Source organism: Catenibacterium faecis (assembly GCF_014306455.1).
GTDB lineage: Bacteria > Bacillota_I > Bacilli_A > Erysipelotrichales > Coprobacillaceae > Catenibacterium > Catenibacterium mitsuoka_A.
The window spans coordinates 1-46,844 of record NZ_JACRWG010000010.1; the positions used below are offsets into that span (position 1 = coordinate 1).

The following is a 46,844-nucleotide window of genomic DNA, read 5'->3' on the forward strand; positions in this document are numbered from 1 at the left end:
AGATGCAAATCTTTATATTAAATATGATGGACTTGTTTAACGGATTCACTGGACTTTTCTAGCGTAATGGATGGACTTATTTTACCGTATGGAGTGGCCTTGCCACTCCGTAATATTCACAGGTGCAACCTTCAAATTAGAAAAAGTATTTAAAGATGGCACAAAGAAAGTAGTAAAAGAATATACAATTGGTTCTGATGAAAACGATCCTGATAAAACAAAATTTGAATTCACAGGTTTAGATGATGGTCAATATATTCTTACAGAAATAGTTGCTCCAGAAGGGTATAACACAATGGACCCAATCACATTTAATGTCATTGCATTTCATGATACAGAAGCTGCTGATCCAAAGTTAACTGATTTAAATGGTAATCCAGTTAATGGTGAAATTTCATTTAGTACTAAAGTAACAACAGGTACATTAACTGCAGCTGTTGTTAACTACCAGGGCGATGAACTTCCAAGTACTGGTGGTATGGGTACTACAATTCTATATGTTGCTGGTATAATCTTAATTCTTGCAGCAGGGGCATTCTTAGTAATGCAGAAAAAAGCTGAAAATAAATAATTTAAAATAGAAAGGAGATATTCTATAATGAAAAAGAAGATAATTAATCTATTTATCGGAATACTTTTTATTGCAGGACTCTCCTTGCTTATTTATCCAAGCTTTAGTAATTATTGGAACCAAAGACATCAGACTAGGGCTATAGCTGGATATGAAGAAAAGGTCGAAGACCTGACTGAAAAACAGTATGAAAAGCTCTGGAATGATGCTACTTTATACAACAAAAATCTAAGACATACAATGTATGCCTTAAATGACAACGAGAAAAAGATATACAATGAGACTCTAGATGTCACAGGGACAGGGATGATGGGCTATGTAGAAATCCCTAAAATCAATGTATCACTTCCTATTTATCATGGAACTGATGCTGAAATCTTACAGATTGCGATAGGACATATCCCAGGTACATCCTTACCAGTGGGTGGAGAAAGTACTCATTGTGTTATATCTGGACATAGAGGATTACCAAGTGCACAGCTTTTCACAGATATTGATCAGTTAAAGATAGGTGATACATTTATGCTTCAGATATTGGATCAAACTCTTTATTATGAGGTTGATCAAATAAAAACTGTTCTTCCTACAGAAAAAGATGATTTGAAGATTGTAGAAGGACAGGATTATTGTACGCTTATGACTTGTACACCTTATGGTGTTAATACCCATAGACTACTTGTCAGAGGGCATCGTATCAATAAGACAAATCTAAGAATTAGAAGAGATCTAGTAAAAACAGATCCAGTTATTCTAGATATATTCTGGATTGCTCTCGCAATTATTATTGCATTTATCTGGTATCTCACATCAAAGAAACATAAAGAAAGGTGATGACAGCAATTATTATGGATAAAAGCTTAAAGAAAATTATATTATGTTTTACAGTTATATTATCAGTTGCTGTATTCAATTTATTCCAGGTAACTGCTGTTGATGTGAACAAGAATTGTTCACTTACACTTAATGAATGTTTATCAGGACTAAATGTTCATTTATATCGTGTCGCAAGTGTTTCTAAAGATGGCAGTTATGAATATACCAATGAATTTAAAGATGCAGAAAATACTTCTATTGATTTAAATAAGCTAGAAACAAGTGAAGAATTAAAAAATGTAGCTATGACTTTAAAAGGATATGCTGTACGCAAAGAAGGTGTGACTAAGACAACAGCTTCTTCTACTTTAACTTATTCAAACTTAAATACAGGTCTTTATTTGGTCGTGGCAGATAATTTAGTAATAGATGGTAAGACATATACTTATTTACCCTATCTTATTTCTTTGCCACAAGGTACTAAGTATGATGTATCTATTGATTTTGTGAAATATTCAGAAGCTCATTCTCATGAATATAAAATGATTAAACAGTGGAAAGACAATGGCTCAACTCATCCTAACTCAATAGAAGTAGAACTTTATGATGGAAATACGTTTGTTAAGACAATCACTTTAGATGCGGCTCATAACTATGCTTATTCATGGAAAACTGAACAAGTAATGAACTACAGTATTAAAGAAAAGAATGTCAAAGGGTATAAGGGTATTGTATCAGTAAGTAGTAATGATGCAAAAACAGAATATGTTATTACTAATACAAGTACATCTAGTACTGGTTCTCATGTAAAAACAGGGGATACTACAAGAATCAATCACTGGGTCACATTAATGGCTTTATCAGGATTATTTTTACTTATAGTAGGAACTCTATTTAGGTATGAAAAAGATTAGTCAATTATTAATGACACTAGGATGTATCTGCATCCTAGTGTCTTGTGCTTTATTTGGTTATTCGCTCTATCGACAGAATAAAGAAATAAAGGATATACAAATACTATATAATCAAACAAAACAATTAATCCCCGATTCATATGTTTCATCTGAAGGTGCTTATTTAGATATAGATGGACATGATATATATGCGATACTTCAAGTCAATGATATCAAGTGGGTTATAAGTCATGAAGAAAGCCTTCCACATTATAAGAATAAGAATATAATCATTCCAGAATCATTATTGAAACAGGTGCAGTTATTAAAGAATAGGGATATACTTACTATTCATGCTGTATCTGGTGAAACAATAAAATATCAATTAGAAGTCATTGGTAAAGTAGATCAACTCTCAAAAGGCATACCTGCCCTGTATTGTAAGAATGGTTCTAGTTATTATTGTATCAATCTAATTAAAGTGTAATATTTAGATAATACATAAATATTATGTGAAAGTATAAGAAAAATAGAAAAAGCAGTTGACATGAGTGTGATTATTCAGTATGATGAGTTCACAAATTAAGAACTACTAAGTATAAATACAGTGAAAAGAAATAGTAGATATCTCAAAGAAGCATAGAGAATCCTTGGTTGGTGTAAAAGGATGTTTGAGGGATATTGAATTCATCTTGGAGTAGAGCGTTGAATGAATTAGGCGTTTCCGGTCACAACCGTTATATTGTCAGAGTATGATAGTACTCGTTGAGATATATCTAGTGATAGATATATAAAATAAGGTGGTAACACGAAGATACACTCTCGTCCTTATAGGATGAGAGTCTTTTATTTATACAGGTAGAAGATAAGAGGAGAAAAGATTATGATTATTGTATTCAAACCAAAAACGAGTGAAGAAGATGTAAAGAAGATCCAGGCTAAGGTAGAAGAAAAAGGATTAGAAACTCATTTAGTTGTAGGTCATGATGTGACTATCTGTGGTGTAATTGGTGATACTACTAAAGTAGATCCTAGAGATATTGAAGTTTCACCTTCTGTAGAAAAAGTAATGAGAGTTGAACAGCCTTATAAATTAGCTAACCGTGCATTCCATCCTGAAGATACTATTGTGGATGTAGATGGTGTTAAAGTAGGTGGAGGCCATATGGCTCTTATTGCTGGTCCTTGTTCTGTAGAATCAGAAGAACAGGTTATTGCGATTGCGAAGGAAGTAAAAGCAGCTGGTGCTAATATGCTTAGAGGTGGTGCATTCAAGCCTAGAACATCTCCATATGCATTCCAGGGATTAGGTTCTACTGGTCTAGATTACTTAGTAGCTGCTAAGAAGGAAACAGGTTTACCAATCGTATCAGAACTTATGAGTGCTGATGATATTGATGAATTCAATGAAAAGGTAGACTTAGTTCAGATTGGTGCTAGAAACATGCAGAACTTCACTTTACTTAAGGAAGTAGGTGCAAGAGTTAAGAAGCCTATCCTATTAAAGAGAGGATTAAGCGCAACATATCAGGAATGGATCATGAGTGCAGAATATATCATGGCAAGTGGTAATGAGAATGTCATCCTATGTGAAAGAGGTGTAAGAACATTCGAAACATATACAAGAAACACTCTAGACTTACAGGCTATTCCAGTACTTAGAAAAATGACTCATCTACCTGTAATCATTGATCCATCACACGCTGGTGGTAAATGGTGGTTAGTAGAACCAATGGCTAAGGCAAGTGTTGCTGCAGGATGTGATGGATTACTTATTGAAGTACATAATGATCCAGAACATGCATTATGTGATGGGGCTCAGTCATTAAAGCCTAAAAAATATACAAAACTTATTGAAGAATTAAGAGAAATCGGCAAGGTTGTTGGAAAGGAAATCTAAAATGAAATTAAATGTGAACTTAGGAAAAGACAGTTATCCTATATATATTGAACAAGGTATCTTAAATAAAACAAAAGAACTAATTTCCCAGGTCTTCACAGGTGCGAAAATCGTTATTGTCTCTGATGATAACGTTTTTCCACTTTATGGAGAACAGTTAGTCAATCAGTTAAAAGATACTTATGAAGTCTCTACAGTAGTCATTCCTCATGGAGAACCATCTAAGAGATTTGATATTCTTCCTTCTATCTATTCACAATTACTAGAAGCTAAGATTACAAGAACTGATTTACTTATTGCGCTAGGTGGAGGTGTTATTGGTGATTTAGCTGGATTTGTGGCAAGTACTTATATGCGTGGTATTAAGTTTGTACAGATTCCTACTTCATTATTATCACAGGTTGACTCTTCAGTAGGTGGTAAAGTGGCTGTAGATTTACCTGAAGGAAAGAACTTAGTCGGTGCTTTTAAACATCCATTACTTGTTCTTATTGATCCACTCACTCTTAAAACATTGGATCCTCATTTCATTACAGATGGTATGGGAGAAGTCATTAAATATGGCTGTATCAAGGATAAAGCTTTATTTGATCAATTAGCTTGTTATAGAGACTTTGATGATCTTTATAAAGACATTGATGAAATTATCTATAAATGTGTAGATATCAAAAGAGATGTTGTAGAAAAGGACTTATATGACTTTGGTGATCGTTTATGCTTGAACTTTGGTCATACTATTGGACACTCAATCGAGCAATATTTCCATTATGAAAAATATTCTCATGGTGAAGCAGTAGGAATCGGTATGGTAGCTATCACACGTATTGCAGAACTTAAAGGTTTATGTGAACAAGGCACTACTAAACGTATAGAAGAAGCCTTAAGTCACTATAACCTTCCTACTCATGCCAATGTCCCTACAAAAGAACTACTTAAAGCCATTGATCTAGATAAGAAAAACATCAATTCAACACTATCTTTTGTTTTACTTAAAACAATAGGAGAGTATTATGTACATAAGGATCAAAAAGAGATGATTCTGGAAGTAGAGGACATATAATGACAAAAATCACTATTACACCAAAAACACTTCAAGGAACAATTGCGGTTCCCCCTTCTAAATCATTAGCCCATCGTGCTATTATCTGTGCAGCCCTCGCACCAGGTATGAGTCGTATTAGCGGTATTGATTACTCAGAAGACATTGAAGCTACAATAGAAGGTATGAAAGCCTTAGGTGCTATTATTAAGCAGGAAGGCGATACTTTAATTATTGATGGTTCTATTACTTTAGGACTAGGAAGAGTAGAAATAGATGCCCATGAATCAGGTTCTACATTACGTTTCTTAATGCCTTTATCATTAGTTAACTTTTCTCGTGTACATTTTGTAGGTAAAGGAAAACTTGGACAAAGACCACTTGATGTATACTATGATATCTTTGATAAACAAAAGATTGCATACCTTAGAAAAGACTCAGAACGTTTAGATGTTATTCTAGATGGTCAGCTTCATTCAGATATATTTGAAGTACCAGGTAATGTTTCTTCACAATTTATCAGTGGTTTATTATTCACTTTACCTTTATTAAAGGGCGATTCTTTAATTAAAATTACTACACCATTAGAATCTAAAGGCTATATTGACTTAACACTTGATATGTTAGAAAAGTTTGGTATTGAGATTATTAATCATGATTATCAGGCATTCCAGATCCGTGGTAATCAGAACTATAAGCCATGTGATTATAATGTAGAAGCAGACTTCTCACAGGCTGCTTTCTATCTAGTTGCTGATTTACTAGGAAGTGATATTACACTTACTAATCTGAATATGCACTCATCACAAGGTGATAGAGCTATTTTAGATATTATGGAACAGATGGGTGGAGAAATTGTAGAAACAAGTGCGGGTATTAAAGTAGTCTGCGACAAAATCAAACCTGCCACTATTGATGCTTCACAATGTCCAGATTTGATGCCTGTTGTATCAGTGGCTTGTGGTCTTGCGGAAGGGACATCACACATCATCAATGCATCACGTTTACGTATTAAAGAATGTGACCGTCTCACTGCTTCTGTTGAACTATTAAAAGCGGCTGGTATTGATGCAGTTGAAGAAGAAGACAGTATGACTATTACAGGATCTCATTCTTATAACAAAGCAGAAGTAACAAGTTCTAATGATCATCGTATGTGTATGGCTGAAGCTATTTTATCTACACGTGCCAATGGCCCAATTACTATTGATGATAAGGATTGTGTTAAGAAGAGCTATCCAGGTTTCTTTGAAGACTTCACATCTCTAGGTGGTGAATATCATGAGTGCTAATTGGGGACATCATATCGAATTATCTTTATTTGGTGAAAGCCATGGGAAGGCTATTGGAATCACAATAGGTAATCTTCCTGCTGGTATTAAGCTAGATATGGATACCATTAATAAGGATATGCAAAGACGTGCTCCAGGTAAAAACCTGATGAGTACACAAAGAAAAGAAGCAGACGAAGTAGAAATACTCAGTGGTGTATTAGATGGTTATACAACAGGTGCACCACTATGTGGAATTATTAAAAATACATCCCAGCATTCTCAAGACTATTCTTATTTAAAGGATAATATGCGTCCAGGACATTCAGATTATCCTGCTTATATTAAATATAAGGGCTTTAATGATGTGAGAGGAGGAGGACACTTCTCTGGAAGACTTACAGCACCAATCGTTTTTGCAGGTGCTATCGCAAAACAAATCTTAAAAGAAAAAGGTATTCATGTCGGTGCTCATATTCTTTCTATTAAAGATGTGAAGGATACGCATTATCCACTAGATATTACTCCATCTTACTTAGAAGAACTCAACCAGAAAGACTATCCTGTTATTCATGATGATATTTATGCACAGATGCAGGAAAAAATCGAAGAAGCTAGAAAAGAAGGCAACAGCGTAGGCGGAAAGATTGAATGTGCTGTCACTGGACTACCAGCAGGCGTTGGAAATCCTTTCTTTGATAGTATTGAAGCCCATTTATCACCATTACTCTTTAGTATTCCTGCAGTTAAGTCAGTTTCATTTGGTGATCTAGATGATATCACTTTACTTAAAGGATCAGAAGCGAATGATGCCTACTATTATGAAGGAGAAGAAGTGAAAACTTCTACAAACCATAATGGTGGTATTACAGGTGGTATTTCTAATGGTATGCCATTACTCTTTACGGTAGGTATTAAACCAACTCCATCTATTTCCTTAAAACAGAATACAATCAATGTGAAAACACATAAAAATACAGAATTAGAAATCGTAGGAAGACATGACCCATGTATCATTCCTCGTGCGATTGTCGTTGTAGAAGCTATGGCGGCACTAGGTGTATTAGATATGTTGGAGGCTCTATGAAAGATTTAAAAACATGTCGAGAAGAAATAGATGCAATCGATAAGGAAATCATTGCTTTATTTGAAAAACGTATGCATGTAGCTAAGGATGTTATTACATATAAATTAGCGCATGATATGCAGATTTTCCAGAAAGATAGAGAAAAAGAAGTTATTCAGAAGAATGTAGATCGTTTAGAAGATAAATCTCTAGAATCTTATGCAAAAACATTTGTCCAGGATACAATGAATCTTTCTAAAAGTTATCAGTCTACTTTTATTCCCTTAAAGAAATATGAGGCAACTGAAATTAAAGAAAACTTTAAAGTAGGTTACCAAGGTGTTCCAGGATCTTTTTCTAATCAGGCTATGAAAAGCTGGTTTGGAGACATTGAAGGCATCAACTACCCTCACTTTGAAGATGTCTATCAGGCATTAGAAAAAGGTGAAATAGACTATGGTGTACTCCCTTTAGAAAACTCTTCTACAGGTGCTATTAATGATAACTATGACTTACTGACTCAATATGGCTTTTATATTGTAGGTGAGCAATCTATCACAATAGATCAAAACTTGCTTGGTATCAAAGGAGCCACTCTAGAAGATATCAAAGATGTCTATAGTCATATACAAGGCTTAAAACAAACATCTGAATTCTTAAATGCACATCATATTGAAGGTCATGAGTATCTCAATACAGCTGCAGCTGCTAAATATATCAGTGAAGCACAGAATAAACATATCGGTGCCATTGCCTCTAGTGAAGCAGCTAAACTTTATAATCTTGATATTATTGCCAAGGCAATACAAAATGATCAAAGCAATCATACACGCTTTATCATTATCGCAAGACAATATGAAATCAGACCATCTGCCAATCGTATCAGCATGGTCTTCACAGTCAATCATGAAGTCGGTGCACTCTATGAAGTCATGAGAGTTGTAAAAGAACATAACATCAACATGGCTCGCATTGAATCAAGACCACTCCCATTATCTCCATGGGAATACTATTTCTATTTAGATATAGATGGCAACTTGAATCAGGATCATGTCCAGCGTGCCTTACAGGAAATCAAAACATATACTAATACATTTAGAATGATTGGTAACTATGAAAGGAAGGAATCATGAAAAATATCGTTTTAATTGGAATCATGGGAAGTGGTAAAACAACATTTGGAAAAATTCTTTCACAAAAAACAGGTCATGAAATGATTGACCTTGATGATTATCTTGTGAATCGCTTTAATATGTCCATTCCAGATATGTTTCAAATTTCTGAAGACTATTTCAGAAACAATGAAACAACATGTTGCCAGGAAGTATCAGAACTTGAAGGTAAAATCATCTCTACTGGTGGTGGAGTGATTAAAAGACCTGAAAACATTGGATATTTAAAGAAGAATGGTGTTGTTTTCTATATTGACCGTCCAATTGAAGATATTGCGAAGGATGTCAATCCAAGTGGCAGACCTCTATTAAAGGATGGTCCAGACAAACTCTATGCCTTAGATAAAGAACGTAGAGATAAATATATGTCATCATGCGACTATCATATTATAAATGATGGTTCACTTGAAAAAGTCATAGATACTATTCTAGATATCATGAAGAAATACGATAAATCCCCATTATAAGGGGATTTTTTTATATTTGCATAAAATGTAATTATGTACTATAATGGGGCTTTGTTTTGAGAGGAGAAAACAATGGAAAAATTATTTCACTTAAAAGAACATGGGACAAATGTTAAGACTGAAATACTAGCTGGTATTACAACTTTCCTAGCAATGGCCTATATTCTTGCAGTCAACCCTGCCATCTTAGGACAGGCACACATGAGTCATCAAGGTGTCTTCTTAGCAACTGCAATCTCTGCAGGTGCCGCAAGCATCTTTATGGGATTAATGGCAAACTACCCTGTTTCTCTTGCGCCAGGAATGGGGGTTAACGCATTATTCACTTATACAATTGTAGGACAGATGGGATTATCACCTGAAGGCGCACTTGCCTGTGTATTCGTGTCAGGTATCATCTTTGTCATCATTACAGTGACAAATATCCGTCGTATGATTATTAATGCGATTCCTGCACAGTTAAAACTTGCGATTGGTGCAGGTATTGGTTTCTTTGTCGCATTCGTAGGTTTAAAGAATGCAGGTATCGTAGTGGCAAGTGAATCTACATTTGTAGCACTAGGAAACTTTAAGAATCCAACAGTATTACTTGCTATATTTGGTATCATAATCACATTAGTATTATTAGTAAAGAATAAGCCTGCAGCCGTATTTTATGGCTTAATCATTACTGCAGTAGTGGGTGTTGTATTTGGTTCATTCTTTGGACTAAAAGGAATGCCACAGTTACCAACTAAACTTGTATCAGTGAACTTTGATTTCAGTTTAGTGGGTGCTTTTGCGAGAGGGTTCAACGAAATGTTTACTCATCCACAGTGTATCGTTGCAATTTTCTCATTATTATTCGTAGATTTCTTTGATACAGCTGGTACATTAGTAGCTGTTGCATCTAAAGCTGATCTTATTGATGAAAATGGTGAATTAGTGAATGTTGAACGTGCACTACTTGCAGATGCAGTAGGTACTGTATTTGGTTCAATGATTGGTACTTCTACAGTGACATCTTTCGTAGAATCTACTTCAGGTGTAGGCGTAGGTGGACGTACTGGTTTAACTGCATGTACAACAGGTATCTGTTTCTTATTAACAGTATTCTTCTATCCAGTATTATCTATGATTACTGATGCAGTCACTGCCCCAGCTTTAGTTATCGTTGGTATCTTAATGGCGTCACAGTTAAAGGATATCAAGTGGGATAACTTGATCTTTGCGGCAAGTGGTTTTGTGACTATCATCTTTATGATTCTTGGTTACTCAATCAGTAATGGTATCGCATTAGGATTCATCGTGTATGTCATCAGCATGATTGCGACAGGTCAGGCTAAAGATATCAATAAGATGGTTTGGGTACTATTCTTATTATTTATCGCTTATTTCGCATTCTTAATCTAAAACCAGCATTGCTGGTTTTTTTCTTTTGTTCATATACTGTTTTTATAACTTGAGTATAATAATACTCAAAGGAGTGAGATGTATGAATGATTTAATGAAAACCCCTAAAATGACACCAAGAATAGAGTCTACATTAAAACATACTGTAGAAGTGCCAGAAGTGATGTACAAAGCCAGTGGTATTAATGTGAATGGTAGACGTATAAAAAGCTTACTATTTAGTACGGATGTCGCACTCATTGCGAATAATAACGCGGATGCCATTCTCTCTGTTTATCCTTTTACGCCTACTATTCAGATCACCAATGCGATTATTGGTGTCGCAAGACAACCAGTCTTTGTAGGAGTAGGTGGAGGAACTACTAATGGTGCAAGAGTATTCAAGATTGCCTTAGATGCAGAATTACATGGTGCAGCAGCTGTTGTACTCAATGCTCCTGTACATACAGAAATGATCAGAGAATTATCACGTCTAGTAGATATTCCTATTGTCCTCACTGTAGTATCACTAGATGAAGATTTAGAAGAACGTATGTTACATAGTGGCGCTAAAATCATTAATGTATCTGGTGGAAAACAAACAGTAGAAATCGTTAAGGCACTACGCGCTATTGATAAGGATTTCCCAATTATTGCGACAGGTGGACCAACAGAAGACACAATTAAAGAAGTCATTGAAGCAGGTGCGAACGCAGTGACATTTACACCTCCTACAAGTGCTGAAATATTCAAGGGTATGATGGAAAACTACCGTGAACAGATGAAGAAGTAGAAATACTTCTTCTTTTTTATACAAAGAAGAAGTATTTGTATATCCCATTTATGATTATTTGTGTTATCATGAGGTCAAATGCATAAAAGGAGGAATAAAATTTGAAACAATATCTAGATATGTGTCGATATATCCTAGAACATGGAGAAGACCGTCCTGACCGCACAGGGACTGGTACACGTTCTGTATTTGGATATCAGACACGCTATGATTTACGTGAAGGATTTCCTCTTCTTACTACTAAGAAGATGTATTTACGTCCTATTGCGGAAGAACTATTATGGTTTATCAAAGGTGATACAAATATTAAATATCTTGTAGACCGTAATGTGAAAATATGGAATGAATGGCCTTATGAAGACTTTAAGAAGAGTGAAGACTTCAATGGTGAAACATTAGAAGAATTCGTAGAAAAGATCAAAAATGATGATGAATTTGCGAAGAAACATGGTAATTTAGGCCCAGTTTATGGTGCACAGTGGCGTAACTTTAATAATGAAGGTACTGACCAGTTAGTAAAGTTAATTGATTCTTTAAAGAATAACCCATTCTCTAGAAGACATATTATTTCTGCATGGAATCCTAGTCAGGTAGATGAGATGGCTTTACCACCATGTCATACACTTATGCAGTTTTATGTATCTAGTGATAAGAAGTATTTAAGCTGTCAGTTATACCAGAGAAGTGCTGATACATTTTTAGGTGTTCCATTTAATATTGCATCATATGCCTTACTTACATGTATGCTTGCACAAGTATGTGGTTATGAACCAAAAGAATTCATTCATACAATTGGTGATGCGCATATTTATAAGAATCACTTTGATGTAGTCAAGACACAGATTGAAAGAGAACCACTCCCATTACCTCATCTTGTACTCAATAAAGACATTGATAATCTATTTGATTTCAAGATTGAAGATATCAAGCTAGAAGGTTATCAGTCTCATGGTCCATTGAAAGGTAAGGTCAGTGTATGATTACTATTATTGTCGCAGCTGATCAAAATAATCTCATTGGGAAAAAGGGAACAGACAATGGGATGCCATGGCACAATAGTGAAGACTTTAAACACTTTAGAAGTACAACACTCAATCATACATTATTAATGGGGAAAACAACTTACCAGGCTATTGGTAAACCTTTACCTAAACGTCATACTATTGTCCTTTCTCATAATTTTGAAGATGATAGAGTAGAAGTGGTAGATGATTTAGTAGGCACTATTAAAGCTTTTAAAGAACGCGGTGAAGATCTCTTTATTTCTGGTGGTGCTTCTGTATATAAACAGGCACTTCCATATTGTGATCAAATTCTTTTATCACGTATTCCTGGTGATTATACAGGAGAAACATATTTCCCTGACTTTTCTGAATATAACTATCGTCTCGTAGAAGAAAAGCCATTTGAGACATTTACACTAGAAATCTATCAAAAATGAAAAGACTTATATTAATTGTGCTTCGTTTCTTCTTTGAATTACCAGTACTGATCTTCCAGTTAAAACATATCAAGAAGCATATGGATACGATTCCTTTTGAAGAACGTATTAACTGGACAAGAAGACTTTTAAAGAAAGCAACTAAAAGAGCACGTGTTAATCTAACTATTACAGGCACAGAATATCTTCCTGAAACAGGTGGTTTCTTTGTAGCTCCAAACCATCAGGGATTATTTGATATCCTTGCATTATTTGACAGTATTGAACGTCCTTTCAAGATTGTCTTTAAAAAAGAACTATTAGATGTTATCTTTTTAAGAGATGTGGCTGAATTCATGGAATATCCTGCCATTGATCGTACAAACTTAAGAGCCTCTATGAAGCTTATGAGACAGGTTAAAAAGGAAATGTCTGAAGGAATCCCTTATGTCATCTTCCCTGAAGGGACACGTTCTAAAAAGGAAAATGAATTACTAGAATTCAAGGGTGGTTCATTTAAACCAGCTATGGATGCACAGGTGCCAATTATTCCATGTGTCATGCATAACTGTTTTAAAGTATTAGACAGTAACTCTATTAAGAGAGTTGATTGTGGTATTCATTATCTATCACCAATTCCTTATGAAGAATATAAGGATATGAACAGCGTAGAAGTAGCTAATCTTGTACAATCAAGAATACAGACTAAAATGGATGAACTCGAAGAACGTGCTTAGGCATGTTCTTTTTTTCATGAAACTATAAATAGAAGGGATAATTTGGTATAATGGGTGAACAAGGAAGGAGAGGATCCTATGTTTGGACACTTACAGATTAAAAGTGCTTATAGCTTTCAGGAGAGTACAATACTTATTCAATCTCTTATAGATAACGCAAAATCAAAACATATCCAGGCTCTTGCCTTAACAGATGATAATAACATGTATGGGGCCTATGAATTCTATGAAGCATGTACAAAAGCTTCAATTAAACCAATACTTGGTGTGAACGCCTCTATTATGTTTAATGATGATTTAATACATTTATTACTTTATGCGCGTGATGATGTTGGTTATAAAGATTTAGTACGTATTGTGAGTGATATTAATCTCAATGAGAATAAAGCTATCACATTGAAAGCTTTATCCAACTATCGTGATCATCTTTATATAGTTTCTCATGAATATGAAGATAGACTCATCGAACAAGAAGCGACAAGTAAAGAAGATTTATTAACACATGCACAAACAGAACGACCAGTCATGAGCTTTATGAAGACTATGAAGAGTCTTTTTTGTGCCTCTTATCGTATTATGATTGTAGAAGATGGGATTAAAGGACATTCACTTCGTAACCAAACACTTATTAAATATGCTCAATTCTTAGATATTCCATGTATCTGGGGTAATGATGTGCGTTACTTGCATTCTCATGATGCTTTCACATTAGATTTATTACAAGCTTCTAAAAAAGGAGAAGTTTTGAATAAGGATCATGAACCACTTACAACTGACCGTTACTTAAAATCAGAAAAAGAAATCAGAGAACTCTTTAGTCGATATCCTGATATTATTAAAAATACAGAAGAAATCATTGATAACTGTTATGGGTCTATCCAAAAGACAGAAAACGGTCTTCCTCACTACAAAACACCTGTAGGTGATAGTGGGGCATATTTAAGACATTTATGTATTAAAGGACTTAAACAACGCTTTAAAAATCAGCCTATCACAGATGACTATAAAGATCGTTTACTCTATGAATTAAAAACTATTCATACAATGGGTTATGATGATTATTTCTTAATTGTATTTGATTATGTACAATATGCAAAAAAACATGGTATACTCGTAGGCCCAGGAAGAGGATCTGCCGCAGGTTCACTTGTTGCCTATTGTTTAGGTATCACAAATATTGATCCATTAAAATATGATCTACTCTTTGAACGTTTCTTAAATCCAGAAAGAGTATCCATGCCAGATATTGATGTAGACTTCCAGGATGACCGTCGTGATGAAGTCATTCAATATGTATGCGATAAATATGGACATGATCATGTGGCTCAGATTGTCGCTTTTTCTACCTATGGTCCTCGTGTTGCGATAAAAGATATAGGAAAAGTGATGGGAATCCCCTTACCAAGACTAGAAATGATTGCGAAGATGGTTCCTACTGCCCCTAAACATCGTAAAAGTATTACTGAAGTCTATTCTACAAGTGCTTCATTTCAGGATATGATTCAAAAAGATCCAGTTCTTTCACGTCTTATTGCGCCTATGAGCTTAGTAGAATATTTACCACGTAATATTACTATGCATGCAGCTGGTGTTGTCTTATCCTATGAACCATTAAGAGATGTAGTTCCTTTAGTCATTGGTCCTAGTGATATGATCATGAGTCAGTACTCTAAGGATTATATTGAAAAAACAGGACTCCTTAAGATGGACTTCTTAGGCTTAAAGAACCTCACTATGATAGACTATATTATGAAGGATATTGAAAGAAAATTAGGAAAAACATTCTCTATTAACACAATACCTCTTAATGATGCACGTACTTATCATCTTATTTCTCGTGGAGATACAACAGGTGTCTTCCAATTAGAATCAAGTGGTATGCGCTCATTACTTCAAAAGATGAAACCTGAATGCTTTGATGATATCGTTGCAGCCATTGCCTTATATAGACCAGGTCCAATGGAAAATATTCCCCTTTATCTAGAGGGTAGAAAGAATAAAAATAATATTACTTACTTGCTTAAAGAACTAGAACCTATTTTAAAATCTACCTATGGTATTATGATCTATCAGGAACAGATTATGCAGATTGCCCAGGTTATCGCTGGATTCTCTTTAGGTCGTGCAGATATATTAAGAAAAGCTGTGTCTAGCAAAGATGAAAGCATGATGGCAGGTATGAAGGAAGAATTTATTCAAGGGGCTATTAAAAAAGGCTTTAAAGAAGATGTTGTCACAAAACTTTATCAGATGATAGAAAAGTTTGCGAACTATGGATTTAATAAGAGCCATTCTGTTGCTTATGGGTATGTGGCTTATCAATTAGCTTACTTAAAGGCTAATTATCCACTCTATTTCTTTGCAGCCATTCTTTCCAATGAATCAGGTTCTGCTTCTAGTAAGATGCGTACAATTGAAGAATCTAAACGCTATGGAGTTAAGATTCTCCCACCTTCTATCAATTACTCTTATTCACGCTTTATGGTAGAAGAAGGTGGTATTCGTTATTCTTTAGTCTCTATTAAGAATGTCGGTTCTGCAGGTTATAAGATGATACTTAAAGAAAGAGAAAAAGGTCTCTTTAAAGATATGTATGATTTCTTAGCTCGTATCCCTTCTCTTTCATCTAAGATGTTAGAAAGTTTAATAGATGCAGGGGCTTTTGATGAATTTAATAAAAATCGTGCCTATTTACGTAAGAATATTTCACTCATGATGGAGTATATACAATTAGGGGTCGATGAAAAACCAATCTTTGAAGAAGTCAGAGAAAATAAATTTGAACGTTTAGAAAGAGAAAAAGAAGTACTCGGACTTTATATATCTACACATCCTATTGTCTATGTAAAACAGAAGATCAAACATCCTTTAGTTAATCTCGTAGATGTAGAAAATTATATGGATCGTACAATACCAGTTGTATGTTCTATTAGTTCAGTACGTGCTATTGTAGATAAGAAAGGAAGAGAAATGGCTTTTATTGAAGGTCAGGATGAAACAGGGCAGGTAGAATTTGTCTGTTTCTCTAACCAATATGAACGTTATAAGAATATATTTGAAAGAGGTAAGACTGTGGAAATGAATGTGCGTGTTCAATACCGTGATCGCTTATCTCTTATTATTAATCAAGTAAAGGAGTTATAAAATGGAAGAATTAATATTAATAGATGGGAACTCATTACTATTTAAAGCATTCTACGCTACTAGCTATACGGGTAACTATATGGTCAATCGTAATGGTATTCCCACTAATGGTGTCTATGGCTTTGCACGTATGGTGGAGAAGATCATCAGTACCAATCCTAAATATGTCATTGTCGCTTTTGACTATGGTAAGAAAACATTCCGTAATGAATTATTAGATACATATAAAGCTACCCGAAAAGAAACACCACAGGAACTTGTTCCTCAATTTGCGCTTGCAAGAGAATACTTAACTGCTCATAACATCACTTGGTATGAAGTAGAAGGCTATGAAGGGGATGATATCATCGGTACACTTGTAGACTTTGGTGAAAAGAATAACCTCAAAGTCTCTGTTTATACAGGAGATAAGGATGCCAATCAGTTGATTTCACCTCAAACGACAATCTATCGTACCGTTAAAGGTGTTACTGAACTTGATATTTATAATGAACAGACTTTACTTGAGAAATATGGTTTAAAGCCAGATCAGTTTAGAGATTTCTTAGGACTCATGGGTGATAGTTCTGATAATATCCCAGGTATTAAAGGTGTAGGTGAAAAGACTGCCTTAAAACTATTACATCAATATGGCACTATTGAAGGATTACAGGAACATCAGGATGAAATCAAAGGTAAGATGGGTGAAAAAATCAGAGCAGGTATGGAAGATGCCTTGATGAGTAAAAAAGTAGCCACAATACTAAGAGATATACCAATAGATGTAGATTTAGAAAAAGCCACATATCAGGGTTATGACTATGAAACACTCAAGTCATTTTATGAAAAATATGATATGAATTCTTTGATTAAATCTATGACGACTGAAGCAGCACCTAAAAAGGAATTGAAACTAGAAAAAGTAGATCATATGCCTGAAATCACAAAGGACAGTGCTGTTTATCCTTCTATCTATGATACAAACTATCATCGTTCTATTATTCTAGGATATGGTATTTATAATGATGAACAGGCTTATTTCATCTCTTATGAAAATGCATTAAAGGATGAATCATTCTTAGCTTACTTAAAGGATGAAAATAAGAAAAAGTATGGCTATGATATCAAGAGTGCTGTCATTGGTTCTAGATGGAATGGAATAGAAATCAATGGTTATACATTTGACTTATCACTTGCATCTTATGTATTAGAACCAGCTATTAAAGAAGAACTTAAATATGTTTGTACACATTTTGATTATGAAGGTGTGCAATATGATGAAGAAGTATTTGGAAAAGGTGCAAAGAAGCATATTCCAGAAGATGACATCTTAGCGAGTCATATTGTCTCTAAAGCCAAAGCTATTTATGAACTCAAAGATGTTGTCACAAAAGAATTAAAAGATAAAAATCAGTATGAACTATATGAAAACATTGAACTTCCTGTCACACGAATCTTGGGTGAAATGGAATTTGCAGGTACTGAAATAGACTTAGATGTATTAAAGGAAATGGATACAGCTTTTGATGAAACAATTGAAAAACTAGCCAACGATATCTATCGTATCTCAGGTACTACATTCAATATTTCTTCACCTAAACAATTAGGTCAGGTCTTATTTGAAGATCTAGGATTAAAGGGTGGCAAGAAAACAAAGACTGGTTATTCTACAAGTCAGGATGTCTTAGAAAAAATTATTGATGCCCATCCCGTTGTTCCATTAGTACTAGAATATAGAATGTTGACTAAACTCTCTTCTACATACTTAAAAGGACTACAGGAACAGGTATTCCCAGATCACAAGATTCATACAATCTATAAACAGACTCTCACTCATACAGGACGTCTCTCTTCTGTAGATCCAAATTTACAGAATATTCCAGTTAGAAGTGAAGAAGGAAAACTCATTAGAAAAGCCTTTGTATCACATAATGGCTATCTTGTCTCTTTTGACTATTCTCAGATTGAATTAAGAATTCTTGCACATATGGCTCATGTCACTAATTTGATTGATGCCTTTAATCAAGGCAAAGATATCCATAGACATACTGCAGCTTTAGTATTTGGCGTAAAGGATGAAGAAGTCACTCCACAAATGCGTTCACAGGCAAAAGCCGTTAACTTTGGTATTATTTATGGTATGAGTGAATTTAGACTGTCTAAAGATATTGGTATGTCTATTTCTGAAGCAAGAGACTTTATTAATAAATATTTTGAAACATATCCAGAAGTAAAAACATATATGGATGAAGTTGTAGAAACATGTAAGAAACAAGGTTATGTCTCTACACTACTTAATAGAAAAAGATATATTCCTACAATCAATGATAAGAACTTTATGGTACGCCAGCAGGCGCAAAGATATGCAATGAATACACCAATCCAGGGAACAGGTGCGGATATTCTAAAACTTGCGATGATTGAAGTAGATAAAGCACTTAAAGAAAAGAATCTTAAATCACAGATGATCTTACAGGTACACGATGAACTGATTTTTGATGTATTTGAAGATGAATTAGAAGAAGTTATGTCTTTAGTAAAAGAAAAGATGGAAAACTGCATTAAGATGGATGTTCCTCTTATTGTAGAAGGCAACTATGCCAAGAACTGGTGTGAATTAAAATAATGCCTGAATTACCAGAAGTAGAAACAGTACGAAGAACCTTAAAGAACTTCGTACTTCATAAAACAATAGACTCAATAGAAGTACGTTATCCACGTATTATTGATGGAGATGTAGAGACATTCGTCTCTACACTCATTCATCAATCTATTTGTGATATAGACAGATATGGTAAATATTTGATCTTTATTTTAGATCATGATGTATTTATTTCTCATCTTAGAATGGAAGGAAAATACAATATAAAAATGAAAGATGAACCCTATGATAAACATGATCATATTATCTTTCATATGACAGATGGCACTGATCTTCGTTATAACGATACAAGAAAGTTTGGTCGTATGCAGTTAGTAGACAAAGAACACTATCGTGAATATCCACCACTTAATCGTTTAGGACAGGAACCAATGGAAGCTTCTTTTGATTACATCTATCCACGTATACATCAAAGTCATCTGCCTATTAAACAATTATTACTAGACCAATCTATTTTTACAGGGATTGGGAATATCTATGCGAATGAAATATGTTTTAGAATGGGTATGGATCCTCGTACAAGAGGAGACAGACTTTCAAAGAAACGTATTTTAGAATTAATAGAAGTATCCAGTACTATTTTAAAGGAAGCCATTGCCCAGGGTGGCACAACTATCCATTCATTTGATGCCAATGGCATCCATGGCTTATTTCAGGTTACTTTATCTGTTCATGCACAAACAACATGTTCAAAATGCAAGGGACCTATTAAGAAAATCACAATTGCAGGAAGAGGAACATATTATTGTCCTCACTGTCAAAAACGGAGGTATTAAATATGTTGAATTGGGGTGTCATAGGATTAGGAAGAATTGCCCAAAGATTCTGTGAGAGTCTCTCTCATTTTGATGAAGCATGCTTTTATGCAGGGGCTTCTCATAATCCAGAAAAAAGACAACAATTTAAAGAACTCTATCATCCAGAAAAACTCTATGATGATTATATGAAGTTACTAGAAGATGAGAATGTAGACATTGTCTATATCGCATTACCACATGCTTCTCATTACAAGTATGCATTAGAAGCAATGAAACATCATAAAGCTGTTTTAGTAGAAAAACCAGCCACCTTAACAAGCAAAGAAATAAGAACACTCTGTGAATACTCAGAAAAGAATCATGTCTTCTTTATGGAAGCCATGAAATCTAGATTTATTCCAATGATCAATCAAGTACATAAAGAAATAGAAAAAGGTATTATTGGAGATATTGTTTCTATAGAAAACCATTTTCAATCTATTGTACCTTATGATGAACATTCTTATATTTATGATCCAAAACAAGGTGGTGCTTTATATGATACAGGTATTTATAATATTGCGACTGTCTTAGATTTTGTGAAGAGTCCTGTTGTTTCTATTTCTAATGATGTAAAAGTAGAACATGGTGTAGATGTTCATGATTCGATTACTCTAGAATTTGAAAATGGTGTCAAAGCTTTTATGGAAGCGTCACTTGATGGACCAGTAAGAAAAGATATGACTATTACAGGTACTAAAGGGACTATCACACTAGATCCATTCTATCGTCCTACAAAAGCAGTTATTTCATTTAATGGTGAATCTTTTACAGGAGAAATCCCTTATGATATTGATGATTTCCATACTGAAATAGAAGCCTGTCATGAAGCCATTGCGTATATTAAGGTAGAAAGTGATCGTATGAGTCATCAGGATAGTATTGATTGTATTGAACTTATGGAACGTATTGGAGAAACAATATGCAGGTCATAGGTCTCACTGGTGGTATTGCGAGTGGTAAAAGTACTGTCAGTTATTATCTGATCACTCATGGTTATGAAGTCATTGATGCAGATGATATCTCACGGCATGCCTTAGAACCAGGTACAGAGGCTTTTAAACAGGTCATTGAACATTTTCCTGTACTTACTGATGGCATTATCAATAGACAAAAACTTGCAGATATTATCTTCAATAATCAGGATGAAAAGAACTATCTAGAAGGCATCCTACATCCCTATATTAGAAATGTGATTGTACAAAAAATCAAACAATCTAAAAACAACATTGTCTTTATTGATGTACCGTTACTCTTTGAAGCAGGCTGGGATGATTTATGTGACTCTACAATAGTGGTCAGTTGTGACAAAGAAACACAGATTCAAAGAGTCTTATCCCGTGACCATTGTACACGTACGCAGGCATTAGACCGTATTAGAAACCAGATGTCTTTAGAAGATAAAGAACAACGTGCAGACTATATCATTAGAAACAATACAAACTATTATGATTTAGAAAAAGAAATACTAAAAGTATTAAAGAAGGTGGAATAAGATGTTATATGCGACAGATGTTTATTTAAGTGAACGTTCATTACCATTAAGTCTTAATGATTGTGATATTCTCACTTATTTGTATGCCCCATTACTTAAAACACAGGCTTATAGTCTTTATATGTATTTGAATGTAGAATCCATGCGTATGCGTCATTTCCATCAGCCTTGTGCAATCAGTCGCTTGACTATGGCTTTAAATCTAGACTTGGAAGAATTAGACCAGGCAAGAAAGACATTAGAAGGTTTAAGCCTGCTTAAATCCTACTATAAAGAATCAGAAGGGCAGGGAGTCTATGTCTTTCACTTAATGACACCACTTTCTGTCAATGCCTTCTTTAGAAACCAGATACTTGCAGGTTTATTACAGAAGACAATCGGTGTAGAAGAATATACTAAAACAAAGAATTACTTCCGTTCAGGACTAGAAAAGCTCACTGAATATGAGGAAGTCACATCACGCTTTGAAGATGTCTTTACGATTGATTTATCACAAAACAAACCATTGAAACATGAATCAGGATATCAAGAAGAAGAAAGTGAACGTCCAATTATTAATTATGATCTCACTCTCTTCTATGAAACATTGAAGGATTATCAGGTTCCTATGAAAATAGTGAATCGTAATGAAGATACAATTAAGCAGATTGCGACTCTTTATGCGATAGATCAATTATCTCTCGCTTTAATGGTTAAGGATGCGATTGTGGAAGGGAAGTTTAATCGTAAAACTTTAGTAGAACAGGCTAAACGTTACTATAGTGCTGATTCAGCAAGTTCACTTAAAGAGGTCTATCACACTCAGCCCATCCAGCATGCTTCACCACAAACTGATGATGATAACTTAAACAAGCACTTTAGATATCTAGAGACAATCTCACCTTATCAGCTATTAAAGAATAAGCAGGGAGGAAAAGAACCAGCCCTTCATGATCTCAATATTGCGGAATCATTGATGGCTATGGGACTTACTCCTGCAGTTACTAATATGTTGATAGAATATGTTTTAGGTAGAAGTAATGGACGACTAGACAAGAACTATTGTGAAACAATTGGTGCTTCATGGGTGAGAAAAGGGTTAAAGACAGCTCGTGATGCGTATCAGGAGGTTCATAATACGAAAACTCAAAAACCAATCAAGAAGACTACAAAGAAAAAAGAAAATAAACCTGTAGAAGTCAGTGCGCAGGATCAAGAAGAATTAAGACGATTAATGGAAGGTCTAGGAGGTGATCTATGATGATAAAAGCAGGACAGATTCTTTCTTTTGATAAAGAATTAGAAAATACAAGAAATCAAAGCTTGCAGGAATTAATCAAAAGACAGGATATTAGAGAATTTGTAGAAAAGAATCATTTAACTAAAAAGGCTCTAGAAGATGCTTGGGTAGATTTACTTGCCTATGTAGATGATCATGAACCTTGTTTACATTGCCATGGTATCAATGAATGCCCTAAGATGAATAAAGGACAGCAGATTACTTTAAGCTATGAAACTTACGTCCATCGTGATGTTAAAAGCTGTCAATATGGTCTTGAAAAGCATGAAAATGATCAGCTTCTTTCTCGCTTTCATTACAACAATATGTCTACAAGACTTGCACTTATTAGCTTGAAAGATATGGCAGCTGAAGCAATGAATAAAAAAGATGCAAGTATGATGATTTTAACTAAGCAATTGATTGAATATGTCAATCGACCACAAACAAAAGGCTTCTTAGTATGTGGCGGACCAAATCGTACAAGAATCATGGCAGGTATGATGAATGAATTAGCTAGACGTGGCTATGAAGTAGGCTTATGTCATGTACCTACACTTATGGCAGATGTCAAAGCAAGCTTTAATTCAAACGAAGATACATCTTTAGTGGATCTAGTAAAAAACATTCCTTATTTACTCTTAGATAGTGTAGGTGAAGAAAATGTTACTAACTGGTCTAGAGATGAAGTTCTTGCGATGATTTTAGACTATCGTATCTTAAATGAATTACCTACTTTCATGACTTCTGCATATGGTTTTGAAGACTTGGAAACGATTTACACGAATAAATATAATGATAAACGTGAACAGCTACGTGCAAAGAATATTGTTTCTAAAATGAAAGCGCTATGTTGTGAAATAATTATTGACTAAAAAAATTGATTGGAATAGAATTGTTGATGGTAAGGAACGAACAATTATGCTAGAATGGTTATTAAATAGAATGCATAAGTTGAGAGGAGAAAAAAATGGTTAAGTGTATTGGTGTTTTAACTTCTGGGGGAGATGCTCCTGGAATGAACGCTGCAATTCGTGCAGTAGCTAGAACTTGTCTTAACAAGGGTATCGAAGTTTATGGCGTTAGACTTGGCTATAAAGGTCTTCATGAAGGTAAGTTCATGAAATTCGATCGTCATAGTACTCGTAATATCATCAATAATGGTGGTACTATTTTAAAATCTGCTCGTTTCCCTGAATTCAAAGATCCTGAAATCAGAAAAGAAGCAATCGAACAGATGAAAAAAGTAGGTATGGAAGCATTAGTAGTCATCGGTGGTGACGGTTCATACAACGGTGCTTTAAAACTTACAGAAATGGGAGTTAATTGTATTGGTCTTCCAGGAACAATTGACAATGATATTCCTGATACTGATTTCACAATTGGATTTGATACTGCATTAAATACAATTGTTGAAGCATTAGACAGATTAAGAGATACTTCTTCTTCACATCAGAGATGTACTATCCTTGAAGTTATGGGTAGAAGATGTGGTGACCTTGCAATTAATGCAGGTATCGCAGCTGGTGCTGAACTAGTAATCACTTCTGATACTGGTTATGATGAAGATAAGATTATCGAAAGATTAAAACAGTCAAAGGCATCTGATAAGGACCATGCAATCGTGGTTATTACTGAACATATCACTGATGTCAATGAACTTGCAAAGAAAGTCGAAGCTGCAACAGGTTTCGAAACTCGTGCGAATGTCTTAGGTCATTTACAGCGTGGTGGTAGACCAACTGCAAGAGACCGTGTCTTAGCAAGCCGTATGGGTGTTAAGGCTGTAGAACTTCTTGAAGAAGGTAAAGGTGGACTTTGCGTAGGTGAAGTACATGGCCAGATTACTGCTTTCCCTATCACAGAAGTATTAAGTCATAAGCATGTAGCTGATGCTGGTATTTACGAAGACGCTAAGAAGTTACGTTAATTTCTTGGTGGATTTGTTAAATATATAACGGAGTGTAAATTTATTTGGTTGATTAAGGAGTCTAAAATGGTTAAAGAAAAAATGAAAAAAACAAAAATTGTTTGTACTATTGGTCCTGCTTCACAGGATAAAGAAATGTTAAAGAAGCTTATTAAAGCTGGTATGAACGTAATGCGTTGTAACTTCTCACATGGTGACTATGAAGAACATGCTGGAAAGATGGATACTTTAAGAGAAGTAAACAAGGAATTAGGTACTGATGTAGCTATCATGCTTGATACTAAAGGTCCTGAAATCCGTACTGGTGCTTTCGAAGGTGGATTCACTGAATTCAAGAAAGGTCAGGTTTCAGTAATCACTCCAGAAGAAATTGTTGGTTCTTCAGATCGTTTCACAATTTCTTATAAGGAATTATACAAGGATGTTAAGCCTGGTGCTTATATCTTAGTTAACGATGGTCAGGTTGCATTATTAGTTGACCACGTTGAAGGTAAGGATATCTATTGTGTAGCTGCTAACGATGGTAGAGTTAAGAACACTCGTGGTATCAACGTTCCTGGTACTAAGTTACAGTTCGAATTCTTATCAGAAAAAGATAAGAACGACTTAATCTTCGGTTGCAAACAGGATGTAAACTTCATCGCTGCTTCATTCGTAAGAAGAAAACAGGATGTATTAGATATTAAGAAATTAATTGCTGAAAACGGTAAGCCAGATATCAAAGTATTACCAAAGATCGAATGTGTTGAAGGTGTTGAAAACATCGATGAAATCATCGAAGTAGCTGATGGTATCATGGTTGCTCGTGGTGACTTAGGTGTAGAAGTACCTGCTGAAGATGTACCTCTAATCCAGAAGTCAATCATCAAGAAATGTAATGCTGCTGGTAAGATCGTTATTACTGCAACTCAGATGCTTGAATCTATGCAGGAAAACCCAAGACCAACAAGAGCTGAAGTATCTGACGTAGCTAACGCTATCTATGATGGTACTGATGCTATCATGTTATCTGGTGAATCTGCTCAGGGTAAATATCCTGAAGAAGCAGTATTAACTATGAACAAGATTGCTCATAAGATTGAAGGAAACTTAGACTATGCTTCAATCTTAAGAAGAGCTATCAGAACTGCTGATAACTCTAACTCTTCAGAAGCTATCTGTATGTCAGTTGCTGAAATTGCTGCAAACTTCAACGTTTCAGCTATCATCGCATTCACTGAAACAGGTGCTACTGCAAAACGTATGTCACGTTATAGACCACATTGCCCAATCATCGCTCCAACTCCATCTGATGATACAGTTAAGAAATTAGCTCTTAACTGGGGTGTTAAGCCTGTACTTTGCAAATCTATGAAATCAAGAGAAGGTTTAATGGATCTTGCAATGGTTATCGCTAAGGAAAACGGAATTTCAGCTGGTGAACAGGTAATCGTAACTGGTGGTACTCCAGGTGTTTCTGGTTTAACAAGTTACTTAGAAATCGTTACAATCAAATAATTTTTGATAATTAGGAATAGGGTGACCTATTCCTTTTTTCTTTATTGACAATTAACTGAAGTGGTGTACAATAAAGTCACAAGCTACGAAACAGGATATGTCTTTAAGATAAAAGCTTACTAGAGAGGAAGAATAGGTGGAAACTTCCAAGATATTTACTTAAAGGTACTCCCTGTGATGCTGAACTCGAAAGAGATTCCGTAACTCGCGTTAAGAGATGAGAGGTTATGCATTGCATAACGAATAAAGGTGGTAACACGAGACTTCGTCCTTTGATGAGGTCTCTTTTTATTTATAGGAGGAGAATATGAGCGATTTTTTAAACGACAAAGATTTAAATACTTTAAATCATTCATGTGCACACGTATTAGCACAGGCAGTTAAACATCTTTACCCACAGGCTAAGTTCTGGGTAGGCCCAGTAGTAGAAGAAGGATTCTATTATGATATCGATTTAGGTGATCAGACTATTTCTGATGATGACTTACCTAAGATTGAAAAAGAAATGAAGAAAATCTGTAAAGATGGTAAGAGAATCGTGAGACATGAAGTCTCTAAAGAAGAAGCTTTAGAAGAATTCAAGGATGATGAATATAAGTTAGACTTAATCAATGGTTTAGAAGATGGTACAATCACTACTTATTCACAGGGTGATTTCACTGACTTATGTCGTGGTCCACATGTAGAAACAGTTAAATTATGTAAGAACTTCAAGTTAATTAAACATTCAGGTGCTTATTGGAAAGGTGATAAGAACAACAAGGTTCTTCAGAGAATCTATGGTGTATGTTTCCCAACTAAAGAAGAATTAGAAGCACATCTTCAGTTATTAGAAGAAGCAAAAGAAAGAGACCACAGAAGACTTGGTAAAGAATTAGGTATCTTCATGTTTGCAGATATCGTAGGTAAAGGTTTACCAATGTGGTTACCAAATGGTTTTACTGTAAGACATTTATTATCTGATTACATCATGAACAAAGAATTAGAATTAGGTTATGAACATGTTATGACACCATCTCTTGGTAACGTTAAGTTATACAAGAAATCAGGACATTGGGCACATTATAAAGATGATATGTTCCCAGCTATGGAATTAGATGATGAAGCATATGTATTAAGACCTATGAACTGTCCACACCATATGGTTATGTATAAATCTACATTACATTCATATCGTGATCTTCCAGTTAGAATTGCGGAAATTGCGAACGATTTCCGTTTTGAAGCAAGTGGTGCTTTAACTGGTATTGAACGTGCAAGAGCATTTACACAGAACGATTCACATATCTTCTGTCGTCCAGACCAGATTGCTCAGGAATTCAAGAATGTAGCACATTTAATCTTAGATGTATATAAGGACTTTGGTTTCAAAGATTACTCATTCCGTTTATCATTAAGAGATAAGAACAACAAAGAAAAGTATTTCGGTAATGATGAATTATGGGAAAAGAGTGAAAACGAATTACGTGAAGTATTAAAAGAAATGAATGTAGAATTCTATGAAGCAGAAGGCGAAGCAGCATTCTATGGTCCTAAACTTGACGTACAGGTAAAGAGTGCATTAGGACATGATGTTACTTTATCTACAATCCAGTTAGACTACCAGCTACCAGAAAGATTCGAATTAACTTATGTTGATGAAAATGGTGATAAGGTAAGACCAGTTGTTATTCATAGAGCAATCTTAGGTTCATTAGACCGTTTCGTTGCCTTCTTATTAGAAGAAACAAAAGGTAACCTTCCTCTATGGTTAGCACCTACTCAGGTTCAGGTTATTCCAGTTAAACTTGAATACCATGATGAATACGCAAAAGAAGTTGTGGCTAAGTTAAGAAAAGCACACTTCAGAGTAAATAACGATAACAGAGATGAAAAGTTAGGTTATCGTATCAGAGAAGCACAGTTAAAGAAGATCCCTTATCAGTTAGTACTTGGTGATAACGAAAGAGATAATGGTACTGTGACTTATCGTAAACATGGTGAAAAGAAACAGACTACAGTGACTTTTGAAGAATTCGTAGAATTATTAAATACAGAAGTAGAAAACAAAACTTTAAGCCACTAATACATTTGACTCCCTTAATGGGAGTCTTTTTTTGTCAAAAGACAAAAATCAGTATGTTTTGTTTGCTTTTAAAGTGTTTTACCCTCTATAATAGATTAAATGATAAAGGGGTGTTTTCGATGAAACGTAGAATAGAAGAAGTAAAGAAAATTGTCATTAAGGTAGGCTCAAGCTCACTTTGTGACAAAGATGGAAAAATCAATAAAGAAAAAATATTGATGTTAACATGGCAGATTGCCAAACTTAAAAGAGAAGGTTATATCGTTGTTCTAGTCTCTTCAGGAGCCATTGCAGCGGGTATGGGCGCATTAGGACTAGACAGTAAACCGAAAACACTACCGGAAAAACAGGCATTAGCTGCGATTGGGCAGGCAAGACTAATGGAAATCTATGAAGAAATATTCCAGGTCTTTAATATGAAATGTTCTCAGATCTTATTAAACCATGATGACTTTGATGATCGTCATCGTTTAATGAACTTAAACCATACAATTAATGCACTACTCAATTATGATGTTGTTCCTATTATTAATGAAAATGATGCTTTGGCAGTAGATGAAATCAAGGTAGGAGACAATGATACATTGGCTTCACTTATTGTTCCTCTAGTAGAAGCACAATTATTAATTCTCGTGAGTGATATTGATGGTCTTTATACAGGTAATCCTCATACTGATCCTGATGCTGTGCTTATCCACTATGTAGATAAGATTGATGATACTATTTTAAGCTATGCTGGAGATGCAGTCAGTGGTCTAGGTACAGGTGGTATGGCGACTAAACTAAAAGCGGCTCAAATGGTCAATGCATTGGGTAGTCATATGTGTATTGTGAATGGACAGAAAGAAAACAGTATATTAAAAGCTTTAGATAATGAAGGAACTTGGTTCAATGGGGCTTCTGGCACAAATATGAATGCTAGAAGACATTGGATTGCCTATCGTACTAAACCAAGAGGAACAATTATAGTTGATGCAGGATGTAGAAAAGCGATTGTTGACAAGCATGTCAGTCTTTTACCTACAGGTATTAAAGATGTAGAAGGAAGATTCTTAGAGGGACAGGTTGTTGATATCAAGGACGAAGAGTTTAATACAATTGCGAAGGGTGTTGTCAATTATGCAAGTGATGAAATCAGACTTATTAAAGGACACCAGTCTTCTGAAATAGACGAAATATTACATCGTCATGACTATGATGAAGTAGTACATGCGAATAACATGGTTGTATTGGAGGAAAGATAATGAATACATTATTAGAAACACAATTAAAGCGTGCTAAAGTTGCTGCACGTCTTTTAAAGAATATGCCAACTTGCACAAAGAATCAGGCATTAGAGAAAATCGCCGACGCATTAATTGCACATAGTGATGAAATATTAGAAGCTAATAAAAAAGATATGGCACATGCTAAGGAAGTCAATATGACTAAGGCTATGCAGGATAGACTCTTATTTACTCATGAACGTATTGTAGGAGTGAGTGATGGAGTCAAGAAGGTAGCTACATTACCTGATCCTATTGGTGAAGTGATGGAATCCTGGACAAGACCAAATGGTCTAGAAATTTCTAAAGTGAGAGTGCCTATTGGTGTCTTTGGAATTATTTATGAAGCCCGTCCTAATGTCACTGTAGATATTGCTTCTCTTTGCTTAAAATCAGGCAATGCCTGTGTTTTAAGAGGTGGTAAAGAAGCCATTCATACAAATAAGAAATTAGTAGAAATCATGAAGGATGCCACTAAAGACATCTTACCAGAAGGTGCGATTGAACTGATCACAGAATTAGATCACGCCATTGTAGGAGAACTCATCCATGCCAATGAATATGTAGATGTTATTGTACCTAGAGGTGGTGCTGGACTCATTCAGTTTGTTGTTAAGAATGCAACAGTACCTGTTATTGAAACAGGCGCTGGTATTTGCCATCTTTATGTTGATAAGGATGCAGACCTTAATAAAGCATTAACTATTGCAGTCAATGCGAAGATTCAAAGACCTTCAGTATGTAATGCGATAGAAACAATACTTGTACATAAGGATGTGGCAGACAAGTTCTTACCTGAACTTAAAAAAGCCTTTGAAAAAGTAGAAATCAAAGGGGATGATGCAACATGTCAGATCATTCACTGTGAACATGTCACAGATGACAGTTATGCAACAGAATATGATGACTATATTGTGAATATTAGAGTTGTTGACTCAGTAGAAGAAGCAATCAATCATATTTATACATATTCTACAAAACATTCAGAATCCATTATTACTGAAAATAATGAAACAGCTGCATTATTTATGAATAGCTTAGATAGTGCCTGTGTGTATCATAATGCTTCTACAAGATTCTCAGATGGTGGAGAATTTGGTTTTGGGGCAGAACTTGGAATCAGTACACAGAAACTTCATGCCAGAGGTCCACTTGGTTTAAAAGAAATGTGTTCTTACCAATACAAAATTGAAGGAAATGGCCAGATTAGAGAGTAGTAAAAATATTACTCTTTTTTTATTGACAATAGTTAGCACCCTAACTATAATATTTAGCATACTAACTAATAGTAAGGAGGTGTACAACGGACATGCAGGAGAATGTCAAAGTGATGATAGATAAGGTCGCAGTACTTAGAAAAGTAGTAGGAAGGTATATGATGCGTAACTTTAAGGATATGCCTTTAACAGGTGATCAATCACGCTTGTTATTTGTGATTAAAGAACATGGTCATTCTCAAAAAGAAGTGGCACAATATCTTCATATCTCTGATGCAACACTTTCAGTAAGAATCAAGCGTCTGGAAGAAGCAGGCTATATTATTCGTGAACAGAATCCTCAAGATAAACGTCATTCTACAGTGCGTTTAAGTAAATTGGGTGAAGAGTATTTAGAAATCTGTAAGGATAAGATGAGGCATATGGAAGAAGTATGCAGCAGAGGACTCACAAAAGAAGATCATGATGCCGTATTACATATGATTGATATGATTATTAAGAATATGGAAGATGAATTAAAGGAGGAAGACGATGCTTAAACTTAAGAAATATTTTAAGAAATATTGGCTATTATTTGTATTAGCCATCGTTTGTATATTTGGACAGGCCTATACTGAATTAACACTTCCTGATTATATGTCTGATATCGTATCTAGCGGTATTCAGGCAGGAGGTTTCGATTCAGCTATATCTCCTGTATTAAGTGAAGAAACTTATAATCATTTATTATTATTTGTCTCTTCAAAAGATCAAAAAGTATTAGAAAATGCGTATAAGAAAACTCCTGCAAAGGATGTGGACAAGTCTTATTATAAGACATTCAAAAAAGCAAAGAATCAGACTTTATACATCTTAAAGAAAGATGTAGATGAAGAAAAACTCAATAAAGTATTAACTAAGCCTATGTTGATTGTTTATTCTATGAATAAAATGAAACCTGGTACAAAGCAGTATAAGTCATTTGAGACAAAGATTGATTCAGCTATTAATTCTGCTAAGGAAGGCTATCAAAAAGGCTTAGATGGCTATAATAAAGGTTTAGAACAGTATAATGCTGGCATGGCTAAATACAATCAGGGTGTGAAGCAGTATGAACAGATGCAGACTGCAATTAAGCAATATGATAGTGCACTAAATACATTAAACACTCAGTTTGGTTCATATGAAAAAGCCAAAGAAATGCAGAACACTTTAACAGCACAATATAATGCATTGCCTGAAGGTGACGTAAAAACAAAGTTTCAGGCTCAATTAGCTGGTATTTCTCAGGCAGTTGCTGGTTATGAAAAACTCAATGCTTCAGCAGGTCAGATGGCACAAATGAAGAGCCAGTCTTCAACAATCAAGAAACAGCTTGATCAGGCTAAAGAAAAAGTCGCTTCTGCAAAACCTCAATTAGATGAATCTAAGAAGAAACTAGATGATGTAAAAGCACAGATTGATGCTATGGAAACACATTTAAACAATGGAGATATTTATTATTTCATCGGCTCAATGGGTGAAGATGAACGTAATAAGATGTTTGAAAGCGTCGATAAGCAGATGAAGACTATGGGTGAATCTACAATGAAGATTGCAGCTGGTGAAGGTGTTAAAGCGGAATATAAGAAACTTGGTGCTGATATCAATAAAGTACAGAACCAGTATATTGCCCATAAAGGTATTCAGATGTTAGCTATTGCCTTACTTGGTGCTGTGGCTTCTATCTGTGTTGCATTCTTAGCATCAAAACTTGGTGCATCAGTGGCAAGAGACTTACGTTTAGCTGTATTTAAGAAGGTTGAAAGCTTCTCTAATACGGAATTCAATAAGTTCTCTACAGCCTCTTTAATTACTCGTAGTACAAACGATATCGTTCAGATCCAGATGGTTCTTGTGATAATCGTAAGAATGTGTATGCTTGCCCCAATCAATGGTATTGGTGGTATTATGAAGGCTGTTAAGAACTCACCATCCATGACTTGGATGATCTTCTTAGTTGTCATTATTATCTTTGGAGTACTAGGTGTCACTTTCTCTATCGCAATGCCTAAATTCAAGATTATCCAGCAATTAATTGATAAGTTAAACTTAGCTATGAGAGAAAACTTATCAGGTGTTCTAGTTATTCGTGCATTTGGAAATGAAGAAGAATCTGAAAAACGTTTTGATCAGGCAAACAAGGATTTAACAGGGACAAACTTATTTGTTAATAGAGTGATGGTCTCATTAATGCCTATCATGATGTTTATCATGCAGGGGATGACTTTACTCATTATCTACTTTGGAGCAAAGCAGGTTGATTTAGGTCATATTGCGATTGGTGAAATGATGGCCTTCTTACAGTATGCCATGATTATCGTTATGAGTTTCTTAATGGTCGCAATGATTGCAGTTATGTTACCTCGTGCAAGTGTAGCTGCAAACCGTGTAGCTGAAGTATTAAATACTGAACCTACAATTGAAAATCCAGAACAGAGCACTTCTTTTGATGAAGACAAGAAAGGTTTAATAGAATTCAAACATGTATCATTTAAGTATCCTGGTGCTGATGAACCAGTCTTGACTGATATTGACTTTACAGCCCGTCCTGGTCAAACAACAGCCTTTATTGGTTCAACAGGTTCAGGTAAATCAACACTTATTAACCTTATTCCTCGTTTCTATGATGTCACTGAAGGTGAAGTCACAGTAGATGGTGTGGATGTAAGACATGTTTCTATGCATGATTTAAGAGACCGTATTGGTGTAGTACCTCAAAAGGGATTATTATTCTCAGGTACAATAGAATCAAATATTAAATATGGTGCCCCTGATTTATCTGATGAAGAATTGGCTGAAGTGATTGATGTTGCGCAGGCAAAAGAATTCATTGAAACAAAACCATTAGGTGTTAAAGAACCTATTTCTCAGGGTGGTACAAACGTATCAGGTGGACAGAAACAGCGTCTCGCAATTGCAAGAGCACTTGCGAAAAATCCTAAAATTCTTATCTTTGATGACAGCTTCTCAGCACTTGACTTCAAGACTGATGCAACACTTAGAAAACGTCTAGGAGAAATGACTGCCAAGACTCATAATACTGTCTTAATCGTTGGACAGCGTATTGCATCTATTATGCATGCTGATCAGATCATCGTACTTGATGAAGGTAAGATTGTAGGAAAAGGCACACATGAACAATTAATGAAAACATGTTCTGTCTATCAGGAAATCGCCTTATCTCAGTTATCAAAGGAGGAATTAGACAATGAATAAAAATCGTCGCGCTCCAATGGGTATGGGCAGAGGCCGTGGTAATAATGAAAAAGCGAAGGATTTAGGTGGTACATTAAAGAAGTTACTCGCCTACTTAAAACCATATCATTTAAAGATTTGTTTTGTTATGGTATTTGCGGTATGTTCTACTATCTTTAATATTATAGGTCCTAAGGTTCTTGCAAAAGCAACAGATAAATTATCAGAAGGTATCATGGCTAAAGTAGCCAATACCGGTGGTATTGATTTTAATTATATCGTTAAGATTTTATTGATTCTTGTCGTGTTATATGCAGCTAGTTCTCTATTTAGTTATATCATGAGCTGGATCATCTCTGGCGTATCACAGGATGCAGCCTTCTCACTTAGAAAAGATATTTCTGAAAAGATGAACCGTTTACCACTTTCTTATTTTGATAAGCATACAAGTGGTGATATTCTTTCTCGTGTGACTAACGATATTGATACAATCGCTCAGTCATTAAACCAGTCTTTATCTACACTTATTTCTAACGTAGTCACTCTAGTAGGTATCTTTATTATGATGCTTACAATCAGCTGGCAGATGACTCTGATTGCAGTTGTAGTATTACCTGTATCAATGACCTTGATGCGTTTAGTTATGAAGCATTCACAGAAATACTTCACTCAGCAGCAGAACTCACTTGGTGATGTCAATGGTCATATTGAAGAAATGTATGGTGGACATCAGGTAGTCAAAGCGTTCAATGGTGAAGAAAAATCTGTAGAACAGTTTGAACAATACAATGAATCACTTTATACATCTGCATGGAAATCACAATTCTTTGGATCACTTATGATGCCAATTAGTAACTTTATCGGTAATATAGGTTATGTAGGTGTTTGTATTATCGGTGGTATTCTAGCTGGTTCTAAAACAATTACTATTGGTGATATCCAGGCATTTATCCAGTATGTTAGACAGTTCAACCAGCCAATCTCTCAGATTGCTCAGGCGGCTAACTTATTACAAAGTACTGGTGCAGCTGCAGAACGTGTCTTTGAATTCTTGGAGGAAGAAGAATTGACAGAAGACTCAGCCACTCTTACAACTGAAGAAGTACAGAATATGAAGGGTGCTGTCACTTTTGCGGATGTTCACTTTGGTTATAATCCAGATAAGATCATCATCAATGACTTCTCACTCCATGTTCATGCCGGTCAGAAGGTAGCCATTGTTGGTCCGACTGGTGCAGGTAAAACAACTATTATTAAATTGTTGATGCGTTTCTATGAACTCAATGGTGGTTCTATCATGATTGATGGTGAAGATATCACTCAAATGAAACGTAGTGATCTTCGTTCATTATTTGGTATGGTATTACAGGATACATGGTTATTTAATGGTACTATCATGGATAACTTAAAATATGGTCGATTAGATGCCACTGATGAAGAAGTCAAAAAAGCATGCGTGAGTGCTCGTGTAGATCACTTTATTCACACACTACCAGATGGTTATAACACAATGATCAACGAAGAATCTTCTAATATCAGTGCAGGTCAGAAGCAGTTATTGACTATTGCGCGTGCCTTCTTAAAGGATCCTAAGATTTTGATTCTTGATGAAGCTACATCTTCAGTTGATACAAGAACAGAAGTATTAATTCAGCAGGGAATGGATGAATTAATGAAGAATAGAACATCATTCGTTATTGCACATCGTCTCTCTACTATTAGAGATGCAGATACAATTATCGTTATGCGTGATGGTGATATTGTAGAAATCGGTAATCATGAAGGATTACTTAAAGAAAATGGTTTCTATGCAACACTTTATCGTTCACAATTTGAAAATGGACAGTAAAAAGCTTGATAGTCTCTTGACTATCAAGTCTTTTTTGTATAAGATACAAAAAATATTTTGAAAGGAGGAAAATATCATGCTATTGAGACAAGCAGTTATAGGTGATATAGAAGCTATCTCTCATATAGAGTCTCTTTGTTTTCCTGAAGCTGAAGCAGCGACTTATGAGCAGTTTAAAGAACGTTTTAATGTCTTTTCAGAGAACTTTCTTGTATTAGAAGATAAAGACGTTATTGGCTTTATTAATGGGAATACATCGAATATTAAAGGCTTACCAGATGCATTCTATGAAGATGCTTCATTACATGATCCTAGTGGTGATTATATGACAGTTTTTGGCTTAGATGTACATCCAAATTATCAGCATCAAGGCTTAGCGCATACGCTTATGAATGGTTATATCACTCTTGCAAAGGAGCGAAATAAAAAAGGAATATTTCTCACATGTAAAGATCATTTAATTGGCTTTTATGAAAGTTTTGGCTATAAGCATCTTGGTGTCTCTTCTTCTACTCATGGAGAAGCAAAATGGAATGATATGTATCTAGAGATATGAATGTAGAAGTGATTAATGTAGGGACTGAACTTCTTCTTGGTGAAATCATCAACACAGAAGCTCCGGTACTCTTTAAGATGTGTAAAGAATTAGGATTTGATATTTATCATCAAACGACTGTTGGTGATAATCCACAACGTTTATTAGAATGTCTCGATATTGCGTTTAAAAGAGGGGCTGATTGTGTCATTACTACTGCAGGACTTGGTCCAACGCAGGATGATTTAACTAAGGAACTCTCAGCAGAATATCTAGGACTAGAACTTGTCTATAACGAAGAAGAAGCTCGTAAGGTGGATGAAAAATGTCGCTTTGTGACAGGACTCGATGTTGTTTCTGATAACAACTTCAAACAGGCTTATTTCCCAGAAAATGCTTATATATTAGAGAATGATGTAGGAACAGCCAATGGCTGTGTGATGAGCAAGGATGGTAAGATGATCATTAATCTTCCTGGTCCACCTAAGGAATTCAATTATGTCGTAGAACATTCCTTAAAACCCTATCTAGAACACTATCGCCAGGAACAGATCTATACAGAAGACTTTCTAGTGATGGGTATTGGGGAAAGTATGATTGATGAAAAACTGACAGAAACCCAATATAAACAAACAGATGTCACTCTTGCGATGTATGCAGGAGAAGGCTATGTAAGAGTACGCATAGCGAATAAAGCCAAAACAAAAGAAGAAGCATATCAACATATGACCCCAATGAGGAATGAGATAGAAACACTATTAAAAGGCTATCTGATTCCAGGAGGTTCTATAGAAAAAGCCCTCAAAGACATTATGGTCCCTATTCAATTCATAGGGGATATAGATGTTCCCACATGGTTTAAGCCTTATGTAAAAGAAGATGCTGACTTAGTTATTTATTCTAAAGTGGAGCATGTTTCTTTAGGTGATCAGGTCACTATCCATGTGAATAGCGATAAAGGATTTACAGATGGGATGTTGAAGGATTATCATCTTTCAATGAATCGTTTGACAAGCAAACTACAGCTTTATCTTTATCGTTATTTAAAAAACAGTTTACCCCTATAGTGGATAAACTGTTTGCATCGCTTCTATGACATGAAGAAAGATGTCATGAAGATTAGAAATATCAACAAGCACATCTCCACACTCTAATGAGTGATTTGCATCACGATAGAGAATAAGTGGAATATGTGCTTCATCACATGCACATTGAATGAGATTCGTTTTGGCCCATGGGTCATTTGTACCATGGAAGGCAATACCATTTAAGCTATACTTGAAAGTCGCAACAAGTGGTGTGAAATAAATAGAATATGCATTCACATGATGTTCTTCATTAAAACGTGCACTAATGGCAGTACCAATACTTTTTGATACAAATAGGATTTCATCATAAGTAGAAAATGGAATATCTTTAAGAATTTCTTCAGTCTGCTTATAACCAATATCTTCTGCCTGCTTAATTAATTCATCTTTATCTTTCATATGAGGAAAGTGTTTATAGTTCACTTCAATGATCTCATAGCCATAGGTTGATAAACATTTTTTAGAGTAGTAGAGGAGTGGCTTATCACAATGATAACCAATTCCAGGAAACAGAACCGCTAGTTTTTTCATCAAATCACCTCGTGTGATTTGATTATAGCACTTATTCACATAATTTCATTGATTTAACGATAGTTTTATGTTTTACATAATGTTCTTTATCCTCTATAATATAGTTGTATTTTAATGAAAGAAAGGATGAACATAAATGGCAGGAGTCGTTGTTGTTGGAAGCCAGTGGGGCGACGAAGGAAAAGGAAAGGTTACAGATTATCTTGCACAGCAGGCAGATCTAGTAGTGAGATATTCTGGAGGTAATAATGCAGGTCATACTATTAAATTTAATGGCCAGAAATTTGCCTTAAGACTTATTCCTAGCGGAATCTTTACAACTGGTGAAGTTGTATTAGGTAACGGAATGGTTATCAATCCTAAAGCTTTACTTGAAGAAATGAAGTATTTAAATGATGCAGGTATCAAGACTGATAAGATGCACATCTCAGATCGTGCACATGTCACTTTACCTTATCATATTGAAATTGACGAATTAGAAGAAGAAATGCGTGGTGCTGCAAGTATCGGTACAACTAAGAAGGGTATTGGACCTACTTATGTAGACAAATATGACCGTATCGGTATTCGTGTTGGTGAATTCATTAATGAACCATTATTCAAGAAGAGACTTGAAGAAACATTAGCATTCAAGAAGAAACAGTATCCTGGATTACAGTGTACTGCAGAAGAAATCTTTGAAGAATATAAGGAATATGCTAAAGTAATCAAACCTATGGTTTGTGATACTGGTATCTTTTTAGATGAAGCATTCCAGGCAAAGAAGAAAATCTTATTTGAAGGTGCTCAGGGTACTATGCTTGATATTGATTATGGTACTTATCCATATGTAACAAGCTCTAACCCAGGTGCTAATGGTGTACCATCTGGTGCAAGCATTGGTCCTCTTTATTTAACTGATGTAGTAGGTGTTATTAAGGCTTATACTACTCGTGTTGGTTCTGGTGCTTTCCCTACTGAAATTGAAGGTGAATTAGGTGATTATATCAGAAATGCAGGTAATGAATTTGGTACAGTAACTAAGAGACCTAGAAGAATTGGATGGTTCGATGCAGTTGTCGTTAACCAGTCAAGAAGAATGGCTTCATTAACTGGATGTTCATTAATGTTGTTAGATGTATTAAGTGGTTTAGATACTATTAAGATTTGTACTGCTTACATGTTAGATGGTAAAGAAATCCATGGTTTACCTTCTACTATTGAAGAATTAGAAAGAGTAGAACCAGTTTATGTAGAATTACCTGGCTGGAAGGAAGATATCACAAATGTCACTTCATTTGAAGAACTTCCTGTCAATGCTCAGAACTATATCAAGAAGATTGAAGAACTTATTCACTGCCCAGTGATAATGTTCTCAGTTGGACCTGATCGTACTCAGACAATTGTGCTTAAGGAAGTATTTTAATAAATAAATAGTAAAGGAGAACTTATGAAGAGAGAATTAGTACTGGTTATTGATTTTGGTGGCCAATACAATCAGCTCGTAGCGCGTAGAGTTCGTGAAAGCAACGTATATTGTGAAATCTATTCATATAAAGTTGCAATGCAGAAAATCAAAGAACTCAACCCTAAGGGAATCATCTTAACAGGTGGACCTAATAGCTGCTATGAAGAAGGAGCTGCAACATGCGAAAAAGAACTTTTCGAATGTGGTGTTCCTGTACTTGGCTTATGTTATGGTGCTCAGCTAATGCAGTATGTATTAGGTGGAAATGTAGAAGCTGCACCTACTAGAGAATATGGTAAGACAGAAATCGTTGTTGATACAACTTCACCATTATTCTCAAATGTATCTGAAAAGACAGTATGCTGGATGAGTCATAATGACTATATTTCAGCTTTAGCTCCTGGTTTCAAATCTGTAGCACATTCTGATGAATGTCCAGTTGCAGCATGTGAAAACAGAGAAAAGAACCTTTATGGTATTCAGTTCCATCCAGAAGTATTACATACAGCAGAAGGTAAGAAGATGTTAAGAAACTTCGTAATCGATGTATGTGGATGTGCTGGTGACTGGAAGATGGATTCTTTCGTAGAAGAATCTATTAAAGCAATCAGAGAAAAAGTTGGCGATGGTAAAGTATTATGTGCTTTATCTGGAGGTGTTGACTCTTCTGTTGCAGCAGTCTTATTATCTAAGGCTATCGGAAATCAGTTAACTTGTGTATTTGTAGACCATGGTCTACTTCGTAAAAACGAAGGTGATGAAGTTGAAGCTGTATTTGGTAAAGATGGCTGCTATGACTTAAACTTTATCAGAGTGAATGCACAGGAAAGATATTATTCTAAGCTTAAGGGTGTAACTGAACCTGAAAGCAAGAGAAAAATCATCGGTGAAGAATTCATCAGAGTCTTTGAAGAAGAAGCAAAGAAGATTGGTGCCGTTGATTTCTTAGTACAGGGTACTATTTATCCAGACGTTGTAGAAAGCGGTCTTGGAGGAGAATCTGCAGTCATCAAGTCTCACCATAATGTTGGTGGATTACCTGATTGTGTTGATTTCAAAGAAATCATTGAACCATTAAGAGACTTATTCAAAGATGAAGTAAGAAAAGTTGGTCTTGAACTTGGTATTCCAGAATATTTAGTATTCAGACAGCCATTCCCAGGACCAGGTCTTGGTATTAGAATCATTGGTGAAGTTACTGCAGAAAAGGTACGTATGGTACAGGATGCAGATGCGATTTATAGAGAAGAAATTGCGAATGCTGGATTAGATCGTTCTATCGGTCAGTATTTTGCAGCATTAACTAATATGCAGTCAGTAGGTGTTATGGGTGATGAAAGAACTTATGACTATGCTGTTGCATTAAGAGCTGTTAATACTATTGATTTCATGACTGCAGAAGCAGCTGAAATCCCTTATGAAGTATTAAATAAGACTATGAATAGAATCATCAATGAAGTTCGTGGTGTGAATAGAGTAATGTATGATATTACATCTAAGCCACCTGGAACTATTGAATTTGAATAACTAGTAGTGTAGAATCCCACATCAATCCCCGCGAATTTGTAATTTACATTTTCCATGGGAACTGATCTAAGAACTACTTAGAAAACTAAATAAGAAATAAAAAATGAGACCTTGCGTTGAAAAATGCATGGTCTTTTTGTTTGGTAAAATTAAAGATATTATCATTAAAAACCTTGTATTTAAGCGGTTTTCCGTTAGTTAAAGCATATTATTTTCTAGCTATTTTTCATGTTTTAAAAATGAAAATAAAAAAGAAAAAGAGAGAGTTTTTTATAATAAAAAAACTTGGAGCTACGGGGAGATAATTGCAAAAATAGCGGGGAATTGGTTACGAATGATTATAGAGATAATTTGTTTTTGGGGATTTGGGAAGAAATTTGGGAAACCCAAAACACTGAAAAGCCCCATTTTACAAGGAAAATCTATGATATTGTATTGTTTTACCCGAATTCATTCCCCAAAAAGATGTTTTTGGGAACGCTTTCGGGAAGGTTTTGGGGCGTTTTTGGGAAACGCAGAAAGGATGGTTTATTGTGATAAAGAAAAATTACAAAGGGCGTTGTGAACGCAGGACGATTGACAAGGCAGAAGGAGTATGCAGGTTCTATAGCAAAATACAATCGGTGTACGCTGATAAGCTTGTGGAGAATGAGCAGGTTGTAGAGATAAATTGCAACGTTCTTCTTGAAGGTCTTGATACAGAAGCGTATACGACAGATTTTCTTTGTAAGAAAAAGGATGGTTCGTACATGATAAGGGAATGTGTGGAGCGGAAATATATTACAAAGCCAAAGACGGTAAAACTGCTTGATGTGTCATTGGATTATTGGCGAAAGCGAGGAATCGAAGATTGGGGAATTGTGGTAGATAAGGAGGTGCCTGATCATGAAGAAAAATGATTATTTAAAAGTAAATGATATCATCTATCGAATACTTGCGGTAGATAAGGATAATTATTTGGTACTTAACTGTAATACAAAAAATATGCCTGTGTGGAGGTTGGAAGCTGAATTAGCCGATGGCGTCATTATTAATAGAGAAGAAGCTTTTGAAATTCTAGAAATTGAACTTATCGAAGAGGAACTCACAGGTATAGCCTTCAAACAGGCACACGAACGTTACACGATGATTGCTGGTGTACTTGCTTTCATGAATGATGATTCACTAAGAAATCGAGCAATAGCAATGGCGGTTGATACTTATGGAATCAGTAGAAGAACATTAACTACATACCTGTGTAATTATTTGGTGACAGATAATATATCAAGTCTTGTGCCAAAGTCTAGAAAAAAGAATAGACCAATGACAGATGACGAAAAAATAATGAGATGGTCCTTGAATAAATTCTATTACACTAGGCATAAGAATAAGCTTTCTGATTGCTACGTTATGATGCTAAAAGAAAAGTACACTGATGAAAGTGGTAAGTTGAAAGAGGAACATCCCAGTATCCACCAGTTCCGCTATTTCTTTAATAAAACGAGAAAAAAGCAAACCGAGCTGATCTCTCGCGAAGGCATAAAAGAATATCAACTGAACCATAGACCACTCCTTGGTGAAAGTATACAAGATTTTGCTCCTACAATTGGAACTGGAATGCTGGATGGTACGGTGTGTGACTTGTATCTTGTTGATTCTTCAGGAAAGCTTGTTGGTAGACCTCTCCTTGTTGCATGTGTAGATGCATATTCAGGATTATGTTGCGGCTATTCCTTATTATGGGAAGGTGGTGTTTACAGCGTTCGTGAAATGATGTTAAACGTAATCGAAGATAAGGTCAAATGGTGCAAACAATTTGGTATAAAGATTGAAAAGAAGCAATGGCCATGCGATAAGCTTCCTGGAGTATTAGTTACAGATCGAGGATCCGAGTACATATCTTACAATTTTGAGCAGATTTCAGAATTGGGATGTCAGGTGATATCGTTGCCGAGTTTTTCGGCGAATATGAAAGGTCCTGTGGAGAAATTATTTGATTTAGTGCAAGATGGTTTTAAGCCATACCTCCGTGGAAAGGGAATTATAGAACCCGACTTTCAAAAGCGTGGATGCGTTGATTATAGATTAGAGAGTTGCCTTACCATAGAACAATTTGAAAAAATCATAATTCATACCATTATCTATTATAATAATCGAGTTCTTGAAAACTTCCCATATACAGAAGATATGATAACTGATGGGATTGTTCCTACTCTAGCAGGTATCTGGAATTATCAAACTGAGTATGGGAATAGTAATTTGCTATCAATTAGTAAAGAACAATTAGTTCTAACTTTGTTACCACGTACGGAAGGTCGTTTTACGAGAAAAGGATTAGTGGTTAATAAGATGCGCTATGACGCAGACGGATTTACAGAAGAGTATCTAAACGGTGGAAAGTGTACCGTAGCTTTCAATCCTGATGATGCAAGTAAAGTGTGGATGTTTGAAGAAGGAACTTATACAAAATTCACTTTAATCGAGAAGAAATATCAAGGGATGTCGGTTAATGAAGTACATACTCAAAAAAAGAAACAGAGACAATATGTTGCGGGCTTTCGAGAGGATACATTAGCGGCAAAAGTAGAACTTTCTCAAAAGATTACAACAATAGCAGCACAAGCAGCAAAGTCTGATAATACAGACATTAGAGGTGTAACTAAGAGACGGCAAAAAGCCAGAACTCAAAGGCATAGAGATTTGATGAGCGAGGTGAACAATAATGAGTGATTACAGTGGATTATTACCTAAAATGTTATTTGGTGAAGATTTGAAAAATATGTTACAGGTTTTACCTGATTACGACGAATCAGTAAGAGGTCTCGATGCAGGCACACGTCTTCTGAAATTGATGGATATATACAAAGTATTTGTACCTCAAAATTTATCTTTAGAAATCTATCATAAACTCTATATGATGACAGTTATGTCACTGCAGCAAAAAGGAACAGTTGACGCTACAAGACAGCTTAACGCGAATCATCGAGCAATGACTTCTAATAAAGAGTATAGAGGTATTATTACTGGAGCATCGTCGTGTACAGTTATCGGTCCTTCTGGGTGCGGAAAAACAACATCTGTGCAACGAGCTGTCGAGATGCTAGGATGTACGATTATGCAAATGAAACCTTATAGAAAGATTATTCCAGCGTTGATAGTGAGTACTCCGTTCGATGCAAATTACAGAGGGTTGTTATTGCAGATTCTACTTTCTATAGATAATGAATTGGATACCGATTACTATAAGGCTGCATGCAAATCCAATGTTAATGCCCAACAAATTCTTGGTATGGTTTGTCAGGTGGCGCATCTGTATATTGGTACGCTTGTTCTAGATGAAATACAGTTTTTGGTACAACACCGAGCTGGAACTACATTATACAAAATGATTCTTCAGTTAATCAATGCGTCAGGAATATCTGTGATGATGGTTGGAACAGAAGAGTGTCTTGATTATTTTGATCAAGCGCCTCAGATGGCGCGAAGAACAACTGGACTTCAATATCGCAACATGGATTATGACATAAAGTTTAAAGAGTTATGTAAAGAATTATTCTATAGGCAATATACAAAAAATCCATCGGAAATAACCGAAGGAATATATGTATGGCTGTATGAACATTCAGCAGGTAATATAGCCAATTTAACTGCGTTGATTCACGATGCGCAAGAGCTAAGTATTATGGATGGTAACGAGTGCCTAGATATTACTTCGCTAACAAAAGCATACAACCAGCGAATGCAAATGCTCCACGGATATATTGAACAAAGAAAATCAAATAGAAAGAAAACTTCTTCTAAGCCGACAAGTAGCATTACAGTTCCAGAACAAATCGAAACAAAGGTAACTGCTACTGATGTGACTGTTGCAAAAATAGCTGGAATTATCAAAAATAAAGATTTGAATGCAATAGAAACATACAAGAAGTACTTTAATGTCGAGGAGGTAGTTGTATGATTTCATACTTTCCTGGATTATATCCTGACGAACTATTTTATTCGGTTGTAAGCAGATATTTTGCACATATATATCCATCTTATATTTTAGCTATTGAAGACTTATGTAAGACCAAAACAAGCAGAATAGATATGGAATTTGGCTTACAATCCTTAAATTCAGACACAAAGAATTTTTTAGAACAGGTATATGGTTTGAAAAACATACTTTTACAGAACACGATGTTTCTTCAATATGCAAAATTTGAAACAGTAGAACGCAGGAATCTAGCAGCACAAGTTATGTTAACTGGTGAAGGCGATATTCATTCTGCATTAATATTTCCGAAAAATAAGAGTGGGTCAAGATATCTTAGATACTGCTCGTTATGTTTTGAAAAAGATAGGAATGAGTTTGGAGAAGCATATTGGCATAGATCACATCAAATACGTGGAATAAATGTTTGCGGTACACACGGATGCTACCTCCATGATAGTGATATAGAAATAAATTCTAAGTCTTCTCCAAGGTTGTGGGTCGCAGACGATATTGTAGTAGATTCATCAGTTAATTATGCATCTGATAAAGAAAAACAATTTACAGATTATGTTGTAAAGATAATACAGTCTCCTATACCAACAGAGCAACCTTCTATGTCAGAATGGCTTATCTCAAAATTAGAAGGAACGGAATACATCACAGCACGCGGAAAACGTAAATTTACAAGTAAACTATATAGTGACATAAAAGAATTTTATAGCGAGTTTGGATGTGAAGGGATTGGATACTTGCATCAAGTCGCAAAACTGTTTACGGGCGACAATAATAATTTTATAGATATTTGCAAGTTATGTTTCTTCTTAAATATTCCAATTAATGAAATTGTGAATCCTAAGTTATCTGAAAAATCTCAAACAGAACGCTTTAACGAAAAAGTAAATCAATTGTATAAAGAAGGCCTTGGCTGTCATCGCATCGCCAAAAAGGTAGGATCATGTCCTTCGACAGCACTTAAAGCAAATCGAATTAAGGAAAAAGCACCACATAATCATGCAGTGCGAAAAGGAATGACAAAACAAGATTGGGATAAAATGGATGAAGAAATGCTTCCGTTTGTTAAAGAATTATGCGAAAAAATATATACTGGTAATGGTGAAAGGCCTAAACGAGTTACTATAAATGCGATTACTAAGGCGATGAACTGGCCCGATAAGCGTCTAAATTATTTGCCAAAATGTAAGGAATTAGTAAGAACATACGCTAGTGAAAGTATCGAGGAGTATTGGGCAAGGGAGATAGTCTTCTATTATGAAAAATTCCAGAATGATAGCGTTTACATATCTTGGAGGAGACTTCGTGACTTAACGAATATGAGACGAGAAGATTTTGATAGGTGCAAGAAGTATTTAGATAATTATACAGATAATGCTACTGCAGATAAGATTAGAGGAATAATTTAGAAAAGAAAAAGGATTGTGAACATATTAATGTGGACCCCGTGTCAAGGACATTAAATAAAAAGGCGCTTAAAAATGATTAGAAATAAAGATATCCTCTAGGTGTAAATTAACCAGGAGGATATTTTTATGTGTAAACTATATAAATATGTAATTATTAAAGATGGAGTTTTATGTGTATTGGAAACAGATAGAATGAAGGAAGTTATAAGAAATGAACTTGGTGTATTTGACTACCGTGATTATATATTTGATGATGATCCATCAGTCTATGTTCTTGTAAAGGATTTAAGTGTATATGATACTAAGCATACTATTGTTTACAGATCTTTTCCAAATGATGCTGACGGTTATTTTAATGGCACTGTTATATTCACTAAGATGGATGATTTTGGCTTTGCATCATTAAGCAATAATGATATAGATATAATCAGAAGTCATCTATGCAGATTATCT

General features: G+C 35.2%; 41 protein-coding genes and 1 other annotated feature. Of the genes, 40 read left to right on the plus strand and 1 reads right to left on the minus strand.

Annotated features, from left to right (window positions below; all coding sequences use genetic code 11):
• Positions 1-88 precede the first annotated feature (88 nt).
• From H8909_RS03940 to H8909_RS04095, 32 genes are all read left to right on the plus strand, one after another.
• Positions 89-571 carry a prealbumin-like fold domain-containing protein gene (locus H8909_RS03940; protein WP_187011925.1) on the plus strand — a complete coding sequence of 161 codons (483 nt, stop codon included), beginning with the start codon at positions 89-91 and terminating at the stop codon, positions 569-571.
• 27 nt (positions 572-598) lie between these two features.
• Positions 599-1,402, plus strand: a complete 804-nt coding sequence (locus H8909_RS03945; RefSeq protein WP_187011926.1) for a class C sortase — start codon at positions 599-601, stop codon at positions 1,400-1,402.
• Positions 1,403-1,416: 14 nt separating this feature from the next.
• On the plus strand, positions 1,417-2,298 hold the full coding sequence (locus H8909_RS03950; protein ID WP_187011927.1) for a Cna B-type domain-containing protein: 882 nt from the start codon (positions 1,417-1,419) through the stop codon (positions 2,296-2,298).
• Positions 2,285-2,764, plus strand: a complete 480-nt coding sequence (locus tag H8909_RS03955; protein WP_187011928.1) for a hypothetical protein — start codon at positions 2,285-2,287, stop codon at positions 2,762-2,764. The genes H8909_RS03950 and H8909_RS03955 overlap by 14 nt, the downstream gene beginning before the upstream one ends.
• 111 nt (positions 2,765-2,875) lie before the next feature.
• Positions 2,876-3,110 (plus strand) — a binding site (T-box leader).
• Positions 3,111-3,160: 50 nt separating this feature from the next.
• Complete coding sequence (aroF, locus tag H8909_RS03960; protein WP_187011929.1) at positions 3,161-4,177, plus strand: 3-deoxy-7-phosphoheptulonate synthase; 1,017 nt, start codon at positions 3,161-3,163, stop codon at positions 4,175-4,177.
• A gap of 1 nt (position 4,178) precedes the next feature.
• Positions 4,179-5,237 (plus strand): 3-dehydroquinate synthase, encoded by a 1,059-nt coding sequence (aroB, locus tag H8909_RS03965; RefSeq protein ID WP_117458185.1) that lies wholly within the window; start codon positions 4,179-4,181, stop codon positions 5,235-5,237.
• Positions 5,237-6,508 carry a 3-phosphoshikimate 1-carboxyvinyltransferase gene (aroA, locus tag H8909_RS03970; protein WP_187011930.1) on the plus strand — a complete coding sequence of 424 codons (1,272 nt, stop codon included), beginning with the start codon at positions 5,237-5,239 and terminating at the stop codon, positions 6,506-6,508. The genes aroB and aroA overlap by 1 nt, the downstream gene beginning before the upstream one ends.
• Entirely contained in the window at positions 6,498-7,574 is a 1,077-nt protein-coding gene (gene aroC / locus H8909_RS03975) for a chorismate synthase (RefSeq protein ID WP_187011931.1), read from the plus strand. The genes aroA and aroC overlap by 11 nt, the downstream gene beginning before the upstream one ends.
• Positions 7,571-8,686, plus strand: coding sequence for a bifunctional chorismate mutase/prephenate dehydratase (locus tag H8909_RS03980; protein ID WP_187011932.1), 1,116 nt, complete (start codon positions 7,571-7,573; stop codon positions 8,684-8,686). The genes aroC and H8909_RS03980 overlap by 4 nt, the downstream gene beginning before the upstream one ends.
• Positions 8,683-9,192: a shikimate kinase gene (locus tag H8909_RS03985; protein ID WP_187011933.1), complete on the plus strand. Its 510-nt coding sequence runs from the start codon at positions 8,683-8,685 to the stop codon at positions 9,190-9,192. Before H8909_RS03980 ends, H8909_RS03985 begins: the two co-directional genes overlap by 4 nt.
• 72 nt (positions 9,193-9,264) lie before the next feature.
• Positions 9,265-10,584 (plus strand): NCS2 family permease, encoded by a 1,320-nt coding sequence (locus H8909_RS03990; protein WP_187011934.1) that lies wholly within the window; start codon positions 9,265-9,267, stop codon positions 10,582-10,584.
• Positions 10,585-10,666: 82 nt separating this feature from the next.
• Positions 10,667-11,356: a hydrolase gene (locus H8909_RS03995; RefSeq protein ID WP_187011935.1), complete on the plus strand. Its 690-nt coding sequence runs from the start codon at positions 10,667-10,669 to the stop codon at positions 11,354-11,356.
• A gap of 101 nt (positions 11,357-11,457) precedes the next feature.
• The gene (locus H8909_RS04000) at positions 11,458-12,336 is read left to right on the plus strand and encodes a thymidylate synthase (RefSeq protein WP_187011936.1); all 879 of its coding nucleotides are present in this window, start codon (positions 11,458-11,460) and stop codon (positions 12,334-12,336) included.
• Positions 12,333-12,797: a dihydrofolate reductase gene (locus tag H8909_RS04005; RefSeq protein ID WP_117458192.1), complete on the plus strand. Its 465-nt coding sequence runs from the start codon at positions 12,333-12,335 to the stop codon at positions 12,795-12,797. Before H8909_RS04000 ends, H8909_RS04005 begins: the two co-directional genes overlap by 4 nt.
• Positions 12,794-13,513: a lysophospholipid acyltransferase family protein gene (locus H8909_RS04010; RefSeq protein WP_187011937.1), complete on the plus strand. Its 720-nt coding sequence runs from the start codon at positions 12,794-12,796 to the stop codon at positions 13,511-13,513. Before H8909_RS04005 ends, H8909_RS04010 begins: the two co-directional genes overlap by 4 nt.
• A 78-nt stretch (positions 13,514-13,591) precedes the next feature.
• Positions 13,592-16,657: a DNA polymerase III subunit alpha gene (dnaE, locus tag H8909_RS04015; RefSeq protein WP_187011938.1), complete on the plus strand. Its 3,066-nt coding sequence runs from the start codon at positions 13,592-13,594 to the stop codon at positions 16,655-16,657.
• Position 16,658: 1 nt separating this feature from the next.
• A complete protein-coding gene (gene polA, locus H8909_RS04020; protein ID WP_187011939.1) occupies positions 16,659-19,262 on the plus strand; it encodes a DNA polymerase I in 2,604 nt (867 codons plus the stop codon).
• Complete coding sequence (gene mutM / locus H8909_RS04025) at positions 19,262-20,074, plus strand: bifunctional DNA-formamidopyrimidine glycosylase/DNA-(apurinic or apyrimidinic site) lyase (protein ID WP_187011940.1); 813 nt, start codon at positions 19,262-19,264, stop codon at positions 20,072-20,074. Before polA ends, mutM begins: the two co-directional genes overlap by 1 nt.
• Positions 20,075-20,076: 2 nt before the next feature.
• Entirely contained in the window at positions 20,077-21,030 is a 954-nt protein-coding gene (locus tag H8909_RS04030) for a Gfo/Idh/MocA family protein (protein ID WP_187011941.1), read from the plus strand.
• A complete protein-coding gene (gene coaE, locus H8909_RS04035) occupies positions 21,018-21,590 on the plus strand; it encodes a dephospho-CoA kinase (protein WP_187011942.1) in 573 nt (190 codons plus the stop codon). The genes H8909_RS04030 and coaE overlap by 13 nt, the downstream gene beginning before the upstream one ends.
• Before the next feature lies 1 nt (position 21,591).
• Positions 21,592-22,830 (plus strand): DnaD domain protein, encoded by a 1,239-nt coding sequence (locus H8909_RS04040; RefSeq protein ID WP_187011943.1) that lies wholly within the window; start codon positions 21,592-21,594, stop codon positions 22,828-22,830.
• Positions 22,827-23,723 carry a hypothetical protein gene (locus H8909_RS04045; RefSeq protein ID WP_117458200.1) on the plus strand — a complete coding sequence of 299 codons (897 nt, stop codon included), beginning with the start codon at positions 22,827-22,829 and terminating at the stop codon, positions 23,721-23,723. The genes H8909_RS04040 and H8909_RS04045 overlap by 4 nt, the downstream gene beginning before the upstream one ends.
• 95 nt (positions 23,724-23,818) lie before the next feature.
• The gene (pfkA, locus tag H8909_RS04050) at positions 23,819-24,778 is read left to right on the plus strand and encodes a 6-phosphofructokinase (protein WP_006504907.1); all 960 of its coding nucleotides are present in this window, start codon (positions 23,819-23,821) and stop codon (positions 24,776-24,778) included.
• Positions 24,779-24,844: 66 nt separating this feature from the next.
• Positions 24,845-26,275: a pyruvate kinase gene (pyk, locus tag H8909_RS04055; RefSeq protein ID WP_187011944.1), complete on the plus strand. Its 1,431-nt coding sequence runs from the start codon at positions 24,845-24,847 to the stop codon at positions 26,273-26,275.
• Between the two features lie 307 nt (positions 26,276-26,582).
• On the plus strand, positions 26,583-28,340 hold the full coding sequence (gene thrS, locus H8909_RS04060; protein ID WP_187011945.1) for a threonine--tRNA ligase: 1,758 nt from the start codon (positions 26,583-26,585) through the stop codon (positions 28,338-28,340).
• Between the two features lie 119 nt (positions 28,341-28,459).
• Entirely contained in the window at positions 28,460-29,584 is a 1,125-nt protein-coding gene (gene proB / locus H8909_RS04065) for a glutamate 5-kinase (protein ID WP_187011946.1), read from the plus strand.
• A complete protein-coding gene (locus H8909_RS04070; RefSeq protein ID WP_187011947.1) occupies positions 29,584-30,822 on the plus strand; it encodes a glutamate-5-semialdehyde dehydrogenase in 1,239 nt (412 codons plus the stop codon). The genes proB and H8909_RS04070 overlap by 1 nt, the downstream gene beginning before the upstream one ends.
• Positions 30,823-30,935: 113 nt before the next feature.
• A complete protein-coding gene (locus tag H8909_RS04075) occupies positions 30,936-31,361 on the plus strand; it encodes a MarR family winged helix-turn-helix transcriptional regulator (RefSeq protein ID WP_238928213.1) in 426 nt (141 codons plus the stop codon).
• A complete protein-coding gene (locus H8909_RS04080) occupies positions 31,354-34,059 on the plus strand; it encodes an ATP-binding cassette domain-containing protein (protein WP_238928212.1) in 2,706 nt (901 codons plus the stop codon). Before H8909_RS04075 ends, H8909_RS04080 begins: the two co-directional genes overlap by 8 nt.
• Positions 34,052-35,887 carry an ABC transporter ATP-binding protein gene (locus H8909_RS04085; RefSeq protein ID WP_187011949.1) on the plus strand — a complete coding sequence of 612 codons (1,836 nt, stop codon included), beginning with the start codon at positions 34,052-34,054 and terminating at the stop codon, positions 35,885-35,887. Before H8909_RS04080 ends, H8909_RS04085 begins: the two co-directional genes overlap by 8 nt.
• 76 nt (positions 35,888-35,963) lie before the next feature.
• Positions 35,964-36,443: a GNAT family N-acetyltransferase gene (locus H8909_RS04090; RefSeq protein WP_187011950.1), complete on the plus strand. Its 480-nt coding sequence runs from the start codon at positions 35,964-35,966 to the stop codon at positions 36,441-36,443.
• On the plus strand, positions 36,440-37,489 hold the full coding sequence (locus tag H8909_RS04095; RefSeq protein ID WP_187011951.1) for a molybdopterin-binding protein: 1,050 nt from the start codon (positions 36,440-36,442) through the stop codon (positions 37,487-37,489). The genes H8909_RS04090 and H8909_RS04095 overlap by 4 nt, the downstream gene beginning before the upstream one ends.
• Here H8909_RS04095 and H8909_RS04100 read toward each other — a convergent pair.
• A complete protein-coding gene (locus H8909_RS04100) occupies positions 37,484-38,041 on the minus strand; it encodes an alpha/beta hydrolase (protein WP_187011952.1) in 558 nt (185 codons plus the stop codon). The two genes, H8909_RS04095 and H8909_RS04100, sit on opposite strands and share 6 nt — an antisense overlap.
• A 136-nt stretch (positions 38,042-38,177) precedes the next feature.
• On the opposite strand from H8909_RS04100, the gene H8909_RS04105 reads away from it, so the two are divergent.
• The 8 genes from H8909_RS04105 to H8909_RS04140 form a co-directional block, all read left to right on the plus strand.
• Positions 38,178-39,446, plus strand: coding sequence for an adenylosuccinate synthase (locus tag H8909_RS04105; protein ID WP_187011953.1), 1,269 nt, complete (start codon positions 38,178-38,180; stop codon positions 39,444-39,446).
• Positions 39,447-39,470: 24 nt separating this feature from the next.
• Positions 39,471-41,015: a glutamine-hydrolyzing GMP synthase gene (gene guaA, locus H8909_RS04110; RefSeq protein ID WP_187011954.1), complete on the plus strand. Its 1,545-nt coding sequence runs from the start codon at positions 39,471-39,473 to the stop codon at positions 41,013-41,015.
• Positions 41,016-41,131: 116 nt separating this feature from the next.
• Positions 41,132-41,320, plus strand: a complete 189-nt coding sequence (locus H8909_RS04115) for a hypothetical protein (RefSeq protein WP_187011955.1) — start codon at positions 41,132-41,134, stop codon at positions 41,318-41,320.
• A gap of 228 nt (positions 41,321-41,548) precedes the next feature.
• Complete coding sequence (locus H8909_RS04120) at positions 41,549-41,914, plus strand: PDDEXK family nuclease (protein ID WP_187011956.1); 366 nt, start codon at positions 41,549-41,551, stop codon at positions 41,912-41,914.
• On the plus strand, positions 41,901-43,724 hold the full coding sequence (locus tag H8909_RS04125) for a TnsB C-terminal domain-containing protein (protein ID WP_187011957.1): 1,824 nt from the start codon (positions 41,901-41,903) through the stop codon (positions 43,722-43,724). Before H8909_RS04120 ends, H8909_RS04125 begins: the two co-directional genes overlap by 14 nt.
• A complete protein-coding gene (locus H8909_RS04130) occupies positions 43,717-44,952 on the plus strand; it encodes an ATP-binding protein (RefSeq protein WP_187011958.1) in 1,236 nt (411 codons plus the stop codon). Before H8909_RS04125 ends, H8909_RS04130 begins: the two co-directional genes overlap by 8 nt.
• Positions 44,949-46,391 (plus strand): TniQ family protein, encoded by a 1,443-nt coding sequence (locus tag H8909_RS04135; protein ID WP_187011959.1) that lies wholly within the window; start codon positions 44,949-44,951, stop codon positions 46,389-46,391. Before H8909_RS04130 ends, H8909_RS04135 begins: the two co-directional genes overlap by 4 nt.
• A gap of 126 nt (positions 46,392-46,517) precedes the next feature.
• A partial coding sequence (locus H8909_RS04140; RefSeq protein WP_187011960.1) for a hypothetical protein occupies positions 46,518-46,844 on the plus strand: 327 nt, incomplete at its 3' end.

What these genes read in the sequence shown, in the direction of transcription:
- H8909_RS03940 (WP_187011925.1), top strand. Translation starts at nt 89, where the DNA reads ATGGAGTGGCCTTGCCACTCCGTAATATTCACAGGTGCAACCTTCAAA.
- H8909_RS03945 (WP_187011926.1), top strand. Translation starts at nt 599, where the DNA reads ATGAAAAAGAAGATAATTAATCTATTTATCGGAATACTTTTTATTGCA.
- H8909_RS03950 (WP_187011927.1), top strand. Translation starts at nt 1,417, where the DNA reads ATGGATAAAAGCTTAAAGAAAATTATATTATGTTTTACAGTTATATTA.
- H8909_RS03955 (WP_187011928.1), top strand. Translation starts at nt 2,285, where the DNA reads ATGAAAAAGATTAGTCAATTATTAATGACACTAGGATGTATCTGCATC.
- aroF (WP_187011929.1), top strand. Translation starts at nt 3,161, where the DNA reads ATGATTATTGTATTCAAACCAAAAACGAGTGAAGAAGATGTAAAGAAG.
- aroB (WP_117458185.1), top strand. Translation starts at nt 4,179, where the DNA reads ATGAAATTAAATGTGAACTTAGGAAAAGACAGTTATCCTATATATATT.
- aroA (WP_187011930.1), top strand. Translation starts at nt 5,237, where the DNA reads ATGACAAAAATCACTATTACACCAAAAACACTTCAAGGAACAATTGCG.
- aroC (WP_187011931.1), top strand. Translation starts at nt 6,498, where the DNA reads ATGAGTGCTAATTGGGGACATCATATCGAATTATCTTTATTTGGTGAA.
- H8909_RS03980 (WP_187011932.1), top strand. Translation starts at nt 7,571, where the DNA reads ATGAAAGATTTAAAAACATGTCGAGAAGAAATAGATGCAATCGATAAG.
- H8909_RS03985 (WP_187011933.1), top strand. Translation starts at nt 8,683, where the DNA reads ATGAAAAATATCGTTTTAATTGGAATCATGGGAAGTGGTAAAACAACA.
- H8909_RS03990 (WP_187011934.1), top strand. Translation starts at nt 9,265, where the DNA reads ATGGAAAAATTATTTCACTTAAAAGAACATGGGACAAATGTTAAGACT.
- H8909_RS03995 (WP_187011935.1), top strand. Translation starts at nt 10,667, where the DNA reads ATGAATGATTTAATGAAAACCCCTAAAATGACACCAAGAATAGAGTCT.
- H8909_RS04005 (WP_117458192.1), top strand. Translation starts at nt 12,333, where the DNA reads ATGATTACTATTATTGTCGCAGCTGATCAAAATAATCTCATTGGGAAA.
- H8909_RS04010 (WP_187011937.1), top strand. Translation starts at nt 12,794, where the DNA reads ATGAAAAGACTTATATTAATTGTGCTTCGTTTCTTCTTTGAATTACCA.
- dnaE (WP_187011938.1), top strand. Translation starts at nt 13,592, where the DNA reads ATGTTTGGACACTTACAGATTAAAAGTGCTTATAGCTTTCAGGAGAGT.
- polA (WP_187011939.1), top strand. Translation starts at nt 16,659, where the DNA reads ATGGAAGAATTAATATTAATAGATGGGAACTCATTACTATTTAAAGCA.
- mutM (WP_187011940.1), top strand. Translation starts at nt 19,262, where the DNA reads ATGCCTGAATTACCAGAAGTAGAAACAGTACGAAGAACCTTAAAGAAC.
- H8909_RS04030 (WP_187011941.1), top strand. Translation starts at nt 20,077, where the DNA reads ATGTTGAATTGGGGTGTCATAGGATTAGGAAGAATTGCCCAAAGATTC.
- coaE (WP_187011942.1), top strand. Translation starts at nt 21,018, where the DNA reads ATGCAGGTCATAGGTCTCACTGGTGGTATTGCGAGTGGTAAAAGTACT.
- H8909_RS04040 (WP_187011943.1), top strand. Translation starts at nt 21,592, where the DNA reads ATGTTATATGCGACAGATGTTTATTTAAGTGAACGTTCATTACCATTA.
- H8909_RS04045 (WP_117458200.1), top strand. Translation starts at nt 22,827, where the DNA reads ATGATGATAAAAGCAGGACAGATTCTTTCTTTTGATAAAGAATTAGAA.
- pfkA (WP_006504907.1), top strand. Translation starts at nt 23,819, where the DNA reads ATGGTTAAGTGTATTGGTGTTTTAACTTCTGGGGGAGATGCTCCTGGA.
- pyk (WP_187011944.1), top strand. Translation starts at nt 24,845, where the DNA reads ATGGTTAAAGAAAAAATGAAAAAAACAAAAATTGTTTGTACTATTGGT.
- thrS (WP_187011945.1), top strand. Translation starts at nt 26,583, where the DNA reads ATGAGCGATTTTTTAAACGACAAAGATTTAAATACTTTAAATCATTCA.
- proB (WP_187011946.1), top strand. Translation starts at nt 28,460, where the DNA reads ATGAAACGTAGAATAGAAGAAGTAAAGAAAATTGTCATTAAGGTAGGC.
- H8909_RS04070 (WP_187011947.1), top strand. Translation starts at nt 29,584, where the DNA reads ATGAATACATTATTAGAAACACAATTAAAGCGTGCTAAAGTTGCTGCA.
- H8909_RS04075 (WP_238928213.1), top strand. Translation starts at nt 30,936, where the DNA reads ATGATAGATAAGGTCGCAGTACTTAGAAAAGTAGTAGGAAGGTATATG.
- H8909_RS04080 (WP_238928212.1), top strand. Translation starts at nt 31,354, where the DNA reads ATGCTTAAACTTAAGAAATATTTTAAGAAATATTGGCTATTATTTGTA.
- H8909_RS04085 (WP_187011949.1), top strand. Translation starts at nt 34,052, where the DNA reads ATGAATAAAAATCGTCGCGCTCCAATGGGTATGGGCAGAGGCCGTGGT.
- H8909_RS04090 (WP_187011950.1), top strand. Translation starts at nt 35,964, where the DNA reads ATGCTATTGAGACAAGCAGTTATAGGTGATATAGAAGCTATCTCTCAT.
- H8909_RS04095 (WP_187011951.1), top strand. Translation starts at nt 36,440, where the DNA reads ATGAATGTAGAAGTGATTAATGTAGGGACTGAACTTCTTCTTGGTGAA.
- H8909_RS04100 (WP_187011952.1), bottom strand. Translation starts at nt 38,041, where the DNA reads ATGAAAAAACTAGCGGTTCTGTTTCCTGGAATTGGTTATCATTGTGAT.
- H8909_RS04105 (WP_187011953.1), top strand. Translation starts at nt 38,178, where the DNA reads ATGGCAGGAGTCGTTGTTGTTGGAAGCCAGTGGGGCGACGAAGGAAAA.
- guaA (WP_187011954.1), top strand. Translation starts at nt 39,471, where the DNA reads ATGAAGAGAGAATTAGTACTGGTTATTGATTTTGGTGGCCAATACAAT.
- H8909_RS04125 (WP_187011957.1), top strand. Translation starts at nt 41,901, where the DNA reads ATGAAGAAAAATGATTATTTAAAAGTAAATGATATCATCTATCGAATA.
- H8909_RS04130 (WP_187011958.1), top strand. Translation starts at nt 43,717, where the DNA reads ATGAGTGATTACAGTGGATTATTACCTAAAATGTTATTTGGTGAAGAT.
- H8909_RS04135 (WP_187011959.1), top strand. Translation starts at nt 44,949, where the DNA reads ATGATTTCATACTTTCCTGGATTATATCCTGACGAACTATTTTATTCG.